Raw genomic sequence first — 50,627 nt, 5'->3', positions numbered from 1 at the left:
GGGATTTGCTGTTGATCTCGCCCATGGTGTCGACCAGCTGGGCGACCAGGGTGCCGCCGTTGGTGGCGGTTTTGGCGGCGGCGGCGGCCAGGGTGTTGGCCTGCTGGGTGTTGTCGGCGTTCTGGCGTACGGTGGCGGTGATTTCTTCCATGGTGGCGGCGGTTTGCGCCAGGGAGCTGGCCTGCTGTTCGGTACGCGAGGACAGGTCCAGGTTGCCGGCGGAAATCTGGCCGGCCGCCGAGGCGATCGAATCGGCGCCGCTGCGCACGTCCTTGACTGTGTCGTGCAGTTGCTCCGTCATGGTGCCCAGCGCTCGTAATAACTGGCCGACCTCGTCCGTGCCTTTGGCCCGGATGCGCTGGCTGAGGTCGCGTCGGGCCACGGATTCGGCCAACCGGACGGCGCGGCGCAGCGGATGGGTGACGGACCGGGTGACGCGCCAGGCGAAGATCGGGCTGACGAGCAGCGCCAGCAGCGCGGCGAGGCCCAGGATCAGCAGGCCCACCCGGTTGCCCTCGAAGGTCTGCTCGAAGACCTGGTCGGTGTACTGGTTCTGGAAGGCGCTCAACTGGTCGATGGTGTCGGTGACCTTGCCGCTGAGATCCGGCATTTCGTGGCCGAAGAAGGCCTTGGCCTTGCCGACGTCCCAGTTCTCCAGAAACTTGAAGGCCTCATCGCGTTTCTGGAAGTAGGTGTTCTGATCGGCGATGGCCTGCTGGTACAGCGCGACGGCCTGGGGGTGCTTGATCGTGTCGTGCAGCTGTTTGTGGAAGGATTTGATGCGCTGGTCGGATGCTTCCAGGCTCTGTTTGGCCTTGGCCTGGGCTTCCGGGTCGTTCATGTTGGTGGCGGCCAGCGTCAGGTTGTTGTTGACTTCGGTCTGGCGGGCCCACTGCAGGATCATGGCATTGTTGGCTTCGCGCCCCTGCAGCAGCTGGCTGGACGCATTGCTGTCCAGGATGCGCCACAGGCCGATGGCGGCTATGACCATCAGCAGCAGGATGACGAAGCCGAATCCGATCGCCAGACGGGTGCCGATCTTCAGGTTTTTCATGGATGCCTTTGTGTTGTCGGAAAGTAGTGGGTTGCCCTGACTGGCGCGCCGTGCCGGGGTGGGGGATGTGCGCGCACGTCACGATATATTGCAATATTTATCATTTGTCGCCGGTATTGGGGTTAGCCCGTAGCCGCTGCAAAGGCGGGCGGATCGCCCTAACAAAGGCAGGCAATTGTTCTAATATAGAAAGCTTGGGGTTTTCCAGAGTCGGGAAACCCTGTCATCCGCGCCGGCCGCCCGTCGATCCGGGCTGATCGGTTCATGCCAATCGGCCGGCTCACAAGGCAGGCTTTCATTCGGGCTTTCATCATGGACACGCTGACTTCCACCCCCGCTGTTTTTTCCCAACGCGCCAGGCAACTCACCAGTTCGGCCATTCGCGAGATCCTCAAGATCACCGAACGCCCCGAGGTCATTTCCTTCGCAGGGGGGCTCCCTTCGCCTGAAGGCTTCCCCATCGCGGAATTGCAGGCTGCGTTCGACCGCGTCCTGGCCACCCAGGGCGCCACGGCGCTGCAGTACGGCCGCACAGAAGGCTACACGCCCTTGCGTGAATGGGTGGCGCGGGATCTGTCCCGCGATGGCACCCTGATCGATCCCGAAGAAGTCCTGATCGTCTCCGGTTCGCAGCAGGCCCTGGATATGCTGGGCAAACTGTTCATCGACCCGGGCTCGAAGGTGCTGGTCGAGGCCCCCAGCTATCTGGGCGCGCTGCAGTCGTTTTCCCTGTTCGAGCCGCAATTCCAATCGGTGCCCACCGATGCCGGCGGCTTGATTCCGGAGGCCCTGGATGACGAACTGTGCCGGGACGCGCGGTTCATCTACGCGTTGCCCAATTTCCAGAACCCGACGGGCTTGACGCTGGATCGGGCCCGCCGTCAGGCGCTGGTCGAACGATGCGCCGCCCTGGGGCTGCCCGTCATCGAGGACGATCCCTACGGCGAGCTTCGCTATGGGGGCGAGCCCCAACCCAGTCTGCTGGAACTCGGACGCGCCGTGGGGGCGACCGTGATCCGCCTGGGCACGTTTTCCAAGGTGCTGGCGCCGGGCATGCGCCTGGGCTATGTCGTGGCGCCGCGCGACATCATCGGCAAACTGGTGCAGATCAAGCAGGCCACCGATCTGCACACGGCCACGGTCACCCAGATGGCGGTCTACGAGACCGTGCGCAACGGGTTCCTGCACCAGCATCTGCCCAAAGTCCGGGCTTTGTACCAGCGCCAGTGCGGCTATATGCTCGACGCCCTGCAGCGCTATTTCCCGGCGGATGCCCAGTGGACGCAGCCGCAGGGCGGCATGTTCATCTGGGTCACGCTGCGCGACGGCATCGATACGGCCGAATTGCTGCAGCGGGCCATCGCCCGCAATGTCGCCTTCGTGCCGGGGGCGCCGTTCTACGCCGGGGTGCGGGCGCCGACCAATACGCTGCGGCTCAGTTTCGTCACGGTGTCCGAAGACCGCATCCGCGCCGGTATCCAGGTGCTGGGTGAATTGATCGGCCCGGCAGTCGGGGGCCGCTAATATGAAAAACCGGTCGCCAGGCGCCGATCCGGGCGCCTCCGGCCGTTCGGCTGCCGATCCGGATTCCATCGCCGGGCGGGCGGGGCCTGCCGCGCCCGGCCCGGGCGGCGCCGGACCGGATCTGTCCGACATGCGGCACGACGACTGGGTGGCCCGCTGGTTGCCGGCCGCCTGGGGGCCTTATGCCCGGCTGTGCCGGCTGGACCGTCCGGTGGGCACCTGGCTGACGCTGCTGCCGGCGCTGGCGGCCCTGGTGCAGGCCGCCGATGGCTGGCCCACCGTGTGGCGGTTGTTCATCTTCTCGCTGGGCGCGCTGCTGATGCGCGGGGTGGGTTGCACCTTCAACGATATCTTCGATCGCAATTTCGACCGCCAGGTGGAACGCACCCGCTTCAGGCCGCTGACCAGCGGCCAATTGACGCTGCGGGCCGCCCTGTGGTTCGCCGCCGCGCAGTTGCTGGTGAGCGCCAGCCTGCTGCTGGCCGTCAACGCCTATAGCCGCTGGCTGGCCTTGGCGCTGGTGCCGCTGGTGGTGATCTACCCCTTGTGCAAACGCTTTACCTATTGGCCGCAGGCTGTGCTGGGCATGGCTTTCAACTGGGGCATGCTGATGGCCTGGACCGATACGCGGGACATGCTGCCTTGGTATGGCGTGGCCATGTGGGTGGGGGCGGTGCTCTGGCAGATCGGCTACGACGCCGTCTATGCCTATATCGATCTGCGCGACGACCGCATGCTGGGCCTGAAGTCCGTCGCCATGTGGTTCGGCGATCGGGGGCGGGCCTGGATCGGCGGCTTCTATGTCGTCACGGCCGCGCTGTGGACGGCGGCGGGCTGGGGCATGGGGATGGATTGGCCATACTACGTCGTCATGGCGGTCATCGCCGGCCATTTCATCTGGCAGATGACGGTGTTCGACGTGCGCCATCCCGAACGCGGTCTGCGCATTTTCCGCTCGAATATGCAGGTGGGCGTGCTGTTGATCGTGGCCGGGCTGGCCGGGACCGTCCTGCCCGTGTAGGATCCGGGCCGTCCGGCATTCCCCGCCGCGGCGGATGGGTTTCTTGGCGCGCGCGCGTAATTACGGCTAGACTGATCTGAAAAGATCAGGGGCTGTCTCCAGGCCCCAGGAGACGCTCGATGGCAGGCAACACCCCCGCTGAAACGCAACTGGAATTCGACTACGTCATCGTGGGGGCCGGCTCTGCCGGCTGCTTGCTGGCCAATCGTCTGTCGCAGTATCACCGCGTCCTGCTGATCGAGGCCGGCGGCCCCGACGACTGGCGCTGGATCCACATCCCCGTCGGCTATCTGTATTGCATCGGCAATCCGCGCACCGACTGGTGCTATCACACGCAGCCCGACCCGGGCCTGAACTACCGGTCTTTGGGGTATCCGCGCGGCCGGGTGCTGGGGGGGTCTTCCTCCATCAACGGCATGCTGTACCTGCGCGGGCAGGCGGCGGATTATGACCACTGGGAAGCCCTGGGCAACCCCGGCTGGGCCTGGCGCGATGTGTTGCCGCTGTTTCGCGACGTGGAGGATCACCACGCGGGGGCCAGCGAATTCCACGGCGCATCGGGCACCTGGCGGGTCGAATCCCAGCGCTTGAGCTGGGCCGTGCTGGATGCGTTCCGGGATGCGGCCGCGCAGGCCGGCATCGAACGCACGGATGACTTCAATCGGGGCGACAACGCAGGCTGCAACTACTTCGAGGTCAATCAGCGCCGGGGCGTGCGCTGGAATGCGGCCAAGGCCTTCTTGCATCCGGTGATGGGGCGCGCCAATCTGCAGGTGCTGACCGGCGCCTGCGTCGAGCGCATCGAGTTTTCCGGGCGCCGCGCCACCGGGGTCGCCTTTGTGCAGGACGGTCTGCGCCGCCATGCCGTGGCGCGCCGCGAATTGATCCTGGCGGCGGGCGCCATCGGTTCGCCGCAGTTGCTGCAGGTGTCGGGGGTCGGGCCGGCCGACCGCCTGCGTCACCTGGGGATTCCGCTGGTGCATGATCTGCCGGGCGTGGGTGAAAATCTGCAGGATCACCTGCAACTGCGCATGATTTACCGCCTGCAAAAAGGCCTGACCCTGAATGCCCTGGCCAATGCCTGGTGGGGCAAGGCCTGGATGGGCCTGCAATACGCGCTGTTTCGGCGCGGGCCGCTGTCCATGGCGCCGTCGCAACTGGGCGCCTTCGCCCGGTCCGACCCGTCCCGCCCCCGCGCCAACCTGGAATACCATGTGCAGCCGCTGTCGCTGGATAAATTCGGCGACCCGCTGCACCGCTTCCCGGCCATGACGGCTTCGGTGTGCAATCTGCAGCCCAGCAGCCGGGGCCATGTGCGCATCACCTCGCCCAACGTGGCGGATCATCCGGATATCCTCTGCAATTACCTGCAGACTCCCGAAGATCGCGCCGTGGCGGCCGATGCGCTACGCCTGACGCGGCGCATCATGGCGCAGCCCGCGCTGGCCTCCTATCAGCCGCGGGAATATCTGCCCGGCGACGCCATCCAGACGCAGGAAGCCCTGGAGGCCGCCGCCGGCGATATCGGCACCACGATTTTCCATCCGGTGGGGACATGTAAAATGGGCGTCGATCCGTTGGCGGTGGTCGACCCTGAATTGCGTGTCAGAGGGGTGGAAAGCCTGCGGGTGATCGATGCATCCATCATGCCGGTGATCACCTCGGGCAATACCAATTCGCCCACTATCATGATTGCCGAAAAGGGCGCCCGTCTGATCCTGGGCGGCGCCTGAGCTTTACCGAAACGCCCGTCGGTTTCTTGTCGGGCGGCTCTTGAAATGTTCCCGGGCCTGTATTGCCGTTCCCCCAGAAGGCGCTGCAGGCCTTTCGTTCAGCCTATTTTTTGGACCCGGATATGGTCAGTCACACCGAGGTCGTGGCCAGCGTACTGTTTGCCATCGCCATCATTCACACGTTTTCCGTGCCGGTTTTCGCCCGCCTGGCCAATCAGGGCGGCCGTCACGCCGGTTTATGGCACTTGCTGTCCGAAGTCGAGGCCGTCTTCGGCGTGTGGGCCTGCGCGCTGTTCGTCTGGATGGGGCTGACGCTGGGCGTCCATGGCGCCGTCGAATACCTGGACACCCGTAATTTCACCGAACCGGCCTTCGTGTTCGTCATCATGGTGGTGGCCGCCAGCCGGCCCATCATCGAGTTGGTCCGCCTGGTGGTGGATGGCGTGGCGCGGGTGCTGCCGATCAGCAGCGAGCTGGCCCGCTTTTTCGTCATCATGACGCTGGTGCCGCTGTCGGGGTCGCTGATCACCGAGCCGGCCGCCATGACGCTGGCCGCCCTGTTGCTGCGCCAGGCGTATTTCCGCCGCCCGGGCCAGGACGGCTTCAAGTACCTGACGGTGGGCGTGCTGTTCGTCAATGTCTCCATCGGCGGGGTGTTGACGGCCTATGCGGCGCCGCCCGTCCTGATGGTGGCCCAGACGTTTGGTTGGGATACCGCCTTCATGGCCACGCATTTCGGCTGGCGGGCGGTGACGGCGGTGTTGCTCAACGGCCTGGTCCTGACCTGGATCTGCCGGCCTTTCCTGCTCAACGGCGATCTGGGCGTGCAGGACAAGGACCCGGTCCGCGATCCGGTGTCGCGGGTGGTGATGGCCGTGCACGTGCTGTTCCTGGTGGGGGTGGTGCTGGCCTCGCACCACATCAAGATCTTCCTGGCGCTGCTGGTGCTGTTCATCGGCTACGCCCATGCTTATAAACGCCATCAGTCCCCGCTGTTGCTGCGCGAAGGCCTGATGGTGGGGTTCTTCCTGGCCGGCCTGGTGGTGCTGGGCGGCTTGCAGCAGTGGTGGCTGCAGGACCTGCTGGCCGGCTTGTCGCCCTTCGTGCTGTATCTGGGCGCCACGGCCCTGACCGCCGTCACCGACAACGCGGCCCTGACCTATCTGGGGTCGCTGGTGGAGGGCACCGACGAGCTCTGGCGCTACATGCTGGTGGCGGGGGCCGTCACGGGCGGCGGGCTGACCGTGATCGCCAATGCGCCCAATCCGGCGGGGTTCTCCATCCTGAAGGGCTGCTTTGGCGACGGCACGATTTCGCCGCTGAAGCTGCTGGGGGCGGCGGCCGTGCCCACGCTGGTGGCGGCCGTGATGTTCCTGCTGCCCAATGCTTTTGGCTAAGGGAACGTCAGAACAAGTCGCCGCGCCGCGTGCATCTCCGGATTCGGGCGGTCTGCGGCGTTGCCCATCCTCGCGATAGCGACGGCTATCGCTGCGGTTCGCGCCTTGCATCCCATCCCGATCCGTAGCGCCCGCTTGCCGCCCGACTTATTCAGATGTCCCCTAAAAGGACTAAAATCCAGGCAGTTCAGATTATCAGGACGATGTTGTGCCGATTTATGTCTATCGTTGCAGCCACTGCGGTCATCAGCAGGACGTGCTGCAGAAAATGTCCGACCCGCGCCTGACGGTATGTCCGGCCTGCGGGCAGGCCGCTTATGAAAAACAGGTCACGGCGGCGGGTTTCCGCCTGAAGGGCTCGGGCTGGTACGAAACCGATTTCCGGGGCGGGAAGTCCGGCTCGCACTCCGAAGGGGTGCTGGGTGCTGCCGGTGCGTCGGCATCCGCGGACCCTGGCGCCTCCAACGGCGCTTCGTCCGGGGGGGCGGCCGCCGCGCCCGCCTCCGCGTCTTCGGGCAGCGGGTCGGGCGCGGCTGCGTCCGGCTCGGCCTCTTCCAGCAGCGCCGCTCCGGCCGCCGCGCCGGGCTGACGCCCGGTCCTGTCATCCATGCGATTTTTCAAACGCTATTTCATTACCGGCCTGCTGATCTGGCTGCCGCTGGTGATCACCCTCTGGGTGCTCATGACGCTGGCCCGCACCCTGGATTCCCTGGTGCCCGCGTTCCTGTCGCCGGAAGTCCTGTTCGGCGTGGCCATTCCCGGCTTCGAACTGGTCCTGGTGCTGTTCGTCATCCTGGTCACCGGTCTGTTCTGCGCCAATTTCATCGGTCGCGCCATCCTGTCGCGCTGGGAATCGCTGTTGGGGCGCATTCCGCTGGTGCGCTCCATTTATAATTCGGTCAAGCAGGTCAGCGACACCGTGTTCGCGCCCAATGGCCAGGCGTTTCGCCAGGCCATTCTGGTGCAGTATCCGCGCCAGGGCGCCTGGACCATCGGTTTTCTGACGGGCGCGCCGTGCGATGAGATCGCCGGCCTGCTGACGGGCGATTTCATCAGCGTGTATGTGCCGACGACGCCCAACCCCACCTCCGGGTTCTTTCTGATGATGCCGCGCGCCGATGTCCAGGTGCTCGACATGTCGGTCGAAACCGCCCTGAAATACGTGGTGTCCATGGGGGTGGTGGCGCCGCCCCCGCTGACCCCGCCGCCCACCGTCCGGCCGGCTCCGGCCGCCGGCGGTGATGCGCCGCAGTAGTTCCAAACATCCGCAGCATTGCTTTCAAATATTTCGGAGTCATTCTTGAACCGTACCTGCTACACCGGCGAGGTGTCCAAAGCCCATCTTGACCAGACCGTCACCCTGTTCGGCTGGGTCCATCGCCGCCGTGATCACGGCGGGGTGATCTTCATCGACCTGCGCGACCGGGCGGGCCTGGCCCAGATCGTGGTGGACCCCGACAATCAGACGGCCTTTGCCACCGCCGAACGCATCCGCAATGAATATTGCCTGCGCATCACGGGCCTGGTCCGGCTGCGCCCCGAAGGCACGCGCAATCCCGACCTGCTGTCGGGCGACGTCGAAATCCTGTGCCGTGAACTGGAAATCCTGAATCCGTCGGTGACGCCGCCGTTCCAGCTGGATGACGACAATCTGTCGGAAACCACGCGCCTGACGCACCGGGTGCTGGACCTGCGCCGCCCGCAGATGCAGCGCAACCTGATGCTGCGCTACCGCGTGTCGATGGTGGCCCGCAATTTCCTGGACGCGCTGGGCTTCATCGACATCGAGACTCCGATGCTGACCCGCAGCACCCCCGAGGGCGCGCGCGACTATCTGGTGCCGTCGCGCGTCAATCCGGGCGAATTCTTCGCGCTGCCGCAGTCGCCGCAGTTGTTCAAGCAGATGCTGATGGTGGCCGGGTTCGACCGCTACTATCAGATCACCAAATGCTTCCGCGACGAAGACCTGCGCGCCGACCGCCAGCCGGAATTCACGCAGATCGATTGCGAAACGTCCTTCCTGGACGAAGTCCAGATCCGCGAGATCTTCGAAGGCATGGTGCGCGAGATCTATCGGAAGGTGCTGGACGTCGCCTTGCCCGAATTCCCGGTCATGAGCTGGTCCGAGGCCATGCGCCGCTACGGGTCCGACAAACCCGATTTGCGTGTGAAGCTGGAATTCACCGACATCGCCGACCTGATGCAGGACGTGGACTTCAAGGTGTTCGCCGGTCCGGCGAAAGACCCGGCCTGCCGCGTGGTCGCCATGCGCGTGCCGGGCGGCGCCAGCCTGCCGCGCAGCGAAATCGACGCCTACACGCAGTTCGTGGGCATCTATGGCGCCCGTGGACTGGCCTACATCAAGGTCAATGACGCAGCCGCCATTCCCGAAGGCCTGCAGTCGCCCATCGTCAAGAACATCAACGTCGATGCCCTGCGCGGCCTGATTGAGCGCACCGGCGCCCAGAGCGGCGACCTGATCTTCTTCGGCGCCGACCGCACGAAGGTCGTGAACGACGCCATCGGCGCCCTGCGGGTCAAGATCGGCCTGAGCGAATTCGGCCGCAACAACGGCCTGTTCGAAGCCGGCTGGCAGCCCCTGTGGGTGGTGGATTTCCCCATGTTCGAATACGACGAGGGCGAGAACCGCTACACCGCCGCGCACCACCCCTTCACCTGCCCCAAGGCCGGTCACGAAGACCTGCTGGAATCCAATCCTGGCGCCGCCCTGGCGCGCGCCTACGACATGGTCATGAATGGCTGGGAAGTGGGCGGCGGGTCGGAACGTATCCACCGCGCCGACGTGCAGACCAAGGTCTTCAAGGCCCTGAAGATCGAAGAGGACGAGGCCCGCGAAAAATTCGGCTTCCTGCTGGACGCGCTGCAGTTCGGCGCGCCCCCGCATGGCGGTCTGGCCTTCGGCCTGGACCGTCTGGTGACGCTGATGGCGGGCGCGGAATCCATCCGCGACGTGATCGCCTTCCCCAAGACCCAGCGCGCCCAGGATCTGCTGGTGCAGGCGCCGTCGCCGGTGGACGAAAAGCAGTTGCGTGAACTGCACATCCGCCTGCGTCAGACCGAGGCGCAATAAAACCGGAGGGCCGGAGCATGCCAGTCGTGCGGGTCGTCAGCTACAACATCCACAAGGGCCGCTCGGCCAGCGGTGGGCGGGAATCGCTGGCGGACCTGCGGCTGGGCCTCTATGGCCTGCGTCCCGATCTGCTGTTTTTGCAGGAAGTCCAGGGGCGCAACCAGCGGCACGGCAGCCTGGATGCGCAGCACGAATCGCTGGCGGCCAGTATGCGCATGCAGGTCGCCTATGGCTGCAATGCCGTGCGCACGGCCACCGATCACGGGAATGCCCTGTTGTCCCGCTACCCGATCCTGTATTACGAGAACCAGGATATTTCGGACCATCGTCTGGAGCAGCGCGGGTTGCTGCATGGGGTCGTGCAGGTGGAGCAGACGCCGGTGCACTGCCTGGTGGTGCACCTGGGGCTGCTGGCCGGCGGCCGATCGCGTCAGGTGCATGCCCTGGTGGAGCGCATCCGGCGGCTGGTGCCGGATTCCGAGCCGCTGCTGATCGCAGGCGATTTCAACGACTGGGCCAATCGCTTGGCGCCCCTGTTCGTCGAACAGCTGGGGCTGGTGGAAGTCTTCGCCGCCGCTCCGCAAGGGGCGGACGAGATCTACCGCCTGCGCCATCGGGTGGCGCAGTTGCGCCAGCGCATGTCCTGGCTTCCGGGGCAGCGGCTGGGCACCGCGCCCGCCTTGTCGATGATGGGGCATGCGGCTCGCCTGACGCCGCCGCCGCGCACCTTTCCGTCGGTCTTTCCCTGGTTGCGTCTGGACCGCATCTACCAGCGCGGCTTTGCCGTGCGGCGGGCGCGGGTGCTGCATGGGGCGCCCTGGAAGAAATTGTCGGATCATGCTCCGCTGGTGGCCGATCTGGAATTGCCTTAGCCCGGGCCGCCCGATCGGCGCGGGTCGCGCCGGGGCGCTGCGGCGGGCGTGAAAGCGGGGGCGGCGCGGACCTGCCGCCGGGAACTTTTCCGGCCGGCTGCCGTCTAAACCCTGTTACCTGAAAATTAGCACTCTGGTACATAGAGTGCTAAGATCACTGGGTATGATCCCAAGGACTTTGCCATGAGCCACACTTCGTCTTCCCTGGTGTTGGCGCCGGCCCAGCTTGCGCAGGCCATTTCCAACCCGGGGGCACTGGGCACCATCGATGCCTATATCGGGGCGGTGAACCGCCTGCCCCTGCTGACGGCCGAACAGGAATCCAGTCTGGGCCGCCGGTTGCGCGACGGCAACGATCTGGAAGCCGCCCGCGAATTGATTCTGTCTCATCTGCGTCTGGTGGTGTCCGTTGCCCGCCAGTATCTGGGCTACGGCCTGGCGCACGCCGACCTGATCCAGGAAGGCAATATCGGCCTGATGAAGGCCGTGCGCCGTTTCGACCCCGACCGGGGGGTGCGCCTGGTGTCCTTCGCCGTGCACTGGATCCGCGCCGAAATCCATGAATACGTGGTGCGCAACTGGCGTCTGGTGAAGATCGCCACGACCAAAGCCCAGCGCAAACTGTTCTTCAACCTGCGGCGCATGCGCCCGGACGGCCATACCCTGGCGCCGGATCAGGTGTCCGACATCGCCCGCGAACTCGACGTGCGCCCCGAGGACGTCGCTGAAATGGAAGTCCGCCTGTCGGGCGGGGATTGCGCCCTGGACGCGCCGGCCGACGACGAAGACCGTTTCGCGCCTATTGCCTGGCTGGCCGACGACAGTCAGGAACCGGCCCAGGTGCTGGCGCGTCGCAGCATGGATACGCTGCAAAGCCAGGGCCTGGCGGATGCCCTGGATACCCTGGACGACCGTTCGCAGCACATCGTGCGGGCCCGCTGGCTGGCCGATGACGGCGGCGCCACCTTGCACGAACTGGCGGCCGAATATGGCATTTCGGCCGAACGCGTCCGCCAGATCGAATCCGCCGCCCTGAAAAAGCTGAAAACCGCCCTGGCCGACCGGCAGCCGGATTTCATGGCCGCCTGATCGCAGGGCGGATACGATTTATTACGTTTGGGGCGGGCCGGGGACTGAACTTTCATCGGAACCGCGGGACTAAGCTGACATGGACGAACGTCTGGCCTTCGGGCCTCGTCGTCTTGTCGTCCGCTTCTGCTTCTCCTCTTCCCCTCCCTATCGAAGCGGATGTTCACGGGATGCCTTGATGGCATCCCTTTTTTTTTGCGCGCAGGTCCGCCGGCAAGGTGATCCGTCGCGGGGCGATCCGGCCGGTGGCGGCCCGCCCGTTTGCCACAATTGTTTCAGACAAGCCCGGCCCGCCTGTAACATAATAGGCGACGCGACTCTTGTGATGTGTTTCGACCATGAAAATCGGCCTCTTGGTCTTTGGCCTGGCAGGGCTGCTGGCCCTGATTTCTTTCATGCCCCCCTTGGCGGGGCGGCTGCGCCTGCCTTATTCCGTGCTGCTGGCCATCGTCGGTTTCGTGTTGGGTGTGATCATCCACGTGCACGGCTGGGCGCCGGGCGTGGTGGCGGATTTCCTCGACTCGCTGCAGCACTTCGAAATCTCCTCTGAAACTTTCCTGTTCGTCTTCCTGCCGGTGCTGCTGTTCGAAACCGCGCTGGCGATGAACATCCGCCGCTTGATGGACGACATCAGTCCGATCCTGGTGATGGCCATCGTGGCGGTGGTGGTCTGCACGGTGGCGGTGGGCTTTTCCCTGGCGGCCATCTCCCCCTACGGCCTGGTGGTCTGCCTGATGCTGGGGGCCATCGTCGCCACCACGGACCCGGTGGCCGTCGTCGGCATCTTTCGCGAGGTCGGGGCGCCGCGCCGCCTGACCACGCTGGTCGAAGGCGAATCCCTGTTCAACGACGCGGCATCCATCGCCCTGTATTCCGTGCTGCTCAGCGTCCTGTTCAGCGGCGGAGACCTGTCCATGACGCGGGTCGTCGGCAGTTTTCTGTTCAGTTTCATCGGCGGCGGCCTGGCGGGGCTGGCCATGGGGCGGCTGGCGACGGCGCTGTTTCGCTGGCTGCGGGGCTGGCCGGCGGCCGAGGTCACCCTGACCGTGGCCCTGGCCTACCTGACGTTCTATGTGGCGGAACACTATCTGGGCGTGTCGGGCGTGGTCGCGACGGTGATCGCCGGCCTGGTGGTGGGGTCCAACGGCCGCACCCGCATGTCGCCCACGACCTTCGAACAACTGGAAGGCGCCTGGGCGCAGTTCGGCTTCTGGGCCAATTCCCTGATCTTCCTGTTCGCCGCCATGCTGATTCCGCGCATGATGGCGGAAATCACCTGGATGGAAGTGCTGCTGATCCTGGTGGTCTTCATCGTCACGCTGGCGGCGCGGGCGGTGATGGTCTATGGCCTGCTGCCGCTGCTGGGGCGGCTGCGACTGAGCACCCAGGTCAGTCCCGCCTACCGCGCCGTGATGCTGTTGGGCGGTTTGCGCGGCGCCGTGTCGCTGGCCCTGGCCCTGGCCGTGACGGAACAGCCGGCCGTGCCGCACGAGGCCCGCCAGTTCATCGCGGTGGCGACCACGGGGTTCGTGTTGATGACGCTGTTCGTCAACGGCATGACCCTGCGCCCCCTGATCGCCCGCTTGGGCTTGAATCAGTTGTCGCCGGTGGACCGGGCCTTGCGCGACCAGGCTCAGGTCGTGGAACTGGAATCCCTGCGGCTGCGGATCGATGAGATCGCCCGTAACGAGCATATCGGCCAGGAGGTGCTGGACCGCCTGAATACCGTCTTCGATGCCAGCCAGGCCAGCGTGGACGCGGCGCAGGTGCATCAGTTGTCCATGGACCAGAAGGTCGCCGTGGGCATGGGCATTCTGGCGGGCCGGGAAGAAGAGATGTTCTTCGAAACGCTGAAAGCCCAGGTGGTGGACTGGCGCACGGCGGAATCCCTGTTGGCCCGCGCCGAGCGCCTGGGCGATGCCGTGCGGGCCGGCGGGCTTGAAGGATTCGAATCCGCCATCGAAGGCGACCTGCGCTATTCGAATTCCCTGCGGCTGGTCCTGCGCCTGCATCACCTGACCGGCAGGCCTTTCTGGCTGGCGCGCGAACTGGCGCAGCGTTTCACCAATCTGATGTGCAAGTGGGCCGTGGCCCGCCGTCTGATCCAGTTCGCGCGCACCGACGTGCAGCCTTTGCTGGGGTCGGAGGTCGCCGACATCATCATTGCCGCGCACCGGCGCCGCCTGACGCTGCTGGAGGGCTCCCTGCAGGCCATGGCGCTGCAGTACCCCAGTTATGCGCAGCATCTGCAGGAGGCCTATCTGGCGCGGATGGCGCGTTCCCTGGAGCGCATGCGCTACCGCGACATGCTGGCGCAGAACCTGATCAGCGGCGAAACCTATTCCGACCTGATCCAGCAGGTGGAGACGCGCTGGGGGCCGCTGGAAAAACACCACGGCCTGGATATCGCCCTGAGCGCCGCGGAGATGGTGAAGCGGGTCAGCCTGTTCGAAGGTCTGGACGAGGCCACCATGGAGGCCATCTGCAAGGTGCTCAAGCCGCGTCTGGTGGTGCCCGGGCAAGACATTCCCACCCGGATCGGCCGCAGCCGCGCCATGTATTTCGTGGCGTCCGGCGCGGTGGTCCTGGATCTGCCCGACGGCACGGCGGCCGAACTGGGCAGCGGCCAGATCTTCGGCGAAATGGCGCTGGCCATGGATCACGATTTCCAGGCGCGCGTCCGGTCGCTGGGCTACAGCCGCCTGTTGATGCTGCAGGAAAAGGATTTCAAGAAGCTGCTGGCGCGGCTGCCCGATCTGCGCGACAAGATCGACGCCATCGTGCGCCAGCGCCTGCGGGCGGTGGAAGTCTGGCAACAGTTCGAATCGGGCGAACGGCAGCACGAGCCGTTGCCCGATCTGCATGGGAATGCCTCGCCGGGGGCCGCGCTGTCGGATCTGGCCGATGCCGTCCGGGAGGACGATCCGGACGGATCTACAGCAAAAGCTTGATGTCGTGGGCCATGTCTTCGGGGGTCAGGGACGGCCCCAGCAGAGCGCGGGCCTCGCCGGTCTGATCCATCAGGTAGAACGCCGCCGAATGATTCATGGCGTATTGTTCCGGCGTGGGGCCGGCTTCCTTGGCGTAGAAGGCCTTGAACGAGCGCGCGGTCTTGTCCAGTTGGTCGGGGGTGCCCGTCAGGCCGATGAAGGACGGGTCGAAGGCATGCACATAGGCGCCCAGGATTTCGGGGGTGTCGCGAGCCGGATCGACGGAAATCAGGATGACCTGGACCTTGGAGGCCTGGTCGCCCAGCAGCTGCAAGGCCTGGGCGGCCTGCGCCATGGCGGTCGGGCAGACGTCCGGGCATTGGGTGTAGCCGAAGAACACCAGCAGGACCTTGCCCTTGAAGTCGGCCAGGGTGCGCAGGGCGCCCGTGGTGTCGGTCATGGAAAGATCCCGGCCCAGGTGGGTGCCGCTGATGTCGTTGCCCTCGAAGGGCAAGGGGCCGGAGGGTGTGGGGGAGCAGCCCATCAGGGCCATGGGCAGGGCGGCGACAGCCCCCGCCAGCAAGGTGCGGCGGGTGGCGGAAAATGAAACGGACATGCTTTACCTACGACAGGGTCAGGGGGCCGGGACCTGACGGGAAGGCGGCGGTGAGTCCGGTGAACGGATCAGTTGCCGGCCAGCGCCAAGCCGACCCAGTGATCCAGCAACAGCGCTGCGAACAGCAAGGCCAGATACAGAATCGAATACCAGAACAGTTTACGCGCTCGCGCGTCGGAATAGTTTCGATACAGGACAAAGGATTGCCAGACGAAGTAGCCGCTGAGCAGGCAGGCCGCCGCCAGGTAGGCCGGGCCGCTCATGCGGATGACGTAGGGCAGCAGCGACGCGGCGAACAAGGCGATGCTGTAGAGCAGCACATGCAGCTGGGTGAAGTTCTGGCCGTGCGTGACCGGCAGCATGGGCAGGCCGGATTCCTCGTAGTCGTGGTGGCGGTACAGGGCCAGCGCCCAGAAATGCGGCGGGGTCCAGATGAAGATGATCAGCACCAGGACCCAGGCCTCGGCCGGGACGGCGTCGGCCATGGCGGCCCAGCCCAGGGCGGGCGGCATGGCGCCGGACAGCCCGCCGATGACGATGTTCTGAGGCGTCAGGGGCTTCAGGATCGCGGTATAGATCAGGGCATAGCCGACGAAAGTGGCGAAGGTCAGCCACATGGTCAGGGCGTTGACCCAGGTGTTCAGGATGAACATGCCGGCGCCGCCCAACACCCCGGCCATCAGCAGCACCTGAGGGGGGGTGATCTGGCCCGAGGCCGTGCCGCGCCGCGCCGTGCGGCGCATGCGGGCGTCGGTTTCGCGTTCGATCAGGCAATTGACGGAAAATGCGGCGGCCGCCAGCAGCCAGATGCCCAGTGTGGCCGCGGCCACCCGGCCCAGATGGGGCAGGCCGGGCACGGCCAGGAACATGCCGATGACGGCGCAAAAGACCGCCAGCTGGGTGACTCGGGGTTTGGTGAGCACCAGGTACTGGCGCAGGAGGGACGGGTGATGGGCAGCAGCGGCGGTTGTCATGGGATCATTCTAGGCGTCCTGGGGGACGCTTGCAGCTAGGGGGTTTCCCTGCCTGGGCCAGGCGCCACAGCAGGGTGACGCTGACCAGCACCAGCCCGGCGGCGCCGCCGTTGTGCATGACGGCGATCAGCAGCGGCCATTGGAAGAAGATGGTGGTCAGCCCGGTGGCCAGCTGCAGCGCCAGCAGCGCCAGCAACAGGCGCGCAGGCCCGCGCAGACCGGGGACGCGGCGCCAGCGCCAGGCCAGGCCACCCAGCAGGGCCAGCACCACCAGCGCGAAATTGCGGTGGGTCCAGTGGATGGCGGTCAGGGCGTCCTGTGAAATCAGGTCGCCGCTGGTCTGTTTGCCCAGGCCCCGCAGGAGGGTGAATCCCCCCTGGAAGTCCATGGCCGGCACCCAGGCCCCGTGACAGGTGGGGAAATCCATGCAGGCCAGGGCGGCGTAGTTGGTGCTGACCCAGCCGCCCAGCGCCAGCTGCAGGAACAGCACCGCCAGCCCCAGCGCCATCCAGCGCCGACCGCTGGCCAGGGGGGCCGGTACCGGATCATGGGCTTTTTCGCGGGCGGCCAGCCAGGTCATCGCGGCCAGCAGGCTCATGCCCAGGACCAGGTGGGTGGTGACCACCAGCGGCATCAGCCGGTGGGTGACGGTCCAGGCGCCGAAGGCGCCCTGCAGGCAAACCAGGCCCAGGATGGCGGTGGACAGCGCCGGGCTGTGCGACAGTTGTCGGCGCAGTCGCCAGGCCAGCACGGTGAAGGCGATGATCAGCAGCCCCAGGAAAGCCCCGGCGTAGCGGTGGATCATCTCGATCCATGCCTGGAAGGCGCTGACCGGGCCGTATGGCATGGCCTGCAAGGCCTGCTGGATGGATTCGCTGGCCCCCAGCGGGCTGAAATGGCCGTAGCAGCCTGGCCAGTCGGGGCAGCCCAGGCCGGAATCCGTCAGGCGCACGAAGGCGCCGAACATGATCAGGTCCAGGGTCAGGAACCAGGCCAGGAAGACCAGCCGCCGGTAGGTCAGGATCCGGCGCGGCGCAGGGGCTGCGTCCTGGGGGATGGCGGGATCGGATGCGGTGCGCATGCGCGGGGGTCAGCCGATCCGGGAATTCTTCAGCAGGGCGCGGATGTCGTCGCGCACCCCTTCGGGATCCTTGCCGTCCGGAAACTGCATCATCAGGTGGCCCAAGGGATCCACGATCCACATGCCGGATGCCAGGGCGGCCGCCGGATCGCTGGCGCCGGGGGCCAGCCACGCCGCCAGCTGGGCCGGGTCGGCCCGCAGCACATGCGTGCCGACGTAGGCTTCGCCCACCACCGGGGCGATCGGGGCGCCGTCGGTCACGAACAGGATGCGTTCCAGCCGGTCCACATTCTTGCCCTGGCTGGCATGGGAATTGCGCAGCACGAACAGGCTGCGCACGCAGGATTCGGGGCAGGCGCCCGGGCCCGTGCTGATCAGCAGCCACTGGCCTTTCAGTTGGTTCAGGTCGTAGGCCTGGCCTTGGCTGTCGCGCAGGTTCAGGTCGGGAATGGGGCGCTGGGGGTCGACCAGTTGACCGTACTGGGTCTGGATGGCGGGCCGCAGGCCCAGCGCGGGCACGTAATAGGCCAGCAGGGCAAGTACGACTGGCGCCAGGGCGATCAGGAAGATGGCGATAAGCGGAGTCAGGGAGCGCGGGCGGGCGGGAGCAGTCGTCATGAGCGGGCCGATTCGGGTTTCTGGGGAGCGGCGGGGCGCCGCCATGTACGCCATAGCGTCACGGCGGCGGCGATCAGGGCGATGGCGGCGAAACTGAACCATTGCCCGGCATAGTTGTAATTCTGGCTGGCGTTTTCGGAGGGCCCGGGCCAATCCTGGGTCAGGCCGGCGTCCTGGGTGGGCGCCTGCTCCAGGACCACGGGCAGCAGCGTCAGGCCCGATGCGGCGGCCAGGGTGTCCAGGGGTAGATTCTGCACCCGGGGCGGCACGCCGTCCGGGGCGGGAAAGGGCTGGGGCAGGGTGGTGTCCGGGTGGCCGGTCAGGCTGCCCAGGTCGAACAGCCGGGGCACCCGGTGCAGCAGCGTGCCGTGGACTTGCACCGGGCCGCCGATGGCGGTCAGATCGGGCAGGGACGCCGGCGGCAGCGGCCGGGCGACCCAGCCGCGCAGCACCAGCACGGCGGTGCCGGGAGCGTCGGGCAGAGCCAGAGGAGTCGCCACCCAGAACCCCGGCTGGCCTTTGAGGTTGCGATTATCCAGGAGTACAGTAAATGGATTGAGCCAGTGTCCCCGGGCGGTGGCGCGGTGCCAGTCCGGACCGTCGGGGGTGGCGGCCGTCAGGGTCAGGGCGGGAGCCTGTTGCCCCGCCAGCCGGGCGGCGCGGATGGCCTCCCGGTCGTGCGCCCTGCGCAATTGCCATTGGCCGGCGGCGATGCACACGGCGGCCAGCAGGATCAGCAATACGATGGCCGCCAGGGCTTTTTTTCGTGAGGCGGGGCGTTGCTGAATCATGGGCGCGACAACATCAAAAACAGGCTGTGGATCAGATAGACTGGCGGTTGCAAACATTGTGCCACTGGGTGTGGCGGTTCAGTGTGACGGATAGAAGAGCAGGGGTCCATCCATGAAAGTGCTGATTGTCATACTGTTTCTGGCGATTGTGGCCAGCTTGGGCTCGGCCCTGATATTCCTGATGCAGGACCGGGGCGGCAGCAGCCGGATGGCCTGGGCCCTGACTTGGCGCGTGGGTTTGTCGATCGCCCTGTTCTTGTTGCTGTTGCTGGCCCACGCGCTGGGCTGGATCAATGCGACCGGTGTGCCGGTCGGGTAGGTCGATGCCCCCCGCCGGCACATCGGCTGTTTATACCCAGTAGACGAAGATGTACAGGCCCAGCCAGACCACGTCGACGAAGTGCCAGTACCAGGCCGCGCCTTCGAAGCCAAAATGGTTTTCGGCCGTGAAGTGGCCGCGTACCAGACGGAACCAGATCACCGTCAGCATGGTGGCGCCCAGAATCACGTGGAAACCGTGAAAGCCGGTCAGCATGTAGAACAGCGCCCCGAACGCGCCGGACGTGAAGCGCAGGTTCAGTTCGGTGTAGGCATGATGGTATTCATAGGCCTGGCAGCCGACGAAGGTGAAGCCCAGGATGATCGTGACGGCCAGCCAGAAGATCGCTTTGGGCCGATGGGCGGCGCGCAACGCGTGGTGGGCGATGGTCAGGGTCAGGGCCGAGGACAGCAGCAGCGCGGTGTTGATGGTGGGCAGCCAGAACGGGCCCACCGATTTGAACGGCGCGATGGTGCCGGCCGGGCCGAGGTTAGGCCAGGTGCCCGCGAAATTCGGCCACAGCCAGGTTTGGGAATCCAGGGTGCTCAGCCAGGGGGTGGAGACTTCCCGGGTGTACCACAGGGCGCCGAAAAAGGCCGAAAAGAACATGACCTCGGAAAAAATGAACCAGGTCATGCTCCAGCGATAGGAATGGTCGATGCGCTGGCTGTTCAGGCCGCCTTCGGATTCGCGGATGGCATCCCCGAACCAGCCGAATAGCACCATGAACATGCACAGGATGCCGGCGACGCATAGCCAGGGGCCGAACGCGTAGCCGTTGACCCAAAAGGCCGCGCCCAGCAGCGTGGCCAGCATGCAGAGGCTGCCCCGGATGGGGTGAGCCGAGCCAGGCGGAACATAGTAGTAAGGAGCCTTGCCGCTATGCGCTGTCTGTGCAACTGCTGTCATGTTGTTCTCCTCTTTCTGATTCTAGGCTGTGACCAGCCGGACGGCCAGTAACAGCAGCAATATGAATATCAGCCCGCCCAGCAGGCCTGCCACGATCAGGTGCGCCGGGCCGATGCGATTCAGATCGTCATCGTGTCCGGATCGTTTGCGCAGACCCAGGAAGGCCCAGGCAATGGTGCGCACCGACCGCAGAAAATTACCCGGACCGCTCAATCGACGACCCCGTATAGATTGGCGCGGACAAAGGTCCAGACCAGGATGGCGATGGCAAACAAGGCCAGGGTCCATCCGGTGCGGCGGTTGCGGCGACGTTGTTCAGGGGTCATGACGGGTTCCGGGTTCCTGGTCTGTGCGTGGTCAGCCTTCATACTGGGGCGGGGTGACGAAGGTGTGGTGGGGGGCCGGCGAAGGCACCGTCCATTCCAGGCCTTCGGCGCTTTCCCAGGGGCAGGCCGCCACGGTGGGACCGGTGCTGCGCACGGCCTTGACCACCACGTAGATGAAGATCAGTTGCGACAGGCCGAACCAGAAAGCGCCGATGGTGGCCACCTGGTGGAAGGTCGTGAACTGCGCGGCATAATCGGCGTAGCGGCGCGGCATGCCCGCCAGGCCCAGGAAGTGCATGGGGAAGAACGCCACGTTGAAGGAGATCATGCTGCTCCAGAAGTGCAGCTTGCCCAGTTTTTCATCGTACATGTGGCCGCACCATTTCGGCAGCCAGTAATAGGCGGCGCCAAACAGGGCGAACAGCGACCCGGCCACCAGCACGTAGTGGAAGTGAGCCACCACGTAATAGGTGTCCTGGGCCTGGATGTCGATGGGCGCGATGGCCAGCACCAGTCCGGTGAAGCCGCCGATGGTGAACACGAAGATGAAGCCGATGGCCCACAGCATGGGGGTTTCAAAGGTCATGGATCCGCGCCACATGGTGGCCGTCCAGTTGAAGACCTTGACCCCGGTGGGGATGGAAATCAGCATGGTGCCGTACATGAAGAACAGCTGAGCCGTGACGGGCATGCCGGTGGTGAACATGTGGTGCGCCCACACCAGGAAGGACAGGATGGCGATGGCGCAGATGGCGTAGACCATGGAGGCGTAGCCGAACAGGCGCTTGCGGGCGAAGGTGGGGATGATCTGCGACACGATGCCGAAGGCCGGCAGAATCATGATGTAGACCTCCGGGTGCCCGAAGAACCAGAATACGTGCTGGTACAGCACCGGGTCGCCGCCGCCGGCGGCATTGAAGAAGTGGGTGCCGAAATGGCGGTCGGTCAGCAGCATGGTGACGGCGGCGGCCAGCACCGGCATGACGGCCAGCAGCAGGTAGGCCGTGACCAGCCAGGACCAGCAGAACATCGGCATCTTCATCAGCGTCATGCCGGGGGCGCGCATGTTCAGGATGGTGACGATGATGTTGATCGCCCCCATGATGGACGAGGCGCCCAGGATGTGCACGGCGAAGATGGCGAAGTCCATGCCCGGCCCCATCTGCAGGGACAGCGGCGCGTACATGGTCCAGCCGGATGCATTGGCGCCGCCGGGCACGAAGAACGACGAGGTCAGCAGGATGGCGCCCACGGGCAGCAGCCAGAAGCTGAAGTTGTTCATGCGGGCGAAGGCCATGTCGGATGCGCCGATCTGCAGCGGGATCATCCAGTTGGCGAAGCCCACGAAGGCCGGCATGATGGCCCCGAAGATCATGATCAGCCCGTGCATGGTGGTGAACTGGTTGAACAGTTCGGGCTGGAAGAACTGGATGCCGGGTTCGAAGAGTTCCGTGCGCAGCAAGAGCGCCAGGGTGCCGCCTTCCAGCAGCATGCAGAACGAAAAGATCAGGTACATCGTCCCGATGTCTTTGTGGTTCGTGGCGAAGACCCAGCGCCGCCAGCCCGTGGGGACGTGGTCGTGCGCGTGTTCGTCATGACCCACGCTGGGCGGGATGTGGTCTGCGGTGACGCTGCTCATGAATGCCTCCTTCGAGGACGCGCCGCACGCAGGGCGGCGCGGAAAAATAGGGTTCGGGATAATGCCGTTGCGCGACCGATGTCAGCGCAGGGCCTTGACGTCTGACGGCTGCACGACGGGGTCGGGGCCTTGTCCGGCGTTGTCCCAGGCGTTACGGGTATAGGTGATGACGGCGGCCAGCTGGACGTCATTGAGCAGATCGCGGAATGCCGCCATGGCGGTGCCCGGATGGCCATTGAGTTCAGTCAGGATCTGGTCCTTCATGGGCGCCAGGACGTATTTCTTGTCGCCGTTCAAGGCCGGGAATGTGCCCGGAATGCCTTGGCCGTTGGCCTGGTGGCAGGCCACGCAGTTGGCGGCGAAGATTTCCTTGCCCTTGGCGAAGAGTTCGTCCTTGGTCCAGGTCTTGTTGGGATCTTCGGTGGCGGACGCCATCGCGGCTTTTTGATCCTTGACCCACTGGGCGTAGTCTTCGGCGGACTTGACCTCGACCACGATGGGCATGTAGGCGTGGTTCTTGCCGCACAGCTCGGCGCACTGGCCGCGGTAGGTGCCGGTCTTTTCCGCCCGGAACCAGGTGTCGCGCAAGTAGCCGGGCACTGCGTCCTGCTTGACGCCGAAATCGGGCACCATCCAGGAGTGGATGACGTCGGAGGCCGTCAGGACGACGCGGACCTTTTTATCGACCGGCACCACCAGGGGGCGGTCGACTTCCAGCAGGTAGGTATTGCTCTTGGGGGCCTTGCCGTCGATCTGGTCCTGGGGCGTGGACAGATTGGACAGGAAATGCACGCCGGTGGCAGGGCCGTCGAGATATTCGTAGCCCCACTTCCATTGGTAGCCGGTGGCCTTGATGGTGAGGTCGGCGCCCGTGGTGTCCTTCATGGCGACGACCGTGCGGGTGGCCGGGATGGCCATGCCGACGATGATCAGGAAGGGGATGACGGTCCAGGCGAGTTCGATGGACAGGTTTTCATCGAACTTGGCCGCCTTGTAGCCCTTTGATTTCCGGTGCTTGACGATGGAATACAGCATCACGCCGAAAACGCCGATGAAAATGACCGTACAGACGATCAGGATCATCCAGTGCAATTCGTGTATTTCCTGGGAGATCGGCGTGACCCCCGGAGTGACGTTCAGCTGATCGACCGCCGGTCCTCCCGGTATGTCCTGAACCTGCGCGGTAGCGACTGTCATCCACGACAGCGCGATCATGCCCAACAACCCTCTGACCATCTTCATGTTGTCCCTCTGGTTGGTGTGTGTTCTTCGGGGCGGGTTGACCTTCGTCAAAGACACACGAGGGGGAAACGGGCCCTGCACACATGATCGGATCTGCAGACCGTGAATTGCAACAGCTGCGGTCTGAGGTGTCCTTATAAGCTTGAAGGGATTATAGCCAAGCATGTCCGCTTGTACAGGCGGGGTCCGGCGCTATTCATGGGGTTTCGCGGGTTTCCACCTATCCCTTCCGGGCTTCCACTACAATGCTTCGATGGATTCCTCCTCTGCGGTCTTTACCCTGGGCGACGTGTCGGCACGCAGTGCGCGACTGGTGCGCCGCGCCCAGCAGCTGCCGCCGGTCGGCGCCCGGCCGGTGACGGTCGCAGGGCGGGTGGCGGGCTGGATCGGAGCTGCGGCGCTGGCCGCCATCGCCGGCCGCCCGGGTGTCCACATCGAAGCCGAGGCCGCCCATCTGGCGGCGGCTCCGAAGGCGAGGCTGGGCCTGGATGGCGTATTGCGCGATCTGGCCCTGGCGCTGCGGGATGCGGGCTGCATCCGCAGTTGGCGTGACGAATTGCTGGACGTCGTGGCCGAAGGCCGCCTGCTGGGGCATATCGAACGCGGCGCCGTGCGCCCGCTGGGGCTGCTGACGCAGGCCGTGCACCTGAATGGCTGGACGCCGGACGGCCGGCTGTGGGTGGCCCGCCGGTCGCTCGACAAATCCACGGACCCCGGGCTGTGGGATACCTTGTCGGGCGGGCTGGTGGCGGCGGGCGAGGACCCCGCCTCGGCGCTGTTGCGCGAATCCCACGAAGAAGCCGGCCTGGTGCCGGCCGAACTGGCCGCGCACAGCCCCGTGCGCACCGTGTTGCGCATGCATCGCCGCCTGCCCGACGGGTATCAGGTCGAGACCGTGTGTCTCAGCGATTGCGTGCTGGCCGCCGCCACCGCGCCGGCCAATCTGGATGGCGAGGTCCTGGCGTTCCGATGCGTCGACATGGCCGAATTATGGGACATGCTCACGAGCGGCGCCTTTACCCTGGAAGCCGAATTGTGCATTCTGGATTCATTGCGGCAGCGCCTGGCGGCGTCGCCGCGTTCTTGACCCCTTGATTGATGCCGGTCCGAGCCGGCGGAGGTAAACCATCATGGCACAGGAATCCCCCAATCCCTTCGTCCTGCCCGGGTTCGGTCAGCAGGGCGAATCCGCCGGCAATCCCCTGTTCGCCGGCTTGGACATGATGCGCCAGGCCTGGCAGAACCTGGCCGGGCGCGCGGATGCCCCGGCCATGCCGGCCATGTCCCTGGATGAGCTGGACAAGCGCATCCGCGAGTTGCAGACGGTGCAGAACTGGCTGCAACTGAACGCGACGATGCTGGCCAGCACCATCCAGGGGATGGAGATCCAGCGCAGCACGCTCAAAACCCTGCAGTCCTTCGCCGGGGGGGCGTTCCCCGGCATGGCTGACGCGCCCGCGTCCGGGAAACCCAAATCGGCGCGGCCTGCGACGGACGCCCAGGCCGATGACGCCGGCCAGGCCTATGCGCAGGCGGCCGGCGATTGGTGGAATCTGGTGCAGCAGCAGTTCGAACAGCTGCGCGAGGCCACCACCGCCAGCCTGGGCGGCATGGCAGACGCCGCCGAAACCGCAGCGTCTGGCGGGACGGCCGGGAAACCTGCCCGGGCCCGTGCCACGGCCGGCAAGACGGCGGCATCCGCCGGCCGGGCCGGCAAGAAAACCACACGGGCCCCGGCCGCCGCCAAAACCAGCCGCAAATCCAAAACCTGATTCGGCGTTCCGCCCGGCCAGGGGCCGTGTGCCTTTGGCCGGGCGCCCGCCGCGCTCCGGCGCTCGGGCGTAGCGCCCGGCGTCAGGTCCTCACTGTCAATTTTCGATTCTCCATCTATGCTGAACATCATCATTCTGGCCGCGGGCCTGGGCAAGCGCATGCAGTCCGACCTGCCGAAAGTCCTGCATCCGATCGCCGGGCAGCCCATGCTCAGCCATGTGCTGGGCGCGGCCCGATCCCTGAATCCCGACCGTGTAGTGGTCGTGGTGGGCCATGGCGCCGATCGCGTGCAGAACGCCTACGCGGGTCAGGACCTGACATTCGCGCTGCAGCAACCGCAGCAGGGCACCGGTCACGCGGTCATGCAGGCCCTGCCGCATCTGCTGGAAGGCGACGCGGGCGATACCTGCCTGGTCCTGTATGGCGACGTGCCCTTGGTGCAGGCCGCCACGCTGCAGGCGTTGCTGCAGGCGCGCGCCGACGGGCTGGCGCTGCTGACGGAAACATTGGCCGATCCCTCCGGTTATGGGCGCATCGTGCGCGACGCCCAGGGACGCGTGCAGCGCATCGTCGAACATAAAGACGCGGGCGCCGCCGAGCTCGCCATCACCGAGGTCAATACCGGCATCCTGGCCGCCCCCACCGCCGCATTGCGGCGCTGGCTGGGGCAGATCGACAATCGCAACGCCCAGGGCGAATACTATCTGACCGACATCGTCGGGCTGGCGGTGGGTGAAGGCATGCCGGTGGCGCATGCCCAGCCGGCCGCGCACTGGGAAACCCTGGGGGTGAACAGCCGCGTGCAACAGGCGCAGCTGGAACGCATCTGGCAGGGCGAGCAGGCCCGGCGCCTGCTGGAACAAGGCGTGACCCTGGCGGATCCGGCCCGCTTCGACCTGCGCGGCGAACTGAGTTGCGGGCGCGACGTCTTCATCGATGTGGGCTGCGTCTTCGAAGGCCGCGTGCGGCTGGCCGATGGCGCGCGTGTCGGGCCGCATTGCGTGATCCGCGATGCCGATGTCGGCGCCGGGGCGGTGCTGGATGCCTATAGCCATGTCGAAGGCGCCCTGGTGGGCGAGTCCGCGCGCATCGGTCCCTATGCCCGTCTGCGGCCTGGGGCGGACGTCGGCCCCGATGCCCATGTGGGCAATTTCGTCGAGTTGAAGAAAACCCGCCTGGGGCGGGGGTCCAAGGCCAATCACCTGGCGTATCTGGGCGACGCCGTGATCGGTGAACGGGTCAATGTGGGCGCGGGCACCATCACCTGCAATTACGACGGGGTGAACAAATTCCAGACGGTCATCGAAGACGACGCCTTCATCGGCTCGGATACGCAACTGGTCGCCCCTGTGCGGGTCGGCCAGGGGGCGACGCTGGGCGCGGGCACGACGCTGACGCGCGATGCGCCCGCCGGTGAACTGACGCTGTCGCGGCCTCGCCAGCAGACGGTCCAGGGCTGGAAGCGGCCGGCGCGCAAGGCCTGACGTGGCGGCCTGCGCGGGACGCATGCGGGCATCGTTCGGGCTTGCCCTTTAAGCCGGGCGGGGCGGTATCGTGCGCGTTTTGCATCTGAATCTGGAAAAGGGCTGGCGCGGCGGCGAGCGCCAGACGCTGTTCACGCTGCAGGGCTTGCAGGCCGCCGGTCATCAGGTAGCCTTGGCGGCGCGGGCCGGGGGGCCGCTGGCGCAGCGCGCCGAGGCCGCCGGCATTCCGGTCTTCTCGTGTTCGGGCAGCCTGGCGCTGGCGCGGCTGTTGCTGTCGCGGCGCCGTTCCTATGACGTCATCCATGCCCAGACCGCCCAGGCCATGAGCCTGCTGGCTTTCATGCGGCCTGTCTTGCGGGCGGTCCTGGTCTTCACCCGGCGCACCGCTTTCGATGCGCCGGACAGGGTGCGGCGCCAGCGCTGGAAATGGGGTCGGGCCGATGCCCTGGTGGCCATCAGCCAGGCCGCCGCCGCGGCGCCCCGGGCCTGCGGGCTGGCGGCCATCGTGATCCCCAGCGCAGTGGAACCGCATCAGGCGGACCCGGTCCGGGTCGAGGCCTTGCGCCGGCAGTTCGGCCTGGCGGGGCGCCGGGTGCTGGTGACGGCGGCGGCGCTCAGCCCCGAAAAAGACCCCCTGACCCTGATCGAGGCAGTGAACCGCCTGCGCGCGGATCATCCTGACGTGATCTGCCTGCATTGCGGGGCCGACGGCGCGGCGGCCGACGCCGCTCGCGCCCGGGTGCAGGCCCTGGGCCTGCAGGACCATTACCGTTTCGCTGGCTTTCAGGGGCAGGTGGGGGATTGCCTGGCCTTGGGGGATGTCTACGTCAGCAGCTCGCGATTCGAGGCCCTGGGCACCAGTGTGCTGGATGCCTGCCTGGCCGGGCTGCCCGTGGTCGCCACGGACGTGGGCGGCCACGGGGAAATCCTGGACCCGGATCGTGGTCTGTTGGCGCCGGCCGGCGACGATCTGGCCATGGCCAGGCGCATCGCCTGGGTGCTGGATCATGCGGATGCCGCGCAGGCCATGGCCCGGCGGGCGCAGGCGCACGTGGCGCAGGCATATTCAGTCCCGACGATGGTGGCCGCGTATCAACAGCTATACGGCCGCTTGATGCCCGTCTAGCGGGCGCGGGCCTATAGCGGGCGCAGGGCGTCTTTGTAATGCGCAGCGCGGGCGGCGTAGTCGGCGGCGCTGCGCTGCAGGGCGGCGACTTCCTCGTCCGACAGCGTGCGCACGGCCTTGGCGGGCGCGCCCAGGATCAGGGATCGTTCGGGGAAGGTCTTGCCTTCGGTGACGAGCGCCCCGGCGCCCACCAGGCTGTGGCGGCCGATGACGGCGCCGTTCAGCACGATGGCCTGGATGCCGATCAGGGAGCCGTCTTCGATGGTGCAGCCGTGCAGCATGGCCTGGTGGCCGACCGTGACCTGCCGGCCGATGGTCAGCGGCTTGCCCTTGTCGACGTGCAGCACGGCGCCTTCCTGGATGTTGGATTGTTCGCCGATGGCAATGGGTTCATTGTCGGCGCGAATCACGGCGCCCGCCCAGACGCTGGTGCCGGCCTGCAGCGTCGCTGCGCCGATCACGGTGGCCTCGGCGGCGATGAAGGCGGAAGGATCGATGTGCGGGGTCAGATCCCCCAGGGCGTAACAGGTCATGGGTCGGTGCTCCGGATCGGGGCCGTGTGGCTGGATGCCAACAAGGATACCAGCCTCGCAAGCGGAGAGGGTAGCCCGCCTATAATCGCGCCATGACAACCCGTATCCTGATCGTCCGCACCTCCTCGCTGGGAGACCTGGTGCACATGCTGCCGGCCATCTCCGACATCGCCCGGCACGTGCCAGGCGCGCAGATCGATTGGATCGCCGAGGAGTCCTTCGCCGAGATCCCCGCCTGGCATCCGGCCGTCCATGAGGTCATTTCCGTGGCGCACCGGCGTTGGCGCAAACACTGGTGGGACGCACAGACGCGCCGCGAACGGGCAGCCTTGCGCGCGAATCTGGCAGCGCGGCAGTACGACGTCATCCTGGACATGCAGGCCTTGCTGAAATCGGTCTGGCTGGTGCGCCAGGCGCGGGGCCTGCGCCATGGATTGGATTGGAAATCCGCCCGTGAACCCCTGGCGTCCCTGTTCTACGACGTCAAGCACCGGGTGGAGTTCTGGCAGCCGGCCATCGTCCGCCAGCGCGCGCTGGCGGCGGCGGCTTTCGGCTACGCCTGCGACGGATCGCCCGATTTCGGCCTGCGGTCCATCACCGATGGCGTGGAGATCGAGCCGACGGCCGTGATCATGCCGTCGGCCAGCCGTGACGACAAGCTCTGGCCGGCCGGTCATTGGCGGCAGGTTTTCGACCATCTGCAGGCCCGGGGCCTGACCTTGCGCCTGCTGGCGGGCAATGACGCGGAACAGGCGCGGGCCCGCGAGTTGATCCAGGGGCGCGACGGGGCCGAGGTCCTGCCGCGGCTGGGGTTGCGCCAGGTGGCCGATCAGTTGGCGCGGGCTCGGGTCATGGTGGGGCTGGACAGCGGCCTGACGCACCTGAGCGCCGGCCTGGGGCGTCCCACCATCGGTATCTATAAGGCGTCCACGCCGGTGCGCACCCCGCTGCAAGGCGCGGCCTACACGGCCAGTCTGGGGGAACGGGGCCAGGAACCCGATGCCGGACAGGTGCTGGCAGCCATCGATGCCGCTCTGGATGCGGCCCGGCCGGATCCGGCGCAATGATCCGCTGCGCGTATTCCCTGCTGCTGGTGCTGCTGTCGCCGCTGCTGCTGGCCTGGATGGGGCTGCGGGCCCGCAGGGCGGGTGGGCGGTGGGCGGTGCTGGATGGCACGCGCTTTGGCCGGTATCGGGCGGCGCCGCCCGCCGCTGGCGCGATCTGGATCCATGCCGTCAGCCTGGGCGAGACCCGGGCCGCTCAGCCGCTGATCCGGGCGCTGCTGGATCGGGGCCATCGCGTGTTGCTGACGCATCTGACCGCGACCGGGCGGGCCGAGGGCCTGCGGGTGTATGCGGCGGATCTCGATCAAGGCGCTTTGCAGCAGGCCTGGCTGCCTTACGATTTTCCCGGCGCGACGCGCCGGTTCCTGCGGCAGTATCGGCCCTCCCTGGGGGTGTTGATCGAACGCGAACTCTGGCCCAATCTGGTCCACGCCGCGCAGCGGGCGGGGGTCCCCCTGGTCCTGGCCAGCGCCCGCCTGTCCGACGCCGCCTTGCATCGCTCCCAGCGCCTGGGCGGCCTGATGCGCCAGGCGTACGGCGGCATCGCCCGCACCTACGCCCAGTCGCTGGCGGATGCCCAGCGGCTGGAACGCGCCGGCGCGCGCCAGGTCAGCGTCTCCGGCAACTTCAAATTCGATGTCCGGTTGGATCAGGACAAGGCCGCGCGCGGGCGGGCGTTTGCAGCGCAACTGGGTCGCCGGGTGATCGCCATTGCCAGCACGCGCGAAGGCGAGGATCGGGTCTTCATCCAGGCCATTCGCCGTGTGCGCGACCGGGCGGCGGCGACGGGGGCGGAATCCGCCCCGCCGCTGTTCCTGCTGATCCCCAGGCATCCCCAGCGTTTTGACCAGGCCGCCGCCCAGTTGCAGGCGGCCGGCCTGCCGTTCGTGCGGCGCACGCGGTTGCTGGAGCTGGGCGACGGGGGCAGTTCCGCGCTGGCTGCGTGTCGTCAGGCGGCGGTGCTGCTGGGCGATACCCTGGGGGAAATGCCCTGGTATTACGCCGGCAGCCAGGTGGCGATCGTCGGCGGCAGTTTCGCGCCGCTGGGCGGGCAGAATTTCATCGAGGCCAGCGCGCTGGGCTGTCCGGTCATCGTCGGACCGCATACGGCGCATTTCCAGCAGGCCGTGGCCGATGCGCAGGCGGCCGGCGCCATCGTCCAGGCGTCCGATCCCGATCAGGCGGTGCGCCAGGCCCTGAAGTGGCTGGATGATCCGGCGCTTGCCGCGCAGGTGGGGCAGGCCGGCAGCCATTGGGTGCGGCAGCACGCGGGCGCCGTGGCCCGGGTGATCAACGGGATCGAGGATCTGCTGACGCAGCGGATTGCCTAGCGCGCCCTTCGGAGTAGCCGAGCAGGGCGCTGCCTGCGTCCGCCGCCTTGCGCCCGGCGGGCGCGGGGGTCAGTCGGCGGTCAGGCCGTGGTATTTCTTGCCCAGGGCGATGGTGGCCTTGAAAAAGCCTTCCTTGCTGCCGCAGTCGTAGCGTTCGCCGACGTAGCGGTGGGCAAAGACCTTGCGGTGCCCCAGCATGGCCGAGATCGCGTCGGTCAGCTGGATTTCCCGGCCGACGCCGGCCTGGGTCTGGCGCAGGAAATCGAAGATTTCCGGTTCCAGCACGTAGCGGCCCACGACGGCCTGATTGGACGGCGCGTCCTGCGGCGCGGGCTTTTCGACGATATGTTCCACCCGGGTGTTGCGGGCATCGACTGCGGACCCTGCAATGATGCCGTATTTGCGTGAATCCCGAGGGTCGATTTCCTGAATGGCCAGTACGCTGCCGTCGTGTTGATGGGCCGCGTCCACCAGTTGGCGCGTGACGGCCGTGTCGGCGTCCAGCAGGTCGTCGGCCAGCAGCACGGCGAAGGGCTCGTTGCCGACGATGGGGGCGGCGCACAATACCGCGTGACCGAGTCCCAGCGGCTGCGCCTGGCGGGTGTAGATGCAGTGCACGTGATCGGGCAGGATGGTGCGGATGGTCTCCAGCAGCGCCTGCTTGTCTTTAGTTTCCAGTTCCGCTTCGAGTTCCGGTGCGCGGTCGAAGTGGTCTTCGATGGCGCGCTTGTTGCGGCCCGTGATGAAGATCAGTTCGGTGATGCCGGCGGCCAGGGCTTCTTCGACGGCGTATTGGATCAATGGCTTGTCGACGATCGGCAGCATTTCCTTGGGCATGGCCTTGGTGGCGGGCAGGAAACGGGTGCCCAGGCCGGCGACCGGGAAGACGGCTTTGCGGATAGGTTTCATCGTGGCGTGAATTCAGGGGGAAGCGGGGCGCTGGGCGTCAGTGCCTGCTGGCTGCGCTGCGACAGGGGGCGCGGCGTGCGGCCTTGTTCGGCGGGCGGGGGGCCGAAAAACCCCTGGCCGTAGGCCAGCAGGGCCAGGTTTGCGGCGACGGCGAGGGTCAGCAGGAAGCGCATGATGCGAAGGGATGTCGGATATCGGCCGCCGAGGAGGCCGGCCGGGATGACGCCGTTGAGGCGATGCAGCGGCCAGTATATCAATTGGCGCGCGGGGCCCGACCGGCTGCTGCGGTCCCGGGGTTGCGCAGCGTCAGGCGGTCTGCAACCCGGGCGACGTGGACAGGAAGGCCAGTCCGTCCAGCACGGGGCCGTCCAGTCGCTGGGGCGGCGTGCGTGGCAATTGCAGCGCGTCCTGGGCCTGGGCCAGTTCCTCCAGGATCGCCGCGCTGATCCCGGGCCAGCCCCCGCCGCAGACGAAGACCAGCGGCGCGCGCCCCTGTGCCCGCTGACGGGCCAGGCGCCATTGGCGCAGCAGCGCCCCGGCCTGGGCGGCGGCGATGCCGCTGGCGATGGCGTCTTGCGTGTCCTGGGGGAAGTCCGTGCAGCGGCCGGCCCCCAGGGGCAGCTGGGCCGTGCCGTGGGCCAGGCTATGAGCCATCAGGGAAGGGCCCGGCAGAATCAGGCCGCCCAGAAAGGCAGGCCGCGCTGGGCCGGCGCCCGGCATGATCGTATCGATGGTGGTGGCGGTGCCGAAGCTGGCGAGAAGCGCGGGGTGGCCCGCATTCCAGCCGGAGTCGGCGGACAGCGTGCGCAGCAGCCCCAGCAAGCCCAGCCAGCGGTCCGCCCCCAGGCGGGTGGGATCGGCATAGGGGTTGTCCAGCAGCGACTGGCCGTCGCGGGCGTCGCACCAGCGTATCGTCAGGCCCCAGGCGGTTTGGCAGGCAAGGTCCAGCTGCTGGCGGACGTGCGGGCCGGCGACATTCGACCCGAGAATGTCCTGCGGCCTGTGCGCAAGATGGGCGGCCAGCTCGGGCAGGCGGGCATAGTCCAAGACCGTCGCCGGGTGGCGGGTGCTTTCCCCAGGAGCCATCCAGGCGATTTTGGCGCGGGTGTTGCCGGCGTCGATCAGGAGTTTCATCGACGCAGCCGCACCGAGATTTCACCGACCGAGACGGTCTGGACCCCGCTGGCGCTGCGTAGCCGCAGGCGGCCCTGCGTGTCGATGCCGCAGGCGATGCCCGTTTGCCGCAGCTTGCCGTCGTCGATGACGTCCAGCGGCTGGCCCGCCAGGCCATCGACCTGCGCATAGCGGGCGGGCAGATCGGCGAAGCCGTGCGCCGTGGCCTGGTTCAGCGCTTCGTACCAGGCCTGGGCGGCGCATGCGACCAGGGATGTCGCCGATGCCTGGGCCGCCCGCGGGTCGATGGCCGCCAGGCCGGCCCAGTCCGCCACGTTGCGGTTCAGGGACTGCGACAGGGCGCGGGCATCGTGCAGGTTGAGCCCCATGCCGATGATGATCAGGTGGTGATCGGCGGCCTGGGCGGTGCCCGAACGGGTGGACTCGATCAGAATGCCGGCCAGCTTGGCCTGGTCCCACTGCAGGTCGTTGGGCCATTTCATGTTCAACCTGGCCTGGTGTTCGGGGGTCAGTTGCCGGCGAAGCGCCTGGCAGGTCGCCAACCCGATCAGGGGCGCCAGGGTGGGCAGTTGCCGTGCGGGCAGGAAGACGTCGAAGGCGCAGGAAAACATCAGATTGGCGCCCACTCTGTTTTGCCAGGTACGGCCCGCGCGCCCGCGCCCCTGGGTCTGCAGGTGCGTGCCCAGCAGCCAGGGACGGGCGACCGAGCCCTGGGGCTGGCGCGCGCGCGCCAGCAGGTCGGCATTGGTCGAGCCGGTATCCGCCAGCCAGTCGACGCGTTGAAAGGACGGCAGCGCCGCCCGCAGATCGCCGGCCATCTGATCGGGAGAGGGGAAGGGAAAGGCGGAATCAGGAGACATACCGGTCATGTATGTAGAATGAGGCGTGAATCACACCGATCAAGAGTCCAGTTCATCATGAGTTTGCGTACGGAACAATCGGCTTTCAGGGGGATGTCGGGAACGGTCGAATATACCGTGGACCATCCTGAGCAGTCACCTGTCGGCTGGGCCCTGGTTCTGCATCCGCACCCGCTGCATGGCGGTACGCGCGACAACAAGGTCGTCACCACCGTCGCGCGGGCCTGCGTGCAGCAGGGTTTGCTGGCGATCCGGCCGAATTTTCGCGGGGTCGGCGGTTCGCAGGGGGTGTTTGACCAGGCTGTCGGCGAAACCGCCGATATGGTGGCGTGCGTCGAGCAGGTCTTTCAGGATTGGCCGCAAGCAGCCCGGGGGCCATGGGTGCTGGCCGGGTTTTCCTTCGGTTCGGCTGTGGCGGCTCAATTGTATGCGGAACTGGCTGACCGGGACTTGCCGTTGCCCTCGCGCCTGATGCTGATCGGCTGCGCGGTCGAACGCTTCCGTTACCGACCCTTGTCCATGCCGGCGTCCACGCTGATGATCCATGGCGAACACGACGAGGTCGTGCCGCTGTCCGAAGGCATGGATTTCGCCCGGGCTCACCAGTTGCCCCTGACGGTCGTGCCTGAGGCCGGGCATTTCTTTCATGGCAAGCTGCTGATCCTGCGCCAGACCGTGCTGAGCAGCCTGGCGGGACTGGCGGACCCTCTGTCCTGAGGGCGCGCGGGCGGCTTGGGGCGTTCTTGCGACGAGATGTCGCGTTTCAGTTGCTTGCGTTTTGTCTCGATTTCCGTTGGGGTGGTCCATGAAGCTGTCAGGCTCGCTGCCTATAATGGGCCTCACGTTTTCCTGTCTACTTTGTTGATAATGCCCATGAGATCTGTTCTGCTGCCGACCCTTCGCCGTTTCCGTCTGGCGCCGCTGGCGCTCAGTTGCGCGCTACTGGTGCCGACGGCTGCCTGGTCTGCTCCGGCTGCCGCTCCGGCCCCGGCAGCGGCGGCCGCCGCCGATACGCCCGCGGCGGCGCCGGCCGAAGGCGTCAGCGCGCTGTCGAACATTCCCGTGCCTGCACTGGGCGTCAAAGCCTGGCTGACGCTGGATGCCACCAGCGGGCAGATCATCGCCGCCCAGAACCCCAAGGCTGCCGTCGAGCCCGCCTCGCTGACCAAGCTGATGTCCGCGTACGTCATTTTCGAGGCCCTGGAGACCGGCCGGCTGAAGCTCGACCAGAAAGTCCATGTTTCCGAAAAGGCCTGGAAGACCGAAGGCTCCCGCATGTTCATCAATCCGAACACGGACGTCCTGGTGGACGATCTGCTGCAGGGCATGCTGGTGCAATCGGGGAATGACGCCACGGTGGCGCTGGCCGAGGCCGTGGCCGGCAGCGAATCGGCGTTTGCCGCCCTGATGAACCAGCAGGCCAAGGCCTTGGGCATGACGCATACGCATTTCGTCAATTCCACGGGCCTGCCCGATCCCGACCATATGACCACGGTCGAAGATCTGGCGGTGCTGGCGCGCGCGCTGGTGCAGCGCTTTCCGCAGTACCGGCACTACGACAGCCAGAAGGAATTCACCTACAACAACATCAAGCAGAGCAACCGCAATCGCTTGCTGTGGGCTGATTCCACCGTCGATGGCCTGAAGACCGGCCACACCCAGTCGGCGGGATACTGTCTGGTGGCGACGGCGTTGCGCGACGGACGCCGGGTGGTGTCCGTGCTGGTGGGCGCGGCCAGCGATGCCGCCCGGACCGAAAGCAGCCTGAAACTGCTGAACTGGAGCTTCAAGAACTTCGATACGGTCAAACTGCTGGATAAGACCAAGCCGGCCGTATCCGCCCGGGTCTGGGAAGGCGCTGCCGACACCGCCGACCTGGGGGTGACCCAGCCGCTGTGGGTGACCGTGCCGCGCGGCCAGGCCGATCAGATCAAGACCGAAGCCCGTTATACCCAGCCCTTGATGGCGCCGCTGACCGAAGGCGATCAGGCCGGCACCCTGGTGGCGTCCCTGGATGGCAAGCCTCTGAAACAGGTGCCGCTGCTGGTGATGCATTCGGTGCCCGAGGCCGGCTTCTTCGGCCGTCTGGTGGACAAAGTCCGCCTGTTGTTCCAATAAGGCCCGGCATGGAGAGCATTCGTCCGGAAGATTCCCTGATCCAGTATCCCTGCGACTTTCCGATCAAGGTCATGGGGCGGGCGCTGGATGCCTTCCTGCCCGCCATGGCGGATCTGGTTCGGGGCTTCGACCCGGACTTCGATCCGGCCTCCATCGAAGTCCGCCCCAGCTCCAGCGGCAATTACCTGGGCCTGACCCTGACGGTGCGCGTGCATTCGCGTGAACAGCTCGACGATCTGTACCGCGCCCTGCATGGGCACGAACTGGTGTCGGTCGTTCTGTAGGTTGGCGTCATGCGCTTGCATTGGCTGGATCGCCCCGCCCCCTATTTGCCGGTCTGGCAGGCCATGCAGGATTTCACCGAAAGCCGCCAGGCCGACACGCCCGACGAGCTGTGGCTGGTGGAACACGCCCCCGTCTACACATTGGGGCAGGCCGGGTTGGAATCCCACATCCTGAATCCCCATGGCATCCCGGTCGTGCATTGCAATCGCGGCGGGCAGGTCACGTATCACGGGCCGGGGCAGGTGGTGCTGTACACACTGGTCGATCTGCGTCGGCGCGGGATGTTCGTGCGCGACTTCGTCGCCTTGCTGGAGCAATCCGTGCTGGACGTGCTGGCCGACCTGGGCGTGCCGTCGGCGTGTCGCAAACCGGGGGCTCCCGGCATCTACGTGCCCCAATCGGCATTGGCCCAGGGGCGGCAGGGTGGTGCGCTGGCGAAGATCGCGGCGTTGGGCATCAAGGTCCGGCGGGGCTGCGCCTATCACGGGGTGGCCCTGAATGTGGGCATGGATCTCAGCCCCTTTTCAGGGATCAATCCCTGCGGTTATGCAGGACTGCAGACCGTGGATCTGCAGGCTTGCGGGGTCCGGGCGGGCCTGACCGACGTCGGCGATCGCCTGGCCCGGCATTTCTCGGCCGCCTGGGAGACCGCGGGACGCTGACGCGTGCCGCCTGCCCGGCGTCGCCCGGTCCGGATGCGATTGCTTGATTCGCCTCAACACGGCGCGCGCGTCTTCCGCGTTCAATGGAAGGGTCTCCACGAGGCCCTTCCATGATGCAGATTTCTTTCCCTTCGAACTCCCTTCCCCGATTCGCGAGATCATTGCGACAAGCGGCGCTGGCCGTGGCTGTGGCGGGCGCCTCGGCAGTCGCCACGGCCGCTCGCGCCATCGACGTCGTTCCCATTCCGACCGGCGCCTTCACCTACCAGGCCGCGGGCGAGTTTCTCGATCGGGGGCGGCCCGTGGATGCGCCCCGCGTGCAGGGCGCCGTGGATGCCGGCCTGGCCATCATGCGCCGGCAGGTCAGCCAGGCCGAATATATGGCGTGTGTGCGCGCCGGCGCCTGCAAACCGCTGGATAAGGGATTTCGCCACCTGGCGGCGGCGGATCTGCCGGCCGTCGGGGTCAACTGGACCGATGCGACGGCGTATGCAGCCTGGTTGTCCCGGACAACTGGACAGACCTGGCGGCTGCCGGCGTACGCCGAATGGGTGCGGGCGGCGGCGGACCGCTACCGGGAAGAAGGCCCCCTGCCGTCGGACCCCGATGATCCGGCGGTTCGCTGGCTGGCCGAATATGACCGGGAAATCAGCCGCAGCCAGGGGCGCATCAAGCCCGCCCAGCCCTTCGGACATTTCGGCGTCAATATCCTGGGGGTCAGCGACATGGGCGGCAACGTCTGGGAATGGACGTCCACCTGCTTTGCCAGCCACAGTGTGGGCGCGCTGTCTCTGGCGCCACGTGAAAACTGCGGCGTGCGCATCCTGGCGGGCGCGCATATCGCCGCCATGCCGGATTTCATCCGCGACCCGCGCAACGGCGCCTGCTCGATCGGCCTGCCGCCCGCGAACCTGGGATTCCGGTTGGTCAGGGAACGCTGAATCCTCTGCGGAGCCGCCGGCGTTGTCGCTTTCCCACGACATGAGCCCGGCGGCCAGCCGGCTGCGCTTGCGCCAGATCAATGCCCTCCCACAACACCTGAATCTCTCCTGAACGGATTTGATCCATCGCAATAAGGGTTAACCCCTTCAGTGACAAGATGGAACCGTCGAAGAAGACGACGTAATCAATCAGGGAGTTGTATATGAAGGTATTTCGTCTGTGTATGGCAGCCACGGCGCTGGCGTCCTTGTTGGCGGGTGGTGTGGCGGTTGCAGACCCTGCCGACAAGCTGGAGCACATCCGTCCCATGCTGGTGGCGCCGCCCAACGTGATGAAGCACGAGCAAGCCACCACGGCCAAGCCGCGCGTCGTCGAGTTCACCATGACGATCGAAGAAAAAAAGATCGTCATCGATGAGGAAAACGGCACGACCCTGCAGGCCATGACCTTCAATGGCACGATGCCCGGTCCCACCATGGTGGTGCACGAGGGCGACTACGTGCAGCTGACCCTGATCAATCCGACCAAGAACACGCTGGAACACAACATCGACTTCCACGCCTCGACCGGCGCCCTGGGCGGCGGCGCGCTGACCAAGATCAAGCCGGGCGAGCAGACCGTGCTGCGCTTCAAGGCGGATCGCACCGGCGCGTTCATTTATCACTGCGCCCCGGAAGGCATGGTGCCCTGGCACGTGGTCTCCGGCATGAGCGGCACGCTGATGGTGCTGCCGCGCGAGGGCCTGACGGACGGCAACGGCAAGAAACTGGCCTACGACAAGGCCTACACGATCGGTGAATTCGACCTGTACATCCCCAAGGATGAGAACGGCCAGTACAAGTCCTACGACACGCCGCTGGAAAGCTATGGCGACACCACCGAGGTCATGCGCAAGCTGGTGCCCAGCCACGTCGTGTTCAACGGCAAGGTCGGCGCCCTGACGGGGGCGGGGGCCTTGACGGCCAAGGTCGGCGAGTCGGTGCTGTTCATCCACTCATCGGCCAACCGCGACACGCGTCCGCACCTGATCGGCGGCCATGGCGACTACGTCTGGGCCACGGGCAAGTTCATCAACAAACCGGAACGCAATCTGGAAACCTGGTTCATCCCGGGCGGTACGGCCGGGGTGGCGCTCTACACCTTCAAGCAACCGGGCGTGTACGCCTACGTGAACCACAACCTGATCGAAGCGTTCGAACTGGGCGCGGCGGGGCACGTGAAGGTGGAAGGCAAGTGGAACGATGACCTGATGAAGCAGGTCGTGGCGCCCAGCCCGATCAAGTAATCAGTGGATGACATCCGGGCCGGACGGTCCGGATGTCCCGGATGCCGGGCTGAGTATCGGCCCGGGCGCGTGAAATCATCGCCTTGCGCGGCAAGGCATTTGAATGACGGAGATGAACATGTTGAAGACCCTGAGTATCGCCACCCTGAGCCTGGCCCTGATTCCGGCCTTGTCGATGGCCAGCGATGCCGGCACCCTGCAGCAGGGCGAGAAGTTGTACAAGTCGGCGTGCGTCGCCTGTCACAGCACGGGGGCGGCCAATGCGCCGAAACTGGGCAACAAGCAGGCCTGGGCGCCCATCATCGCGCGCGGCATGGATGAAATGATGACGGTGGCGACCCAGGGCAAGGGCGCGATGCCGGCTCGCGGGGGCACCAAGGCCGATGACGCCGCGCTGCGCGCCGCCGTCGAATACATGGTCAGCCGCGCCCAGTAGGCATCAATCCGGTTGGTGCAGGCCGTCGAACCGGTAATCGGGCTGGCGGCTGCCCGGGCTGTAGACGGCCCAGCGCACCTGTTCGCCGGACAGGTCGATGTCCGCCGTGGCCAGGGTGTTTTCCTGGTCGGTGTCGGTCGGGGAACGGCGCAGGATGGGTTCGGCGCTGTCTTCCGTATCGCGCAGGATGTCCAGCGGATCGGCTTGTTGATCCAGCAGCGCCTCGCCTCGGGACTGACGGCGCGAAGACGATGCCGTGATGACCTGGGGCAGATTCCGTTGGGCTTCGTGCAGGGCATGGTTGGCATGCAGGCGCCGGGCCTGGCGGATGGGCTGCACGGATACGGCCGATTGACTGAATTCCACACTGAACGTGCCGCCGTCGCCCGACTGGCCGAGGCCCAGGTGAAAGGCCCCCATGCGGGGATGCGCCTGCAGCAGCGCAATGGCCTGGGAAGGCGATTGGGTGGCCAGCAGCGCCCGGGTCAGCGCCATGCGCGGCAGCCCCGTTGCCCGGGCCTTCCGGGCGCGGACATTGTTGACGGTGATGGCCAGCCCGGCCCCGTTGACGGCGAAGGTATGCCCGGGCAGCGAACCGGGATACAGGAAGGAAACGAAAGCGGGCGCATCGATGGGGCGGACCCGGGCCAGGCCGCAAGCGCCGGCGAACCCGGGGTCGCCGTCTTCGTTGTGGCTCAGCCGCAGCGGCGCCAGCACCGTGGTGCAGCCGTCCGGCGCCAGCGCCCAGAGGTCGCCCCGGCAGTTCCAGAGGAACACGTCTTCCAGCGGCAAGCCCAGGCCTTCCGCCAGGCCGGCCAGTTCCTGTTCGATCCAGGGGAAATGCTGGTGCAGCAGCGCGCGCAGGGCGGGGACGGCAGGGTCGTGGCGGTGGGCCATGACCTGCGCCCAGGCAGGGGAATGAACCAGGTGCCGCTGGCAGGCATGCGCCCCCCATCGGCCCAGGGCAAGGCCGATGTCGTGGTGCGAGCCGTGGGCCTCCAGCCAGGAAAGCGGAAAATGATCAGACGTCATGACAATTCATAGGTAAGCGCCGATGGCATGCAGCTGGTCTTCAGCCTGGGACAGGGCGGTGATGGCGCGTTCGCCGCTGTGTATCAGCAATTGCTGGGCCAGCATTTCGACCAGGGCCTGCAAGGCCACGGTCGAGGGAAAGAAGGAATGCCCCTGGGTCGGGAACGTCAGCACATGGTCGGCCTCCAGCGCGATGGGGGCCACCTGGCTGTCGCACAGGGCCAGCACCGTGCAGTGCGCGGCCTGGGCGACCTGGGCGACCTGCAGGATTTCGCGCGAATAGGGGGCGTAGCTGATGAGGATGACCGTATCGGTCGGCTGCAGGTGGTGAAGATCCAGGCTCATGGTGCCGCCGGCGTTGTGCAGCAACTGGACGTCGGGGCGAAACAGGCTGCACAGGTAGCACAGGCTGAATGCCGGCGGGTAGGACGAACGATAGCCGGCGATCACGATGCGGGGGGCGCGGGCCAATTGCGCCACGGCCTGGGTCATCGCCTGGCGGTTGATGGCTTCCAGGGACATCAGGTTGAGGGACTGCTGCTGGCTGGCGGTGTGCCAGGCGGTCAGTTCGAGGTCCGGACGTTCGACCAGTGATTGGGCCCGTGCCGCGTAGCCGCCCGGGCGTTGCTGCAGGTCGCGGGTGAATACGGATTTCAGGGCATCCCAGCCGGCGTAGCCCAGGTGCTGGGCCAGCCTCACGAGCGTGGCGGGTTGCACGCCTGCCAGGGATGCCAGCTTGCGGGCCGACAGGGTCGATACCTGGGCCGGATGGTCGATCAGGTAGCGGGCGCTGGCCTGGAATTGGGGGCTGAGCGCCGAAAACTGCGATTGAATGTGCTGGATCAGCTCATCGGGGGAATGGGGAGCAGTCATGAGATGCAATCCACGGCGGAGAGTTGGATGGGGTTCCATACGAATGTTTCATGATATATGATATGAGAAACATTTGTTGATTCTGCCCATTTCGTGCCTGGCCCTGCGGGGCGGCGAGACCCTCACATGACTCATGTATTCCATCGGAATCCCCAGCATACGCTGAAACGCGCCGTGCGCGGCCAGGGAGTTTCCCTGTTTGACGAGGACGGACGCGCCTATCTGGACGCTTCCGGCGGGGCGGCCGTGTCCTGCCTGGGGCATGGGCATCCGGACGTCATCGCCGCCATCAAGGCCCAGCTGGACCAGGTCGCCTATGCCCATTCCTCGTTCTTCACGACGCAGGTTTGCGAAGAGCTGGCGGATTTCCTGGCGCAGCGGGCGCCCGGCGATCTGGATCACGTCTATTTCGTATCGGGCGGGTCCGAGGCCGTCGAGGCCGCCCTGAAGCTGGCCCGGCAGTATTTCGTCGAACGCGGGGAACCGGATCGCAGTCAGTTCATCGCCCGGCGTCAAAGCTATCACGGCAATACCCTGGGGGCCTTGGCCATCGGCGGCAACGCCTGGCGGCGTCAGCCGTTTCTGCCGTTGCTGGTCCCCGCCCATCATGTGTCGCCCTGCTATGCCTACCGTGACCAGCGGGCCGATGAGACCGAAGAAGCCTATGCCCAGCGCCTGGCGGACGAGCTGGATGCGATGATCCGCTCGATCGGGCCGGGGCGGGTGGCGGCCTTCGTGGCGGAGACCGTGGTGGGGGCGACGGCGGGCGCCGTGCCGCCGGTGCGTACCTATCTGCGGCGCATCCGCGAGGTCTGCGACCGGCATGGCGTCTTGCTGATCCTGGACGAGGTCATGTCCGGCATGGGCCGCACCGGGCATCTGTTCGCCTGCGCCGAGGACGACATCGCCCCCGACATCCTGACCATCGCCAAGGGCCTGGGGGCGGGGTATCAGCCCATCGGCGCCCTGTTGGCGAGCCGCCGCGTGTACGACGCCATCGTGCAGGGCAGCGGGTTCTTCCAGCACGGCCACACCTACATGGGGCATGCCACGGCCTGCGCCGCCGCCCTGGCGGTGCAGCGGGTGATTGAACGCGACGATCTTCTGGCCAATGTGCGCGCCCGGGGCGAGCAACTGCGGGCGCGTCTGCGCGAGGTCTTCGCCGATCACCCGAACGTGGGCGACATCCGGGGCCGGGGCTTGTTCGTCGGGGTCGAATTCGTGCAGGACCGGGTCAGCAAGGACACGCTGGATCCCGCCCTGAAAACACACGCCCGGCTGAAGAAGCAGGCGATGGAAAACGGTCTGCTGATGTACCCCATGGGCGGCACGGTCGATGGCGTGCGGGGCGACCATGTGCTCCTGGCGCCCCCCTTCATCTGCACGGCGGCCGATATCGACCGGATCGTGGAGCTGCTGGACCGCACGGTGCGCCAGATCTTGCCGGCCTGAGGGCCGCCCCGCCCGGCGTGCGCGGAGCGCGGCCGGGATGACGAACACGTTTGCCGGACATGATGCCCGGCTCTTTTCATGGAGGTCCGCATGGCCCGACTGCCTTACGCCGACTTGCAACAGGGCGCCGCCGCCAGCCTGGCCGAGCGCATCACCGCCGAGCGCGGCAGCGTGCTGCATCTGTATCAGATGCTGCTGCACAGTCCCCCGGTGGCGGAAGGCTGGCTGAGCTACCTGACGGCCATCCGCCAGAAATCCGGCCTGGACGGCGCATTGCGCGAGTTGGTGATCATGCGGATCGCCTATCTGAACCGGGCTCCCTACGAGGCCGATCAGCACGCGCCCATCGCATTGCGGGAAGGCTTGCGGCAGCAGCAACTGGATGCCCTGGCGCGGGTCGATCTGCCGGCGGGGGTGTTCGATCCCTGTGAAGCCGCGGTGCTGGACTATACGGATGCCATGACGCGTTCGGTGCAGGTCCCCGATGCCGTCTTTGCCGCTGTCAGAGCGTATTTTTCAGCAACGGAACTGGTGGAGCTGACGGCGACGATCGCCGCCTACAACATGGTGTCGCGTTTCCTGGAAGCCCTGCAGGTGCATTCGGACGATCAGCGCTGATCGTGTTCCCACAAAGTATCCGGCACGCCCGCGGCCCGGTTCAGGTGGCGGGCCAGCACGAAGCACAGGTCCGACAGCCGGTTCAGGTACTGCAGCACCGGCGGGTTCACGGCGTCCTGGCGCGATAGCGCCACCACCGAACGTTCCGCGCGGCGCGCGATGGTGCGGGCCATGTGGGCCTGGGCGGCGGCCGGGCAACCGCCGGGCAGGATGAATTCCTGCAGCGGTCCCAGCGCGGCGTTGTAGTGCGCCAGGGCCTCGTCCAGGCGCAGGACATGTTCGTCCTTCAACGCGGTCCAGCCGGGAATGCACAGCTCGCCGCCCAGGTCGAACAGGTCGTGCTGGATGCGGTTCAGCAGGGCATCGACTTCCGCCGGCAGGCCGGCCGCTCGCCACAGCCCGATGGCGCTGTTCAGTTCGTCCACGTCGCCCAGCGCGGCGATGCGCGGGGCATCCTTGGGCACGCGGGTCTTGTCGCCCAGGCCGGTGGTGCCGTCGTCGCCGGTGCGGGTGGATACGATGGAAACTCGGATCGACATGGAAGGTTCCTGGGGAGGCGTTGAGACGGGATGCGCTGGGGCGGGTTCAGTCGTGGGTGGCCAGGCGCCGCAGCGCCTCGCCCGTGACGCGCACGACGCGCCAGTCGTCCAGGATTTCCCCGCCGTGGTGTTTGTAGAAGTCGATGGCGTTCTGGTTCCAGTCCAGCACCACCCATTCGAAACGGCCGCAACCCAGTTCCACCGCCAGGGCCGCCAGGTGTTTCAGCACCCAGCCGCCCAGGCCTTGCCCCCGGTGGGCGGGGGAAATGTAGACGTCTTCCAGGTACAGGCCGCGTCGGTCCAGGAAACTGGAGTAGTTGTGGAACCACATGATGTAGGCGATCGCCGTGTCCGGAGCGTCTTCGGTTGTGATGACCAGGCAGCGCGCAGCGGGTTCGGCGCCGAAAAAACTGGCGCGCAGGCTGTCATGGCTGGCCTTGAAGATCTCCGTCAGTTTCTCGAAGACGGCCATTTCGAGCATCAGGGCGTGGATGGCGGGAATGTCGGATTCGGTGGCGGGCCGAAGGATGTAGCCGGGAACGGGGGTAGGCAAAATAGACTCTGTTTCGCGGTATGCTTGGATCAATGAATGGAGTGTAGCCCATGCGTTTTCCTGCCTTGCGCACCCTGAACCTGCTGGCTGCCCTGCGCGGCGCGGGGCCGGGAATTCTCCTGTCCGCCGTGGCGCCCGCCGCGCTGGTCTGGCCGGCCCTGGCGGTCGCGCAGGCCAAGCCCGTGCAGGCCCAGGCCAGCGGCCAGGTCGTGCGTGTCGATGCCGCCGCCGGCAAGATCGCCATCCGCCACGGCGCGATCAGCAAACTGGACATCCCCGCCATGACGCTGGTCTACCACCTGGATCCCGCCTTGCTGCGGGGCATCGCGGTCGGGGATTCCGTGAATTTCACAGCGACGCGCTCCCAGGGCCAGTACCGTATCGTCGCGCTGGATAAGAAATGAAAATCCCCGCCACGGCGGACCGTGGCGGGGACTCCAGAAGGGCAATTCCGTCCGGCGGGCGCTACAGCACGTAGCGGGCCAGATCCTGGCTGCCGACCGTCTCCGACAGCTTGTCGTTGACGTAGTCGGCGTCGATCACCACGGACTGCGATCCGGGGCTGGCGGCCTCGAATGACAGGTCCTCCAACAGCTTCTCCATGATGGTGTACAGGCGGCGGGCGCCGATGTTTTCCGTGCGTTCATTCACTTCAAAGGCCAGTTCGGCCAGCCGCCGGATACCTGCCTCGGTGAATTCCAGGGTCACGTCCTCGGTCGCCATCAGGGCGCTGTACTGCTTGGTCAGAGACGCATCGGTGCTGCTCAGGATGCGCACGAAATCGTCCGTGCTCAATGAGTCCAGTTCCACCCGGATCGGAAAGCGCCCCTGCAGTTCGGGGATCAGGTCGGACGGCCGCGACAGGTGGAAGGCGCCCGAGGCGATGAACAGGATATGGTCGGTGTGGACCATGCCGTATTTGGTGTTGACGGACGTGCCTTCGACCAGGGGCAGCAGGTCGCGCTGCACCCCCTGGCGCGAGACGTCGGATCCGCCGGCTTCCTGGCGGGTGGCGATCTTGTCGATTTCGTCCAGAAAGACGATGCCATGCTGTTCCGCCAGGGTGATGGCCTGGGTGCGCAGGTCTTCTTCGTTGATCCGGCGGGCGGCTTCTTCTTCGGTCAGCAGGCGAAAGGCTTCCTTGACGGACAATTTGCGCGTTTTGGTCTTGCCTTGCGACAGGCCGGCGAACATGCCGCGCAACTGTTCCGTCATTTCCTCCATGCCCGGCGGCGCCATGATTTCCATGTGCGCGGGCGCCTGGGCGAGCTCGATGTCGATCTGGGTGTCGTCCAGTTTGCCTTCGCGCAGGCGCTTGCGGAATACCTGGCGGGTATTGGTTTCCTCGCGTTCCGGCTGGCCCTGGGCATTGCGCGCGGGCGGCAGCAGGGCGTCCAGGATGCGGTCCTCGGCGGCGTCTTCCGCCTGGGTGCGCACACGGCGCGTTTCGGTCTCGCGCATCTGCTTGATGGCGACGTCCACCAGATCGCGCACGATGGTATCCACGTCGCGGCCGACATAGCCGACCTCGGTGAACTTGGTGGCCTCGATCTTGATGAAGGGGGCGTTGGCCAGGCGGGCCAGCCGGCGGGCGATTTCGGTCTTGCCCACGCCTGTCGGGCCGATCATCAGGATGTTCTTGGGGACGATCTCGTGGCGCAGCGGCTCGGCGACCTGCTGGCGGCGCCAGCGGTTGCGCAGGGCCACCGCGACGGATCGCTTGGCCTTTTCCTGGCCGACGATGTTCTTGTCCAGTTCCGAGACGATTTCTTTTGGAGTCATGGGGGTGGCGGACATGGCGGGCCTTATAGGGTTTCGACGATGTGGTTCTGGTTGGTGTAGATGCAGAGGTCCCCGGCGATCTCCAGGGATTTCTTGATGATCTCCGCCGGTGTCATGTCGGTGGCCTCCAGCAGGGCGCGGGCGGCCGACTGGGCGTAGGCGCCCCCCGAACCGATGGCGGCGATACCGTGCTCCGGTTCCAGCACATCGCCGTTGCCGGTCAGGATCAGGGTATGTTCGTGATCCGCGACGATCAGCATGGCTTCCAGCCGGCGCAGCACCCGGTCGGTGCGCCAGTCGCGGGTCAGTTCGACGGCGGCGCGCATCAGGTGGCCCTGGTGCTTTTCCAGCTTGGCTTCGAAGCGCTCCTGCAGGGTGAAGGCATCGGCCGTGGCGCCGGCGAAACCGGCCAGGACCTTGTCGTGATACAGGCGGCGGATCTTGCGGGCTGTGCCCTTGATGACGATGTTGCCCAGCGTGACCTGGCCGTCGCCGCCCAGGGCGACGTCGTTGCCGCGGCGGACGCAGACGATGGTGGTGGCGTGAAATTGTTCCATGGCGTTCTCTTGGTCCAAGGCCTTGCAGATGGGGATGGCGGCAGCGGAATTCAAGATGTGCCCGCAGGTTGGGGCGCAGGCTCGTCCACCTCGCGGCCCGCATGCTGCTCGGATTCGTCAGGCGTATGGCAGTCCGCAGTGGACTGCCATACGTCCGGGCTCATCACCTCGCGGCTTGTATGCCGTTCGGATTCGCCAAGCACAAGGGCAGTCCTCGAGGACTGCCCTTGTGTCCAGGCTCATCCCCGAAGGGGCCGGAGCCGTGGAGTGAAGCGACGCGGTGGCGTTCGGGTTCAGTCGCCGTAGAGCTTCTGGCGCATTTCGCGGCGTTCCTGGGCTTCCAGGGACAAGGTCGCCGTGGGTCGCGCCAGCAGCCGGGGGATGCCGATGGGTTCGCCGGTTTCTTCGCACCAGCCATATTCGCCGGAGTCGATCCGGGCGATGGACTGCTGGACCTTTTTCAGCAGCTTGCGCTCGCGGTCACGGGTACGCAGTTCCAGCGCGTGTTCTTCCTCGATCGTAGCCCGGTCGGCCGGGTCCGGCACGTACTGGGTTTCGCGCAGGTTTTCCGTCGTGGCGCCTGCGTTGGTCAGGATTTCATGTTCGAGCTGGTGCAGGCGATCCCGGAAGAAGGCGAGCTGGGCATCGTTCATGTAGTCCTTTTCAGGCATCGCCAACAGTTCCTTCTCGGTCAGGGTCTTGGCCGCCGATTTGGTGCTGGATTTGCTAGCCATGTTGTGTCCTTCCTTATTATGTGCCGGGGCCTGTCGTCCGCATCCCGAAAGTACAGCGGGGCAGCGTGGGGTGGGCGGTCAGGCCAGACATTGTTCGAGCCCCTGAGTAAAGATGTCTTGAGGCAGTTTACGGCCGATGAACACCAGCCGGGTATTCGGTTTTTCACTGGCTTTCCACGGAGAGCCGGGTTCGGCGCCCATCATCATGTGCACGCCCTGGAATATCATCCGGCGGTTGATGCCCTTGATGTACAGGATGCCTTTGTAGCGCAGCAGATCGGGGCCGTAGACCTGGACGATGCCGCCCAGGAAGTCTTCCAGGCGCTCCGGGTTGAAAGCCCGATTGGACCGGAACACGAAGGCGCCGATGTCGTCGCTGTGGTGGGCGTGGTGGTGATCGTGGTGGTCGTGCGTGCAGCCGGAGCCGCAGACGTGGCCGTCCTCGTCATGGTCATGATCGTGATCGTGATCGTGATCGTGATCGTGATCGTGATCGTGGTCATGATGATCGTGGGCTTCTTCTTCGGCCAGGAACTCCGGATCGATATCCAGGATGGCGTCCAGGTCGAAACCGCTGACGTCCAGCAGGGTGTGCAGATCGGTTTCGCCGAAATGCACCGGCGTGATCGAGGCGCGGGGGTTGATGCGCACCAGCCGGGCGCGCAAGGCCTCGTAGTCGGCCTCGTTGACCAGGTCTTTCTTGGATATCAGGATGCGGTCGGCGAAGCCGACCTGGCGCTGGGCTTCTTCCTGGCGGTCCAGCGCCGCCATGCCGTGTTTGGCGTCGACCACGGTGATGACGGCATCCAGCCGATAGGTTTCGGCGATGTCGTCGTCCATGAAGAACGTCTGGCAGACCGGCCCCGGGTTGGCCATGCCGGTGGTTTCGATGATGATGCGGTCGAACCGGATGTCGCCGCTCTCGCGGCGGGCGGCCAGGTCGTTGAGCGTGCGGATCAGGTCGCCGCGCACTGTGCAGCAGACGCAGCCGTTGCTCAGCTCGACGATCTGCTCGTCGCGGTCTTGCACCAGTACGTCGTTATCGATGTTTTCTTCGCCGAATTCGTTTTCGATGACGGCAATGCGCTGGCCGTGGAATTCCGTCAGGATACGGCGCAGGAGCGTGGTTTTGCCCGCGCCCAGAAATCCCGTCAGCACAGTGACGGGGATCATGGAATCAGGGGTTCGGGCGGGATTGGCAGCGTTCATGGATGACCTCGAATGCGATGCGCCGCCCCGACGATGCCGCCTGTCAGAACATCATTCCGACCTTGCGGTCCTTGTCAAGGGGTTCGGGCGATCAGCATGCGATTACATCATAGGCGGGGGTTTAGGGCAAACTCGGGAGCAAGAAGGCCCCGGGGCGGGATCAGCGGGGCGGGAAGGATGGCGCGCCGGCCCGGGCGGCCAGGCGTCTGCCCCAGCGCGTATGGGGTTGCGTCAGCGCGGCAATCGCCGCCAGGATGCCCAATGTCAGCAGTCCGCGCCATACCAGGATCACCCAGATATTGGCGCCCAGAGCCAGGATCAGCAAGGTATCTTCAATCAGCGCATGGCACAGAGACAGCCAGGACAGGGCCAGCAGGCGGGTCCGGGGGCTGAAGCCTTCGCGTTCGGCGGCTTCGATGATCAGGGCGCCGCCATAGGCCAGGCCCAGCAATACCCCTACGGTCGTCAGCGGGGCCGCGCGTTCCTCCAGCCCCGACAGGCGCAGCACAGGCGTCAGCAGGCGGGTTACCAGACGGGTGACCCCCAGGCGTTCCAGAAGGTCCAGCAGAATCACCATGCCGATGATCACGACCAGGACCAGCAGCAACGATTGCGCCGTGGACCACAGCCAGGCCCCGAGGCCCGGCGGCCCCTGCGTCAGTCCGGCATCCTGGCCCATCCAGGCAAACGAGACGGGGTCCTGCAGCCAACCCATGGCGTGGCATACCCAGGTGACGGCGGCGCCGTAGAGAATCCCGACCGCCACCCGCAGCCCGCCCGTCACCAGAGCGCTGGCGCCCGCGCGGCGCACCACCGATTGCTCTGTCGGTACATTATGGGCAAACAGCATCATGGCCCCCAGGGCGCTGACCTGGGCCACATTCATCTGCAGACTGTCGGACAGCGCTGCCATCGAAGCCATGCCGCCGTAGATGTTGGTGATGATCGTGGTGGCCCAGATGATGCCCGCCTGCGGCGGCAGCCCCAGCAGGGCCATCGCAGGCGCCAGGGATTCCCCGGCCAACCGCACCAGGCCGAAGCGGTCCGCCACGTAGACGACGACCATGACGGGCACCATGATGCGCGCGATGGTCATGAACATGCGCGTGCTGCGCTGGCGGATGGTGTTCAGATAGCGAAGGATCATGGCTCTGTGGGAAAAGGCGTCCAGCCGAAGACCTGCCCCGTCAACCGGCAGGCCCGGGAATTGTAAGCGGGCGGCGGGTCATCGGGGGCGTCGCGGTATCTTCGGGGCAGGCCGCCGGGTGGCCCCGGATTGCCAGAGCAGCCTTCAGCCTCTATTCTGAGGATCCCATCGACTTTTGACTCACACCGGAAGCCCCATGACGCCCGAGGACCTGGACCAGACCGACCGACTTCTCCTGCGGCATCTGCAGCAGGACGGCCGCATCAGCAACCAAGAGCTTGCCCAGCGGGTCGACCTGTCGCCCAGTCCTTGCCTGCGCCGGGTCAAGCGACTGGAAGAGCAAGGCTATATCCGCCGCTATGTCGCCCTGGCCGATCCGGATCGATTGGGGCTGGGGCTGCTGGCCTACATTTCCGTGCGCCTGGATAAATCGCATCGGGCCGAGCACAGCGCGATCTCCGGCTTCGCGCAAGACGTGCAAGGCTGGCCCGAAGTCATGCAGTGCTATGCCATGTCCGGCGACATGGACTATCTGTTGCGCGTGCAGGTCTCCGACCTGTCCGCCTTTTCGCGGTTTGCCATGGACACCCTGATGCGCCATCCGGCCGTGATCGATATCCGCAGCAGCTTCGCCCTGCAATCGATCAAGGAAACCACCGAACTGCCTGTCTCCCAGGCTTAGCGGCGTCGCCTTAATATAGGGGCGCATCGGCCGTGGCGATATATTTTCAATAAATTGTGGAGTGACTTGCGCGGTGTAAAAAAGCTGTGCTATAGTTCGGTCTCTTCGCCGCAGGGCACCCAGGGTTAACCCTGAAATTGATCAGTTTTACTGATTGGTTGCCACGCAGAAGTCATTGATTTGCAAGCGTTTAGCTCGATCGATGATGGCTGTGAGCGACGGGGATTCGGTTTCGGCCGAAGGCAGTCTGGCTTGACATTGAGATGCAGATGTGTTTTAAT

At 66.1% G+C, this 50,627-nt stretch carries 53 protein-coding genes; 28 read left to right on the top strand and 25 right to left on the bottom strand.

Going from position 1 to position 50,627, the window contains the following annotated elements; genetic code table 11:
* Window positions 1-1,054 (bottom strand): methyl-accepting chemotaxis protein (locus WBG56_RS01380; protein ID WP_424264757.1); only part of this gene is annotated, 1,054 nt, incomplete at its 3' end.
* 312 nt (window positions 1,055-1,366) lie between these two features.
* Between WBG56_RS01380 and WBG56_RS01375 the strand changes: the two genes are divergently transcribed.
* The 10 genes from WBG56_RS01375 (at window position 1,367) to WBG56_RS01330 (ending at window position 14,732) form a co-directional block, all read left to right on the top strand.
* On the top strand, window positions 1,367-2,578 hold the full coding sequence (locus tag WBG56_RS01375; RefSeq protein WP_424264756.1) for a PLP-dependent aminotransferase family protein: 1,212 nt from the start codon (window positions 1,367-1,369) through the stop codon (window positions 2,576-2,578).
* 130 nt (window positions 2,579-2,708) lie between these two features.
* Window positions 2,709-3,599, top strand: coding sequence for a 4-hydroxybenzoate octaprenyltransferase (gene ubiA / locus WBG56_RS01370; RefSeq protein WP_424264760.1), 891 nt, complete (start codon window positions 2,709-2,711; stop codon window positions 3,597-3,599).
* A gap of 119 nt (window positions 3,600-3,718) precedes the next feature.
* On the top strand, window positions 3,719-5,332 hold the full coding sequence (locus WBG56_RS01365; RefSeq protein ID WP_424264755.1) for a GMC family oxidoreductase: 1,614 nt from the start codon (window positions 3,719-3,721) through the stop codon (window positions 5,330-5,332).
* Between the two features lie 122 nt (window positions 5,333-5,454).
* On the top strand, window positions 5,455-6,729 hold the full coding sequence (locus WBG56_RS01360; RefSeq protein ID WP_424264754.1) for a putative Na+/H+ antiporter: 1,275 nt from the start codon (window positions 5,455-5,457) through the stop codon (window positions 6,727-6,729).
* A 208-nt stretch (window positions 6,730-6,937) separates the two neighbouring features.
* Window positions 6,938-7,318: an FmdB family zinc ribbon protein gene (locus WBG56_RS01355; RefSeq protein ID WP_424264753.1), complete on the top strand. Its 381-nt coding sequence runs from the start codon at window positions 6,938-6,940 to the stop codon at window positions 7,316-7,318.
* Window positions 7,319-7,336: 18 nt separating this feature from the next.
* On the top strand, window positions 7,337-7,984 hold the full coding sequence (locus WBG56_RS01350; RefSeq protein WP_424264752.1) for a DUF502 domain-containing protein: 648 nt from the start codon (window positions 7,337-7,339) through the stop codon (window positions 7,982-7,984).
* Window positions 7,985-8,029: 45 nt separating this feature from the next.
* Window positions 8,030-9,820, top strand: a complete 1,791-nt coding sequence (aspS, locus tag WBG56_RS01345) for an aspartate--tRNA ligase (RefSeq protein ID WP_424264751.1) — start codon at window positions 8,030-8,032, stop codon at window positions 9,818-9,820.
* A gap of 17 nt (window positions 9,821-9,837) precedes the next feature.
* Window positions 9,838-10,692, top strand: a complete 855-nt coding sequence (locus WBG56_RS01340; protein WP_424264750.1) for an endonuclease/exonuclease/phosphatase family protein — start codon at window positions 9,838-9,840, stop codon at window positions 10,690-10,692.
* A 183-nt stretch (window positions 10,693-10,875) separates the two neighbouring features.
* Window positions 10,876-11,781 (top strand): RNA polymerase sigma factor RpoH, encoded by a 906-nt coding sequence (gene rpoH, locus WBG56_RS01335; RefSeq protein ID WP_424264749.1) that lies wholly within the window; start codon window positions 10,876-10,878, stop codon window positions 11,779-11,781.
* Between the two features lie 338 nt (window positions 11,782-12,119).
* On the top strand, window positions 12,120-14,732 hold the full coding sequence (locus tag WBG56_RS01330; RefSeq protein ID WP_424264748.1) for a cation:proton antiporter: 2,613 nt from the start codon (window positions 12,120-12,122) through the stop codon (window positions 14,730-14,732).
* Here the strand turns inward: WBG56_RS01330 and WBG56_RS01325 are convergent.
* The 5 genes from WBG56_RS01325 to WBG56_RS01305 form a co-directional block, all read right to left on the bottom strand.
* The gene (locus WBG56_RS01325; RefSeq protein ID WP_424264747.1) at window positions 14,716-15,327 is read right to left on the bottom strand and encodes an SCO family protein; all 612 of its coding nucleotides are present in this window, start codon (window positions 15,325-15,327) and stop codon (window positions 14,716-14,718) included. The genes WBG56_RS01330 and WBG56_RS01325 overlap by 17 nt on opposite strands.
* A gap of 68 nt (window positions 15,328-15,395) precedes the next feature.
* Entirely contained in the window at window positions 15,396-16,301 is a 906-nt protein-coding gene (gene cyoE / locus WBG56_RS01320) for a heme o synthase (protein WP_424264746.1), read from the bottom strand.
* Window positions 16,302-16,305: 4 nt separating this feature from the next.
* Window positions 16,306-17,382, bottom strand: coding sequence for a COX15/CtaA family protein (locus tag WBG56_RS01315; protein ID WP_424264745.1), 1,077 nt, complete (start codon window positions 17,380-17,382; stop codon window positions 16,306-16,308).
* 9 nt (window positions 17,383-17,391) lie between these two features.
* Complete coding sequence (locus WBG56_RS01310) at window positions 17,392-18,000, bottom strand: SCO family protein (RefSeq protein ID WP_424264744.1); 609 nt, start codon at window positions 17,998-18,000, stop codon at window positions 17,392-17,394.
* Window positions 17,997-18,791: an SURF1 family protein gene (locus tag WBG56_RS01305; RefSeq protein WP_424264743.1), complete on the bottom strand. Its 795-nt coding sequence runs from the start codon at window positions 18,789-18,791 to the stop codon at window positions 17,997-17,999. The genes WBG56_RS01310 and WBG56_RS01305 overlap by 4 nt, the downstream gene beginning before the upstream one ends.
* Before the next feature lie 112 nt (window positions 18,792-18,903).
* Between WBG56_RS01305 and WBG56_RS01300 the strand changes: the two genes are divergently transcribed.
* Complete coding sequence (locus WBG56_RS01300; RefSeq protein ID WP_424264742.1) at window positions 18,904-19,110, top strand: twin transmembrane helix small protein; 207 nt, start codon at window positions 18,904-18,906, stop codon at window positions 19,108-19,110.
* Between the two features lie 30 nt (window positions 19,111-19,140).
* Here the strand turns inward: WBG56_RS01300 and WBG56_RS01295 are convergent, their stop codons facing one another.
* The 5 genes from WBG56_RS01295 to coxB form a co-directional block, all read right to left on the bottom strand.
* The gene (locus WBG56_RS01295; protein WP_424264741.1) at window positions 19,141-20,019 is read right to left on the bottom strand and encodes a cytochrome c oxidase subunit 3; all 879 of its coding nucleotides are present in this window, start codon (window positions 20,017-20,019) and stop codon (window positions 19,141-19,143) included.
* Window positions 20,020-20,040: 21 nt separating this feature from the next.
* A complete protein-coding gene (locus WBG56_RS01290) occupies window positions 20,041-20,232 on the bottom strand; it encodes a DUF2970 domain-containing protein (RefSeq protein WP_424264740.1) in 192 nt (63 codons plus the stop codon).
* Window positions 20,229-20,345: a cytochrome oxidase small assembly protein gene (locus WBG56_RS01285; protein WP_424264739.1), complete on the bottom strand. Its 117-nt coding sequence runs from the start codon at window positions 20,343-20,345 to the stop codon at window positions 20,229-20,231. Before WBG56_RS01285 ends, WBG56_RS01290 begins: the two co-directional genes overlap by 4 nt.
* 31 nt (window positions 20,346-20,376) lie before the next feature.
* Entirely contained in the window at window positions 20,377-21,984 is a 1,608-nt protein-coding gene (ctaD, locus tag WBG56_RS01280) for a cytochrome c oxidase subunit I (protein WP_424264738.1), read from the bottom strand.
* An 81-nt stretch (window positions 21,985-22,065) separates the two neighbouring features.
* Complete coding sequence (gene coxB / locus WBG56_RS01275) at window positions 22,066-23,226, bottom strand: cytochrome c oxidase subunit II (protein ID WP_424264737.1); 1,161 nt, start codon at window positions 23,224-23,226, stop codon at window positions 22,066-22,068.
* A 253-nt stretch (window positions 23,227-23,479) separates the two neighbouring features.
* On the opposite strand from coxB, the gene WBG56_RS01270 reads away from it, so the two are divergent.
* From WBG56_RS01270 to WBG56_RS01255, 4 genes are all read left to right on the top strand, one after another.
* A complete protein-coding gene (locus tag WBG56_RS01270; protein WP_424264736.1) occupies window positions 23,480-24,313 on the top strand; it encodes an NUDIX hydrolase in 834 nt (277 codons plus the stop codon).
* 43 nt (window positions 24,314-24,356) lie between these two features.
* Window positions 24,357-24,998, top strand: coding sequence for a PhaM family polyhydroxyalkanoate granule multifunctional regulatory protein (locus WBG56_RS01265; RefSeq protein WP_424264735.1), 642 nt, complete (start codon window positions 24,357-24,359; stop codon window positions 24,996-24,998).
* A 117-nt stretch (window positions 24,999-25,115) separates the two neighbouring features.
* Window positions 25,116-26,483: a bifunctional UDP-N-acetylglucosamine diphosphorylase/glucosamine-1-phosphate N-acetyltransferase GlmU gene (glmU, locus tag WBG56_RS01260; protein ID WP_424264734.1), complete on the top strand. Its 1,368-nt coding sequence runs from the start codon at window positions 25,116-25,118 to the stop codon at window positions 26,481-26,483.
* A gap of 70 nt (window positions 26,484-26,553) precedes the next feature.
* Window positions 26,554-27,609, top strand: coding sequence for a glycosyltransferase family 4 protein (locus WBG56_RS01255; protein ID WP_424264733.1), 1,056 nt, complete (start codon window positions 26,554-26,556; stop codon window positions 27,607-27,609).
* Window positions 27,610-27,620: 11 nt separating this feature from the next.
* Here WBG56_RS01255 and WBG56_RS01250 read toward each other — a convergent pair whose 3' ends face one another.
* The gene (locus WBG56_RS01250) at window positions 27,621-28,142 is read right to left on the bottom strand and encodes a gamma carbonic anhydrase family protein (protein WP_424264732.1); all 522 of its coding nucleotides are present in this window, start codon (window positions 28,140-28,142) and stop codon (window positions 27,621-27,623) included.
* 92 nt (window positions 28,143-28,234) lie between these two features.
* Here WBG56_RS01250 and waaC point away from each other — a divergent pair, with 92 nt between their 5' ends.
* Together waaC and WBG56_RS01240 are read left to right on the top strand one after the other, a co-directional pair.
* Window positions 28,235-29,209: a lipopolysaccharide heptosyltransferase I gene (gene waaC / locus WBG56_RS01245; protein ID WP_424264731.1), complete on the top strand. Its 975-nt coding sequence runs from the start codon at window positions 28,235-28,237 to the stop codon at window positions 29,207-29,209.
* Entirely contained in the window at window positions 29,206-30,537 is a 1,332-nt protein-coding gene (locus tag WBG56_RS01240; protein ID WP_424264730.1) for a 3-deoxy-D-manno-octulosonic acid transferase, read from the top strand. The genes waaC and WBG56_RS01240 overlap by 4 nt, the downstream gene beginning before the upstream one ends.
* A gap of 69 nt (window positions 30,538-30,606) precedes the next feature.
* On the opposite strand, the gene galU is transcribed toward WBG56_RS01240, so the two are convergent.
* The 4 genes from galU to WBG56_RS01220 all read right to left on the bottom strand — a co-directional run bounded on the left by galU (window position 30,607) and on the right by WBG56_RS01220 (window position 33,440).
* Window positions 30,607-31,446, bottom strand: a complete 840-nt coding sequence (gene galU / locus WBG56_RS01235; protein WP_424264729.1) for a UTP--glucose-1-phosphate uridylyltransferase GalU — start codon at window positions 31,444-31,446, stop codon at window positions 30,607-30,609.
* Complete coding sequence (locus WBG56_RS01230) at window positions 31,443-31,619, bottom strand: hypothetical protein (protein ID WP_424264728.1); 177 nt, start codon at window positions 31,617-31,619, stop codon at window positions 31,443-31,445. Before WBG56_RS01230 ends, galU begins: the two co-directional genes overlap by 4 nt.
* Window positions 31,620-31,752: 133 nt before the next feature.
* Window positions 31,753-32,580 (bottom strand): type III pantothenate kinase, encoded by an 828-nt coding sequence (locus WBG56_RS01225; RefSeq protein ID WP_424264727.1) that lies wholly within the window; start codon window positions 32,578-32,580, stop codon window positions 31,753-31,755.
* Window positions 32,577-33,440 carry a biotin--[acetyl-CoA-carboxylase] ligase gene (locus WBG56_RS01220; RefSeq protein WP_424264726.1) on the bottom strand — a complete coding sequence of 288 codons (864 nt, stop codon included), beginning with the start codon at window positions 33,438-33,440 and terminating at the stop codon, window positions 32,577-32,579. Before WBG56_RS01220 ends, WBG56_RS01225 begins: the two co-directional genes overlap by 4 nt.
* 57 nt (window positions 33,441-33,497) lie before the next feature.
* On the opposite strand from WBG56_RS01220, the gene WBG56_RS01215 reads away from it, so the two are divergent.
* The 7 genes from WBG56_RS01215 to WBG56_RS01185 all read left to right on the top strand — a co-directional run bounded on the left by WBG56_RS01215 (window position 33,498) and on the right by WBG56_RS01185 (window position 39,168).
* On the top strand, window positions 33,498-34,157 hold the full coding sequence (locus tag WBG56_RS01215) for an alpha/beta hydrolase (RefSeq protein WP_424264725.1): 660 nt from the start codon (window positions 33,498-33,500) through the stop codon (window positions 34,155-34,157).
* Window positions 34,158-34,328: 171 nt separating this feature from the next.
* Window positions 34,329-35,558 carry a D-alanyl-D-alanine carboxypeptidase family protein gene (locus tag WBG56_RS01210; RefSeq protein ID WP_424264759.1) on the top strand — a complete coding sequence of 410 codons (1,230 nt, stop codon included), beginning with the start codon at window positions 34,329-34,331 and terminating at the stop codon, window positions 35,556-35,558.
* A gap of 8 nt (window positions 35,559-35,566) precedes the next feature.
* Complete coding sequence (locus tag WBG56_RS01205) at window positions 35,567-35,842, top strand: DUF493 family protein (protein WP_424264724.1); 276 nt, start codon at window positions 35,567-35,569, stop codon at window positions 35,840-35,842.
* A gap of 9 nt (window positions 35,843-35,851) precedes the next feature.
* Complete coding sequence (lipB, locus tag WBG56_RS01200; RefSeq protein WP_424264723.1) at window positions 35,852-36,505, top strand: lipoyl(octanoyl) transferase LipB; 654 nt, start codon at window positions 35,852-35,854, stop codon at window positions 36,503-36,505.
* Window positions 36,506-36,615: 110 nt separating this feature from the next.
* Complete coding sequence (locus WBG56_RS01195; protein WP_424264722.1) at window positions 36,616-37,446, top strand: SUMF1/EgtB/PvdO family nonheme iron enzyme; 831 nt, start codon at window positions 36,616-36,618, stop codon at window positions 37,444-37,446.
* Between the two features lie 203 nt (window positions 37,447-37,649).
* Window positions 37,650-38,732, top strand: a complete 1,083-nt coding sequence (gene nirK, locus WBG56_RS01190) for a copper-containing nitrite reductase (RefSeq protein ID WP_424264721.1) — start codon at window positions 37,650-37,652, stop codon at window positions 38,730-38,732.
* Window positions 38,733-38,850: 118 nt separating this feature from the next.
* Window positions 38,851-39,168, top strand: a complete 318-nt coding sequence (locus WBG56_RS01185; RefSeq protein ID WP_424264720.1) for a c-type cytochrome — start codon at window positions 38,851-38,853, stop codon at window positions 39,166-39,168.
* A 3-nt stretch (window positions 39,169-39,171) separates the two neighbouring features.
* Here WBG56_RS01185 and WBG56_RS01180 read toward each other — a convergent pair whose 3' ends face one another.
* Window positions 39,172-40,200: a C45 family autoproteolytic acyltransferase/hydolase gene (locus tag WBG56_RS01180; protein ID WP_424264719.1), complete on the bottom strand. Its 1,029-nt coding sequence runs from the start codon at window positions 40,198-40,200 to the stop codon at window positions 39,172-39,174.
* A gap of 6 nt (window positions 40,201-40,206) precedes the next feature.
* A complete protein-coding gene (locus WBG56_RS01175; protein ID WP_424264718.1) occupies window positions 40,207-41,073 on the bottom strand; it encodes a MurR/RpiR family transcriptional regulator in 867 nt (288 codons plus the stop codon).
* 126 nt (window positions 41,074-41,199) lie between these two features.
* Between WBG56_RS01175 and WBG56_RS01170 the strand changes: the two genes are divergently transcribed.
* Together WBG56_RS01170 and WBG56_RS01165 are read left to right on the top strand one after the other, a co-directional pair.
* A complete protein-coding gene (locus WBG56_RS01170; RefSeq protein WP_424264717.1) occupies window positions 41,200-42,525 on the top strand; it encodes an aspartate aminotransferase family protein in 1,326 nt (441 codons plus the stop codon).
* A 90-nt stretch (window positions 42,526-42,615) separates the two neighbouring features.
* A complete protein-coding gene (locus WBG56_RS01165; RefSeq protein ID WP_424264716.1) occupies window positions 42,616-43,143 on the top strand; it encodes a carboxymuconolactone decarboxylase family protein in 528 nt (175 codons plus the stop codon).
* Here the strand turns inward: WBG56_RS01165 and WBG56_RS01160 are convergent.
* Both WBG56_RS01160 and WBG56_RS01155 read right to left on the bottom strand, forming a co-directional pair.
* A complete protein-coding gene (locus WBG56_RS01160; protein WP_424264715.1) occupies window positions 43,134-43,682 on the bottom strand; it encodes a cob(I)yrinic acid a,c-diamide adenosyltransferase in 549 nt (182 codons plus the stop codon). The two genes, WBG56_RS01165 and WBG56_RS01160, sit on opposite strands and share 10 nt — an antisense overlap.
* A 46-nt stretch (window positions 43,683-43,728) precedes the next feature.
* Window positions 43,729-44,163: an N-acetyltransferase family protein gene (locus WBG56_RS01155; protein WP_424264758.1), complete on the bottom strand. Its 435-nt coding sequence runs from the start codon at window positions 44,161-44,163 to the stop codon at window positions 43,729-43,731.
* A gap of 122 nt (window positions 44,164-44,285) precedes the next feature.
* Here WBG56_RS01155 and WBG56_RS01150 point away from each other — a divergent pair, with 122 nt between their 5' ends.
* Complete coding sequence (locus WBG56_RS01150; protein WP_424264714.1) at window positions 44,286-44,639, top strand: copper-binding protein; 354 nt, start codon at window positions 44,286-44,288, stop codon at window positions 44,637-44,639.
* A gap of 61 nt (window positions 44,640-44,700) precedes the next feature.
* On the opposite strand, the gene hslU is transcribed toward WBG56_RS01150, so the two are convergent.
* The 5 genes from hslU to WBG56_RS01125 all read right to left on the bottom strand — a co-directional run bounded on the left by hslU (window position 44,701) and on the right by WBG56_RS01125 (window position 49,664).
* Window positions 44,701-46,032 carry an ATP-dependent protease ATPase subunit HslU gene (hslU, locus tag WBG56_RS01145; RefSeq protein WP_424264713.1) on the bottom strand — a complete coding sequence of 444 codons (1,332 nt, stop codon included), beginning with the start codon at window positions 46,030-46,032 and terminating at the stop codon, window positions 44,701-44,703.
* Between the two features lie 8 nt (window positions 46,033-46,040).
* Window positions 46,041-46,574: an ATP-dependent protease subunit HslV gene (gene hslV, locus WBG56_RS01140; protein ID WP_424264712.1), complete on the bottom strand. Its 534-nt coding sequence runs from the start codon at window positions 46,572-46,574 to the stop codon at window positions 46,041-46,043.
* Between the two features lie 293 nt (window positions 46,575-46,867).
* A complete protein-coding gene (gene dksA / locus WBG56_RS01135) occupies window positions 46,868-47,308 on the bottom strand; it encodes an RNA polymerase-binding protein DksA (RefSeq protein ID WP_424264711.1) in 441 nt (146 codons plus the stop codon).
* Between the two features lie 78 nt (window positions 47,309-47,386).
* Window positions 47,387-48,517, bottom strand: coding sequence for a CobW family GTP-binding protein (locus WBG56_RS01130; RefSeq protein ID WP_424264710.1), 1,131 nt, complete (start codon window positions 48,515-48,517; stop codon window positions 47,387-47,389).
* A gap of 160 nt (window positions 48,518-48,677) precedes the next feature.
* Entirely contained in the window at window positions 48,678-49,664 is a 987-nt protein-coding gene (locus tag WBG56_RS01125) for a nucleoside recognition domain-containing protein (protein WP_424264709.1), read from the bottom strand.
* A 196-nt stretch (window positions 49,665-49,860) separates the two neighbouring features.
* Here WBG56_RS01125 and WBG56_RS01120 point away from each other — a divergent pair, with 196 nt between their 5' ends.
* Entirely contained in the window at window positions 49,861-50,346 is a 486-nt protein-coding gene (locus WBG56_RS01120) for an Lrp/AsnC family transcriptional regulator (RefSeq protein WP_424264708.1), read from the top strand.
* Window positions 50,347-50,627: the final 281 nt, after the last annotated feature.

Origin of the sequence: Castellaniella sp. (assembly GCF_049671645.1) — a bacterium.
Lineage (GTDB): Bacteria > Pseudomonadota > Gammaproteobacteria > Burkholderiales > Burkholderiaceae_B > Castellaniella.
The sequence above is the reverse complement of the archived record's forward strand: the minus strand, read 5'-3'. Positions and strand labels throughout refer to the sequence as shown.

Excerpts from the sequence above, each read along its gene's own strand:
- WBG56_RS01250 (WP_424264732.1), bottom strand. The coding sequence starts at position 28,142 with ATGACCTGTTACGCCCTGGGGGATCTGACCCCGCACATCGATCCTTCC.
- WBG56_RS01180 (WP_424264719.1), bottom strand. The coding sequence starts at position 40,200 with ATGACGTCTGATCATTTTCCGCTTTCCTGGCTGGAGGCCCACGGCTCG.
- WBG56_RS01175 (WP_424264718.1), bottom strand. The coding sequence starts at position 41,073 with ATGACTGCTCCCCATTCCCCCGATGAGCTGATCCAGCACATTCAATCG.
- WBG56_RS01315 (WP_424264745.1), bottom strand. The coding sequence starts at position 17,382 with ATGCGCACCGCATCCGATCCCGCCATCCCCCAGGACGCAGCCCCTGCG.
- WBG56_RS01365 (WP_424264755.1), top strand. The coding sequence starts at position 3,719 with ATGGCAGGCAACACCCCCGCTGAAACGCAACTGGAATTCGACTACGTC.
- WBG56_RS01325 (WP_424264747.1), bottom strand. The coding sequence starts at position 15,327 with ATGTCCGTTTCATTTTCCGCCACCCGCCGCACCTTGCTGGCGGGGGCT.
- hslU (WP_424264713.1), bottom strand. The coding sequence starts at position 46,032 with ATGTCCGCCACCCCCATGACTCCAAAAGAAATCGTCTCGGAACTGGAC.
- WBG56_RS01350 (WP_424264752.1), top strand. The coding sequence starts at position 7,337 with ATGCGATTTTTCAAACGCTATTTCATTACCGGCCTGCTGATCTGGCTG.
- WBG56_RS01230 (WP_424264728.1), bottom strand. The coding sequence starts at position 31,619 with ATGCGCTTCCTGCTGACCCTCGCCGTCGCCGCAAACCTGGCCCTGCTG.
- lipB (WP_424264723.1), top strand. The coding sequence starts at position 35,852 with ATGCGCTTGCATTGGCTGGATCGCCCCGCCCCCTATTTGCCGGTCTGG.
- dksA (WP_424264711.1), bottom strand. The coding sequence starts at position 47,308 with ATGGCTAGCAAATCCAGCACCAAATCGGCGGCCAAGACCCTGACCGAG.
- WBG56_RS01165 (WP_424264716.1), top strand. The coding sequence starts at position 42,616 with ATGGCCCGACTGCCTTACGCCGACTTGCAACAGGGCGCCGCCGCCAGC.
- WBG56_RS01270 (WP_424264736.1), top strand. The coding sequence starts at position 23,480 with ATGGATTCCTCCTCTGCGGTCTTTACCCTGGGCGACGTGTCGGCACGC.
- WBG56_RS01150 (WP_424264714.1), top strand. The coding sequence starts at position 44,286 with ATGCGTTTTCCTGCCTTGCGCACCCTGAACCTGCTGGCTGCCCTGCGC.
- WBG56_RS01155 (WP_424264758.1), bottom strand. The coding sequence starts at position 44,163 with ATGCTCGAAATGGCCGTCTTCGAGAAACTGACGGAGATCTTCAAGGCC.
- WBG56_RS01375 (WP_424264756.1), top strand. The coding sequence starts at position 1,367 with ATGGACACGCTGACTTCCACCCCCGCTGTTTTTTCCCAACGCGCCAGG.
- glmU (WP_424264734.1), top strand. The coding sequence starts at position 25,116 with ATGCTGAACATCATCATTCTGGCCGCGGGCCTGGGCAAGCGCATGCAG.
- galU (WP_424264729.1), bottom strand. The coding sequence starts at position 31,446 with ATGAAACCTATCCGCAAAGCCGTCTTCCCGGTCGCCGGCCTGGGCACC.
- WBG56_RS01215 (WP_424264725.1), top strand. The coding sequence starts at position 33,498 with ATGAGTTTGCGTACGGAACAATCGGCTTTCAGGGGGATGTCGGGAACG.
- waaC (WP_424264731.1), top strand. The coding sequence starts at position 28,235 with ATGACAACCCGTATCCTGATCGTCCGCACCTCCTCGCTGGGAGACCTG.
- nirK (WP_424264721.1), top strand. The coding sequence starts at position 37,650 with ATGAAGGTATTTCGTCTGTGTATGGCAGCCACGGCGCTGGCGTCCTTG.
- WBG56_RS01225 (WP_424264727.1), bottom strand. The coding sequence starts at position 32,580 with ATGAAACTCCTGATCGACGCCGGCAACACCCGCGCCAAAATCGCCTGG.
- WBG56_RS01120 (WP_424264708.1), top strand. The coding sequence starts at position 49,861 with ATGACGCCCGAGGACCTGGACCAGACCGACCGACTTCTCCTGCGGCAT.
- WBG56_RS01300 (WP_424264742.1), top strand. The coding sequence starts at position 18,904 with ATGAAAGTGCTGATTGTCATACTGTTTCTGGCGATTGTGGCCAGCTTG.
- WBG56_RS01220 (WP_424264726.1), bottom strand. The coding sequence starts at position 33,440 with ATGTCTCCTGATTCCGCCTTTCCCTTCCCCTCTCCCGATCAGATGGCC.
- rpoH (WP_424264749.1), top strand. The coding sequence starts at position 10,876 with ATGAGCCACACTTCGTCTTCCCTGGTGTTGGCGCCGGCCCAGCTTGCG.
- WBG56_RS01170 (WP_424264717.1), top strand. The coding sequence starts at position 41,200 with ATGACTCATGTATTCCATCGGAATCCCCAGCATACGCTGAAACGCGCC.
- WBG56_RS01310 (WP_424264744.1), bottom strand. The coding sequence starts at position 18,000 with ATGACGACTGCTCCCGCCCGCCCGCGCTCCCTGACTCCGCTTATCGCC.
- WBG56_RS01125 (WP_424264709.1), bottom strand. The coding sequence starts at position 49,664 with ATGATCCTTCGCTATCTGAACACCATCCGCCAGCGCAGCACGCGCATG.
- WBG56_RS01330 (WP_424264748.1), top strand. The coding sequence starts at position 12,120 with ATGAAAATCGGCCTCTTGGTCTTTGGCCTGGCAGGGCTGCTGGCCCTG.
- WBG56_RS01295 (WP_424264741.1), bottom strand. The coding sequence starts at position 20,019 with ATGACAGCAGTTGCACAGACAGCGCATAGCGGCAAGGCTCCTTACTAC.
- WBG56_RS01240 (WP_424264730.1), top strand. The coding sequence starts at position 29,206 with ATGATCCGCTGCGCGTATTCCCTGCTGCTGGTGCTGCTGTCGCCGCTG.
- WBG56_RS01195 (WP_424264722.1), top strand. The coding sequence starts at position 36,616 with ATGATGCAGATTTCTTTCCCTTCGAACTCCCTTCCCCGATTCGCGAGA.
- coxB (WP_424264737.1), bottom strand. The coding sequence starts at position 23,226 with ATGAAGATGGTCAGAGGGTTGTTGGGCATGATCGCGCTGTCGTGGATG.
- cyoE (WP_424264746.1), bottom strand. The coding sequence starts at position 16,301 with ATGACAACCGCCGCTGCTGCCCATCACCCGTCCCTCCTGCGCCAGTAC.
- WBG56_RS01285 (WP_424264739.1), bottom strand. The coding sequence starts at position 20,345 with ATGACCCCTGAACAACGTCGCCGCAACCGCCGCACCGGATGGACCCTG.
- WBG56_RS01265 (WP_424264735.1), top strand. The coding sequence starts at position 24,357 with ATGGCACAGGAATCCCCCAATCCCTTCGTCCTGCCCGGGTTCGGTCAG.
- WBG56_RS01205 (WP_424264724.1), top strand. The coding sequence starts at position 35,567 with ATGGAGAGCATTCGTCCGGAAGATTCCCTGATCCAGTATCCCTGCGAC.
- WBG56_RS01305 (WP_424264743.1), bottom strand. The coding sequence starts at position 18,791 with ATGATTCAGCAACGCCCCGCCTCACGAAAAAAAGCCCTGGCGGCCATC.
- ctaD (WP_424264738.1), bottom strand. The coding sequence starts at position 21,984 with ATGAGCAGCGTCACCGCAGACCACATCCCGCCCAGCGTGGGTCATGAC.
- ubiA (WP_424264760.1), top strand. The coding sequence starts at position 2,709 with ATGCGGCACGACGACTGGGTGGCCCGCTGGTTGCCGGCCGCCTGGGGG.
- WBG56_RS01340 (WP_424264750.1), top strand. The coding sequence starts at position 9,838 with ATGCCAGTCGTGCGGGTCGTCAGCTACAACATCCACAAGGGCCGCTCG.
- WBG56_RS01185 (WP_424264720.1), top strand. The coding sequence starts at position 38,851 with ATGTTGAAGACCCTGAGTATCGCCACCCTGAGCCTGGCCCTGATTCCG.
- WBG56_RS01160 (WP_424264715.1), bottom strand. The coding sequence starts at position 43,682 with ATGTCGATCCGAGTTTCCATCGTATCCACCCGCACCGGCGACGACGGC.
- hslV (WP_424264712.1), bottom strand. The coding sequence starts at position 46,574 with ATGGAACAATTTCACGCCACCACCATCGTCTGCGTCCGCCGCGGCAAC.
- WBG56_RS01360 (WP_424264754.1), top strand. The coding sequence starts at position 5,455 with ATGGTCAGTCACACCGAGGTCGTGGCCAGCGTACTGTTTGCCATCGCC.
- WBG56_RS01130 (WP_424264710.1), bottom strand. The coding sequence starts at position 48,517 with ATGAACGCTGCCAATCCCGCCCGAACCCCTGATTCCATGATCCCCGTC.